This window comes from Microbaculum marinum, from assembly GCF_037855135.1.
GTDB classification, from domain to species: Bacteria; Pseudomonadota; Alphaproteobacteria; order Rhizobiales; family Tepidamorphaceae; genus Microbaculum; species Microbaculum marinum.
The window spans coordinates 505,796-562,360 of sequence record NZ_JAZHOF010000003.1; the positions used below are offsets into that span (position 1 = coordinate 505,796).

At 67.6% G+C, this 56,565-nt stretch carries 52 protein-coding genes and 2 riboswitches (1 of these 54 running past the window's edge); of the genes, 27 read left to right on the forward strand and 25 right to left on the reverse strand.

Annotated elements, in window-relative coordinates; all coding sequences use genetic code 11:
• Positions 1-18: 18 nt before the first annotated feature.
• Complete coding sequence (locus V3328_RS09495; protein WP_340329400.1) at positions 19-621, forward strand: cysteine hydrolase family protein; 603 nt, start codon at positions 19-21, stop codon at positions 619-621.
• Positions 622-654: 33 nt separating this feature from the next.
• Here V3328_RS09495 and V3328_RS09500 read toward each other — a convergent pair whose 3' ends face one another.
• On the reverse strand, positions 655-1,665 hold the full coding sequence (locus tag V3328_RS09500) for a cell wall hydrolase (protein WP_340329401.1): 1,011 nt from the start codon (positions 1,663-1,665) through the stop codon (positions 655-657).
• A 255-nt stretch (positions 1,666-1,920) separates the two neighbouring features.
• Positions 1,921-4,599, reverse strand: coding sequence for a pyruvate, phosphate dikinase (gene ppdK / locus V3328_RS09505; protein ID WP_340329402.1), 2,679 nt, complete (start codon positions 4,597-4,599; stop codon positions 1,921-1,923).
• Positions 4,600-4,898: 299 nt separating this feature from the next.
• Between ppdK and V3328_RS09510 the strand changes: the two genes are divergently transcribed.
• Positions 4,899-5,201 carry a hypothetical protein gene (locus V3328_RS09510; protein ID WP_340329403.1) on the forward strand — a complete coding sequence of 101 codons (303 nt, stop codon included), beginning with the start codon at positions 4,899-4,901 and terminating at the stop codon, positions 5,199-5,201.
• Between the two features lie 18 nt (positions 5,202-5,219).
• On the opposite strand, the gene V3328_RS09515 is transcribed toward V3328_RS09510, so the two are convergent.
• Both V3328_RS09515 and glyS read right to left on the reverse strand, forming a co-directional pair.
• The gene (locus V3328_RS09515) at positions 5,220-5,366 is read right to left on the reverse strand and encodes a DUF3096 domain-containing protein (RefSeq protein WP_340329404.1); all 147 of its coding nucleotides are present in this window, start codon (positions 5,364-5,366) and stop codon (positions 5,220-5,222) included.
• 132 nt (positions 5,367-5,498) lie between these two features.
• Complete coding sequence (glyS, locus tag V3328_RS09520) at positions 5,499-7,712, reverse strand: glycine--tRNA ligase subunit beta (protein WP_340329405.1); 2,214 nt, start codon at positions 7,710-7,712, stop codon at positions 5,499-5,501.
• Positions 7,713-7,924: 212 nt separating this feature from the next.
• Between glyS and V3328_RS09525 the strand changes: the two genes are divergently transcribed.
• A complete protein-coding gene (locus tag V3328_RS09525; protein WP_340329406.1) occupies positions 7,925-9,496 on the forward strand; it encodes a putative bifunctional diguanylate cyclase/phosphodiesterase in 1,572 nt (523 codons plus the stop codon).
• A 45-nt stretch (positions 9,497-9,541) separates the two neighbouring features.
• Here the strand turns inward: V3328_RS09525 and V3328_RS09530 are convergent, their stop codons facing one another.
• From V3328_RS09530 to V3328_RS09550, 5 genes are all read right to left on the reverse strand, one after another.
• Complete coding sequence (locus V3328_RS09530; protein WP_340329407.1) at positions 9,542-10,492, reverse strand: glycine--tRNA ligase subunit alpha; 951 nt, start codon at positions 10,490-10,492, stop codon at positions 9,542-9,544.
• A gap of 115 nt (positions 10,493-10,607) precedes the next feature.
• Positions 10,608-10,805, reverse strand: a complete 198-nt coding sequence (locus V3328_RS09535; protein ID WP_340329408.1) for a hypothetical protein — start codon at positions 10,803-10,805, stop codon at positions 10,608-10,610.
• Positions 10,806-10,819: 14 nt separating this feature from the next.
• On the reverse strand, positions 10,820-11,689 hold the full coding sequence (locus tag V3328_RS09540; RefSeq protein ID WP_340329409.1) for a S49 family peptidase: 870 nt from the start codon (positions 11,687-11,689) through the stop codon (positions 10,820-10,822).
• A gap of 55 nt (positions 11,690-11,744) precedes the next feature.
• Positions 11,745-12,548, reverse strand: a complete 804-nt coding sequence (locus V3328_RS09545; RefSeq protein ID WP_340329410.1) for a tRNA1(Val) (adenine(37)-N6)-methyltransferase — start codon at positions 12,546-12,548, stop codon at positions 11,745-11,747.
• Entirely contained in the window at positions 12,545-12,763 is a 219-nt protein-coding gene (locus tag V3328_RS09550; RefSeq protein WP_340329411.1) for a putative signal transducing protein, read from the reverse strand. Before V3328_RS09550 ends, V3328_RS09545 begins: the two co-directional genes overlap by 4 nt.
• Before the next feature lie 184 nt (positions 12,764-12,947).
• On the opposite strand from V3328_RS09550, the gene V3328_RS09555 reads away from it, so the two are divergent.
• The gene (locus tag V3328_RS09555; RefSeq protein ID WP_340329412.1) at positions 12,948-13,964 is read left to right on the forward strand and encodes a polyprenyl synthetase family protein; all 1,017 of its coding nucleotides are present in this window, start codon (positions 12,948-12,950) and stop codon (positions 13,962-13,964) included.
• Here V3328_RS09555 and V3328_RS09560 read toward each other — a convergent pair.
• From V3328_RS09560 to V3328_RS09570, 3 genes are all read right to left on the reverse strand, one after another.
• On the reverse strand, positions 13,961-14,845 hold the full coding sequence (locus V3328_RS09560) for a 4-(cytidine 5'-diphospho)-2-C-methyl-D-erythritol kinase (protein WP_340329413.1): 885 nt from the start codon (positions 14,843-14,845) through the stop codon (positions 13,961-13,963). The genes V3328_RS09555 and V3328_RS09560 overlap by 4 nt on opposite strands.
• 19 nt (positions 14,846-14,864) lie before the next feature.
• On the reverse strand, positions 14,865-16,625 hold the full coding sequence (locus V3328_RS09565) for a tetratricopeptide repeat protein (protein ID WP_340329414.1): 1,761 nt from the start codon (positions 16,623-16,625) through the stop codon (positions 14,865-14,867).
• 140 nt (positions 16,626-16,765) lie between these two features.
• On the reverse strand, positions 16,766-18,433 hold the full coding sequence (locus V3328_RS09570; RefSeq protein ID WP_340329509.1) for an electron transfer flavoprotein-ubiquinone oxidoreductase: 1,668 nt from the start codon (positions 18,431-18,433) through the stop codon (positions 16,766-16,768).
• Positions 18,434-18,606: 173 nt separating this feature from the next.
• Here V3328_RS09570 and V3328_RS09575 point away from each other — a divergent pair, with 173 nt between their 5' ends.
• From V3328_RS09575 to V3328_RS09605, 7 genes are all read left to right on the forward strand, one after another.
• Positions 18,607-19,419 (forward strand): uracil-DNA glycosylase, encoded by an 813-nt coding sequence (locus V3328_RS09575; protein ID WP_340329415.1) that lies wholly within the window; start codon positions 18,607-18,609, stop codon positions 19,417-19,419.
• Between the two features lie 86 nt (positions 19,420-19,505).
• Positions 19,506-19,907 carry a DUF6152 family protein gene (locus V3328_RS09580; RefSeq protein ID WP_340329416.1) on the forward strand — a complete coding sequence of 134 codons (402 nt, stop codon included), beginning with the start codon at positions 19,506-19,508 and terminating at the stop codon, positions 19,905-19,907.
• Between the two features lie 25 nt (positions 19,908-19,932).
• The gene (locus V3328_RS09585; protein WP_340329417.1) at positions 19,933-20,397 is read left to right on the forward strand and encodes a DUF2214 domain-containing protein; all 465 of its coding nucleotides are present in this window, start codon (positions 19,933-19,935) and stop codon (positions 20,395-20,397) included.
• Positions 20,398-20,630: 233 nt separating this feature from the next.
• Positions 20,631-22,493: a cyclic nucleotide-binding domain-containing protein gene (locus tag V3328_RS09590; protein ID WP_340329418.1), complete on the forward strand. Its 1,863-nt coding sequence runs from the start codon at positions 20,631-20,633 to the stop codon at positions 22,491-22,493.
• Between the two features lie 110 nt (positions 22,494-22,603).
• Entirely contained in the window at positions 22,604-23,143 is a 540-nt protein-coding gene (gene moaB / locus V3328_RS09595; RefSeq protein WP_340329510.1) for a molybdenum cofactor biosynthesis protein B, read from the forward strand.
• A 147-nt stretch (positions 23,144-23,290) separates the two neighbouring features.
• Entirely contained in the window at positions 23,291-25,369 is a 2,079-nt protein-coding gene (locus tag V3328_RS09600; protein WP_340329419.1) for a hypothetical protein, read from the forward strand.
• 497 nt (positions 25,370-25,866) lie between these two features.
• Complete coding sequence (locus tag V3328_RS09605; RefSeq protein WP_340329420.1) at positions 25,867-27,963, forward strand: hypothetical protein; 2,097 nt, start codon at positions 25,867-25,869, stop codon at positions 27,961-27,963.
• 103 nt (positions 27,964-28,066) lie between these two features.
• Here V3328_RS09605 and V3328_RS09610 read toward each other — a convergent pair whose 3' ends face one another.
• Positions 28,067-28,792, reverse strand: coding sequence for a helix-turn-helix transcriptional regulator (locus tag V3328_RS09610; protein ID WP_340329421.1), 726 nt, complete (start codon positions 28,790-28,792; stop codon positions 28,067-28,069).
• A 191-nt stretch (positions 28,793-28,983) separates the two neighbouring features.
• Here V3328_RS09610 and V3328_RS09615 point away from each other — a divergent pair, with 191 nt between their 5' ends.
• The 3 genes from V3328_RS09615 to V3328_RS09625 all read left to right on the forward strand — a co-directional run bounded on the left by V3328_RS09615 (position 28,984) and on the right by V3328_RS09625 (position 32,360).
• Complete coding sequence (locus tag V3328_RS09615; RefSeq protein ID WP_340329422.1) at positions 28,984-29,256, forward strand: DUF1127 domain-containing protein; 273 nt, start codon at positions 28,984-28,986, stop codon at positions 29,254-29,256.
• Positions 29,257-29,873: 617 nt separating this feature from the next.
• Positions 29,874-31,145 carry a choice-of-anchor P family protein gene (locus V3328_RS09620; protein WP_340329423.1) on the forward strand — a complete coding sequence of 424 codons (1,272 nt, stop codon included), beginning with the start codon at positions 29,874-29,876 and terminating at the stop codon, positions 31,143-31,145.
• Positions 31,146-31,364: 219 nt separating this feature from the next.
• The gene (locus V3328_RS09625) at positions 31,365-32,360 is read left to right on the forward strand and encodes an MBL fold metallo-hydrolase (protein ID WP_340329424.1); all 996 of its coding nucleotides are present in this window, start codon (positions 31,365-31,367) and stop codon (positions 32,358-32,360) included.
• A 59-nt stretch (positions 32,361-32,419) separates the two neighbouring features.
• On the opposite strand, the gene V3328_RS09630 is transcribed toward V3328_RS09625, so the two are convergent.
• Together V3328_RS09630 and V3328_RS09635 are read right to left on the reverse strand one after the other, a co-directional pair.
• Entirely contained in the window at positions 32,420-33,007 is a 588-nt protein-coding gene (locus V3328_RS09630; protein WP_340329425.1) for a TIGR04282 family arsenosugar biosynthesis glycosyltransferase, read from the reverse strand.
• Positions 33,007-33,699: a TIGR04283 family arsenosugar biosynthesis glycosyltransferase gene (locus tag V3328_RS09635; protein WP_340329426.1), complete on the reverse strand. Its 693-nt coding sequence runs from the start codon at positions 33,697-33,699 to the stop codon at positions 33,007-33,009. Before V3328_RS09635 ends, V3328_RS09630 begins: the two co-directional genes overlap by 1 nt.
• A 117-nt stretch (positions 33,700-33,816) precedes the next feature.
• On the opposite strand from V3328_RS09635, the gene V3328_RS09640 reads away from it, so the two are divergent.
• The 4 genes from V3328_RS09640 to V3328_RS09655 all read left to right on the forward strand — a co-directional run bounded on the left by V3328_RS09640 (position 33,817) and on the right by V3328_RS09655 (position 37,503).
• Positions 33,817-34,968 (forward strand): PA0069 family radical SAM protein, encoded by a 1,152-nt coding sequence (locus V3328_RS09640; RefSeq protein WP_340329427.1) that lies wholly within the window; start codon positions 33,817-33,819, stop codon positions 34,966-34,968.
• Between the two features lie 68 nt (positions 34,969-35,036).
• Positions 35,037-35,462 (forward strand): VOC family protein, encoded by a 426-nt coding sequence (locus V3328_RS09645; RefSeq protein WP_340329428.1) that lies wholly within the window; start codon positions 35,037-35,039, stop codon positions 35,460-35,462.
• Positions 35,463-35,688: 226 nt separating this feature from the next.
• A complete protein-coding gene (locus V3328_RS09650) occupies positions 35,689-36,309 on the forward strand; it encodes a ribonuclease HII (protein ID WP_340329429.1) in 621 nt (206 codons plus the stop codon).
• A gap of 63 nt (positions 36,310-36,372) precedes the next feature.
• The gene (locus tag V3328_RS09655; protein WP_340329430.1) at positions 36,373-37,503 is read left to right on the forward strand and encodes a site-specific DNA-methyltransferase; all 1,131 of its coding nucleotides are present in this window, start codon (positions 36,373-36,375) and stop codon (positions 37,501-37,503) included.
• Here the strand turns inward: V3328_RS09655 and mutY are convergent.
• Complete coding sequence (gene mutY, locus V3328_RS09660; RefSeq protein ID WP_340329431.1) at positions 37,478-38,599, reverse strand: A/G-specific adenine glycosylase; 1,122 nt, start codon at positions 38,597-38,599, stop codon at positions 37,478-37,480. The two genes, V3328_RS09655 and mutY, sit on opposite strands and share 26 nt — an antisense overlap.
• 119 nt (positions 38,600-38,718) lie before the next feature.
• On the opposite strand from mutY, the gene V3328_RS09665 reads away from it, so the two are divergent.
• The 8 genes from V3328_RS09665 (at position 38,719) to V3328_RS09700 (ending at position 46,526) form a co-directional block, all read left to right on the forward strand.
• A complete protein-coding gene (locus V3328_RS09665; protein WP_340329432.1) occupies positions 38,719-39,249 on the forward strand; it encodes a DUF721 domain-containing protein in 531 nt (176 codons plus the stop codon).
• 148 nt (positions 39,250-39,397) lie between these two features.
• On the forward strand, positions 39,398-40,090 hold the full coding sequence (locus V3328_RS09670) for a DsbA family protein (RefSeq protein WP_378758873.1): 693 nt from the start codon (positions 39,398-39,400) through the stop codon (positions 40,088-40,090).
• Between the two features lie 87 nt (positions 40,091-40,177).
• Entirely contained in the window at positions 40,178-43,633 is a 3,456-nt protein-coding gene (smc, locus tag V3328_RS09675; protein WP_340329434.1) for a chromosome segregation protein SMC, read from the forward strand.
• Positions 43,634-43,988: 355 nt separating this feature from the next.
• Positions 43,989-44,246, forward strand: coding sequence for an AtpZ/AtpI family protein (locus tag V3328_RS09680; protein WP_340329435.1), 258 nt, complete (start codon positions 43,989-43,991; stop codon positions 44,244-44,246).
• A gap of 10 nt (positions 44,247-44,256) precedes the next feature.
• On the forward strand, positions 44,257-45,033 hold the full coding sequence (locus V3328_RS09685; RefSeq protein ID WP_340329436.1) for a F0F1 ATP synthase subunit A: 777 nt from the start codon (positions 44,257-44,259) through the stop codon (positions 45,031-45,033).
• 62 nt (positions 45,034-45,095) lie between these two features.
• The gene (locus V3328_RS09690; protein ID WP_261613896.1) at positions 45,096-45,323 is read left to right on the forward strand and encodes a F0F1 ATP synthase subunit C; all 228 of its coding nucleotides are present in this window, start codon (positions 45,096-45,098) and stop codon (positions 45,321-45,323) included.
• Between the two features lie 76 nt (positions 45,324-45,399).
• A complete protein-coding gene (locus V3328_RS09695; RefSeq protein WP_340329437.1) occupies positions 45,400-46,023 on the forward strand; it encodes a F0F1 ATP synthase subunit B in 624 nt (207 codons plus the stop codon).
• A gap of 11 nt (positions 46,024-46,034) precedes the next feature.
• The gene (locus tag V3328_RS09700; RefSeq protein ID WP_340329438.1) at positions 46,035-46,526 is read left to right on the forward strand and encodes a F0F1 ATP synthase subunit B family protein; all 492 of its coding nucleotides are present in this window, start codon (positions 46,035-46,037) and stop codon (positions 46,524-46,526) included.
• Between the two features lie 597 nt (positions 46,527-47,123).
• Here the strand turns inward: V3328_RS09700 and pip are convergent.
• Genes pip through V3328_RS26580 form a run of 3 tightly spaced genes read right to left on the reverse strand, consistent with a single transcriptional unit; the run spans position 47,124 to position 48,737 of the window.
• Positions 47,124-48,089 carry a prolyl aminopeptidase gene (gene pip / locus V3328_RS09705; protein WP_340329439.1) on the reverse strand — a complete coding sequence of 322 codons (966 nt, stop codon included), beginning with the start codon at positions 48,087-48,089 and terminating at the stop codon, positions 47,124-47,126.
• The gene (locus tag V3328_RS09710) at positions 48,086-48,448 is read right to left on the reverse strand and encodes a helix-turn-helix domain-containing protein (protein WP_340329440.1); all 363 of its coding nucleotides are present in this window, start codon (positions 48,446-48,448) and stop codon (positions 48,086-48,088) included. Before V3328_RS09710 ends, pip begins: the two co-directional genes overlap by 4 nt.
• Positions 48,423-48,737: a BrnT family toxin gene (locus V3328_RS26580; RefSeq protein ID WP_422732922.1), complete on the reverse strand. Its 315-nt coding sequence runs from the start codon at positions 48,735-48,737 to the stop codon at positions 48,423-48,425. Before V3328_RS26580 ends, V3328_RS09710 begins: the two co-directional genes overlap by 26 nt.
• Positions 48,738-48,831: 94 nt before the next feature.
• Here V3328_RS26580 and V3328_RS09715 point away from each other — a divergent pair, with 94 nt between their 5' ends.
• Positions 48,832-50,007, forward strand: coding sequence for a GSU2403 family nucleotidyltransferase fold protein (locus V3328_RS09715; protein WP_340329441.1), 1,176 nt, complete (start codon positions 48,832-48,834; stop codon positions 50,005-50,007).
• A gap of 22 nt (positions 50,008-50,029) precedes the next feature.
• On the opposite strand, the gene gcvPB is transcribed toward V3328_RS09715, so the two are convergent.
• The 6 genes from gcvPB to V3328_RS09745 all read right to left on the reverse strand — a co-directional run.
• A complete protein-coding gene (gene gcvPB / locus V3328_RS09720; protein ID WP_340329442.1) occupies positions 50,030-51,622 on the reverse strand; it encodes an aminomethyl-transferring glycine dehydrogenase subunit GcvPB in 1,593 nt (530 codons plus the stop codon).
• A gap of 1,186 nt (positions 51,623-52,808) precedes the next feature.
• Positions 52,809-54,152, reverse strand: coding sequence for an aminomethyl-transferring glycine dehydrogenase subunit GcvPA (gene gcvPA / locus V3328_RS09725; RefSeq protein WP_340329443.1), 1,344 nt, complete (start codon positions 54,150-54,152; stop codon positions 52,809-52,811).
• Between the two features lie 12 nt (positions 54,153-54,164).
• The gene (locus V3328_RS09730; protein WP_340329444.1) at positions 54,165-54,641 is read right to left on the reverse strand and encodes an OsmC family protein; all 477 of its coding nucleotides are present in this window, start codon (positions 54,639-54,641) and stop codon (positions 54,165-54,167) included.
• A gap of 12 nt (positions 54,642-54,653) precedes the next feature.
• The gene (gene gcvH, locus V3328_RS09735) at positions 54,654-55,028 is read right to left on the reverse strand and encodes a glycine cleavage system protein GcvH (protein WP_340329445.1); all 375 of its coding nucleotides are present in this window, start codon (positions 55,026-55,028) and stop codon (positions 54,654-54,656) included.
• Positions 55,029-55,054: 26 nt separating this feature from the next.
• On the reverse strand, positions 55,055-56,191 hold the full coding sequence (gcvT, locus tag V3328_RS09740; protein WP_340329446.1) for a glycine cleavage system aminomethyltransferase GcvT: 1,137 nt from the start codon (positions 56,189-56,191) through the stop codon (positions 55,055-55,057).
• A 56-nt stretch (positions 56,192-56,247) separates the two neighbouring features.
• Positions 56,248-56,344, reverse strand: a riboswitch (glycine riboswitch).
• A 3-nt stretch (positions 56,345-56,347) separates the two neighbouring features.
• Positions 56,348-56,440, reverse strand: a riboswitch (glycine riboswitch).
• A gap of 93 nt (positions 56,441-56,533) precedes the next feature.
• Positions 56,534-56,565, reverse strand: partial view of a hypothetical protein gene (locus V3328_RS09745; RefSeq protein WP_340329447.1) — the end only. Its footprint extends 601 nt past the window's final position; only the last 32 of its 633 coding nucleotides appear in the window; the start codon falls outside the window, past its right edge; its stop codon occupies positions 56,534-56,536.

The window sequence follows — 56,565 nt, forward strand, 5'->3', positions numbered from 1 at the left end:
ACCAACCGGTGTACAACAATGTCCGACCCAAAGACCCTGCTGGCGCTCGCCGGCGCCAACCTCGCGCCGGTGCCGCTGTCGCAGGCGGCACTTCTGATCATCGATGCGCAGAACGAGTATCTCGACGGAACGCTGGCGCTGCCCGGCGTCCAGCCGGCGGTGGCGGAGATCGGCCATCTGCTGGAGCGTGCGCGGGCGGGCGGACGTCCGGTGATCCATTTACGGCACATGGGACAGCCCGGCGGACTGTTCGACGCACAGGCGCGGCCCGGACAGATTGTCGACCCGCTGACGCCGCTGGCGGACGAGCCGGTGGTGGGAAAGTCGCTGCCGAATGCGTTTGCCGGCACCAACCTGAAGAGCCTCGTCGACGAGCTTGGAGTCAAACAGTTGGTCGTGACGGGGTTCATGACGCACATGTGCGTCAGCGCGACAGTGCGTGCGGCGGTCGATCTGGGACTGTTCTCGACGGTGGTTGCCTCGGCCTGCGCGACCCGCGACCTGCCGTCGCCGACAGGCGGGGCTGCGGTACCGGCCCAGTCGCTGCACGAGGCGGCGCTGGCCGCGCTTGCCGACAGGTTCGCGGTGGTCGCCCGGGGCGCCGGCGACGTACCGGACTGAGCAGGACGATGGTCCCGCCCGGAGTGTGCGGCGTCAGCGCTGGCCGGGGCGCAGCTGGTAGAAGATGTGGGTGCCGACCCGTTCGACCTTGTTCAGGTAGCGGCTCCAGCGCGGCTGCACGTAGGTCGCGTGGTAGTGGGTCGCCTCGCCGATGTCTTCCATGAAGTAGTCGCCGTCGAGCGCTTCCTCGGCGATCTTCACAGCGGTCGCCCAGGAGCCCTTGTCGCTGATGCGCTCCGGCCGGCCGTCGCAGGCAAAGGAGAACTGGCAGCGGTTGCGCCAGGTCTGGTTCTGGAAGACGACGCCGCAAACGGTGTCGGGATACCGGTAGTCCAGCACCCGGTTGAGGATGACCTGCGCGACGGCCTTCTGTCCGGAAATGCTCTCTCCGCGCGCCTCGAAATAGATGGCGGTCGCCAGGCAGTGGCGGTCGCGGTCGTAGTCCTGGATCTCGATGCGGCCACGCCAGACGTCCTCGAGCGGCGAGGTCAGCAGCGGCTGGAAGGCGATGACGTGGCTGAGCCCGGCCGTCGGGTCGAGCGAGGCGACCATGATCGGCTTGCCGTTGGTCGGCGGCTCCACCTTGCGGAAGGAATGGATCATCTCCCGGTCCGATTCCTTCGGCGGCTCGATCATCAGACGCGGCTTGCGCACCAGACCGCCCGCGTCGGGATCGATATCGAAGCGCTCCGGCCTGCCGGCCCGGCTCATCAGCAGGTCGCCCTTGCCCTCGCGGACGACTTCGGGAAATGCGGGCGCCTCGCTGTCGGCCTCGAAGGATCCCGTGACGATCGCGTCGGCGTCCTCGTGAGAGGGCGCGATCACCACCGTGTCGCTGGGCATGCCGAGGCTGCCGAGGCTCAGCCCGATCGGCCGGTCGACGATCGGTGCGGCGTTGCCGAGCGGCAGCGCGATCTGCGGGCTGTGCTCGGAGCCGTAGGGGCTCGCAACGAGCGTCGCCTTCCAGCGCGGGACGGAAGCGGTTTCCAGGTCGACCAGGGCACCGGCGTCCTGGTAGGCCGCCTGCACCGTTGAAGCCAGCAATGCCGTTACGGCGAAGATGTAAGGGCGGAACGCCCGTACGCGGTGTCCCCCGAATAGCGCCGCGATACTCCGCACTACGCCTACTCCGTCAAGTGAACGCAAAAGCATCTCCATCCGCGCCGCTGTATCGACGGTCACGGAAGCGCAGGGCATCCCTCCTCCCCGCTGCAAGACGAAGGTGACGGCAAATCCTTTAAGTTCGCTTAACTAAGAAATCCCGCGAAAGAGCTTGGCTGCGGCGACCGGCGGGACCCGCTACCGGTCCCGCTCGATGGTGTCGCCGAGGGCGGCCTGTGCGGCGGCGAGCCGGGCGATCGGCACGCGATAGGGCGAACAGGAGACGTAGTCGAGACCGATGGTCTCGCAGAACGCGATGGAGTCCGGGTCGCCGCCATGCTCGCCGCAGATGCCGAGCTTGATGCCCGGACGCGTGCTGCGCCCGCGCTCGGCGGCGGTGCGGACCAGTTCGCCGACGCCATCGCGATCGAGGGTGACGAACGGGTCGACCGGGAGCAGGCCCTTCTCCACGTATTCGGCCAGGAAGCGGGCGGAATCGTCGCGGCTGATCCCGAACGTCGTCTGCGTCAGGTCGTTGGTGCCGAACGAGAAGAACTCGGCGGTTTCGGCGATCTCGGCGGCGCGCAGCGCTGCCCGCGGCAGCTCGATCATGGTCCCGATCTGGTACTCGATCGCCGTGCCCTTCTCGCGGTTCACGGCCTCGGCGACAGCGACGATGCGCTGCTTGAGCACATCGAGCTCCTCACGCGTCGCCACCAACGGCACCATGATTTCGGGGGTCACCGGGCTGCCGGTCTTGTCAGCGGCCTCGATGGCGGCCTCGAAGATCGCGCGGGCCTGCATCTCGTAGATTTCCGGGTAGGTGATGCCGAGCCGGCAGCCGCGATGGCCGAGCATCGGGTTGAACTCGTGCATGTCCTGCACCCGGGCCCGCAGCTTCTCGATGTCGGCGCCGATCGAGGCAGCCACCTCGGCGAGATCCTCCTCCTCGTGCGGCAGGAATTCGTGCAGCGGCGGATCGAGCAGCCGGATCGTCACCGGCAGGCCCGCCATGATCTCGAACAGCTCGCGGAAATCCTGCCGCTGCATCGGCAGGATCTTCGCCAGGGCGGCGCGGCGGCCGGATTCGGCGTCGGCCAGGATCATCTCGCGAACGGCGACGATCCGGCCCTCCTCGAAGAACATGTGCTCGGTGCGGCACAGGCCGATGCCCTCCGCGCCGAACTCCCGCGCGGTGCGGGCATCCGCCGGCGTCTCGGCGTTGGCGCGCACCTTCATGCGACGCGTCCCGTCGGCGAACTTCATCAGGCTGGCGAACTCGCCGGACAGCTCGGGCTGCTGCATCGGCACCTTGCCGAGCAGCACCTCGCCGGTGGCGCCGTCGATGGTGATGACGTCGCCCTTCCTCAGGGTCGTGCCGCCGGCGACCATCGTCCCCCTGGCATAGTCGACGCGGATCATCCCGGCGCCGGAGACGCAGGGCTTGCCCATGCCGCGGGCGACGACGGCCGCATGGCTCGTCATGCCGCCGCGGGTCGTCAGGATCCCCTCGGCGGCGTGCATGCCGTGGATGTCCTCCGGGCTCGTCTCGACGCGGACCAGGATGACCGCATGGCCGTCGGCGCGCATCTTCTCGGCGGTGTCGGCATCGAACACGATCTCGCCCTGGGCGGCGCCCGGCGAGGCCGGCAGGCCGCGGGCGATGGCGTTGCGCTCGGCGTTCGGCGCGATCGTCGGGTGCAGAAGCTGGTCGAGCGCGGCGGGATCAATCCGCCTGACCGCCTCCTCGGGCGTCACCAGGCCCTCCTCGGCCATCTCCACGGCGACCCGCAGCGCCGCCTTTGCGGTGCGCTTGCCGGCGCGGGTCTGCAGCATCCACAGCTTGCCCTGCTCGATGGTGAACTCGAGGTCCTGCATGTCGCGGTAGTGGGTCTCGAGGATGCCGCAGATCCGGTTGAACTCGGCGAAGGATTCCGGCATCAGGCTCTCGAGCGACGACTTGCTCGAGCCGGCGGCGACGCGGGCGGCCTCGGTCAGGTCCTGCGGCGTGCGGATACCCGCGACGACGTCCTCGCCCTGCGCATTCACCAGGAACTCGCCATACAGGGAATTCTCGCCGGTCGAGGGATTGCGGGTGAAGGCGACGCCTGTCGCGGACGTCTCGCCCATGTTGCCAAACACCATCGCCTGGACGTTGACGGCCGTTCCCCAGCTCTCCGGGATGTTGTGCAGCCGGCGGTAGGTATTGGCGCGCTGGTTGCGCCAGGAGCCGAACACGGCGCCGATGGCGCCCCAAAGCTGCGCCGAGGGATCCTGCGGGAACGGCTCGCCGAGCTCTTCCTCGACCCGCGTCTTGTACTGCCTGACGATCTCCTGCCAGTCCTGCGAGGAGAGGTCGGTGTCGAGCTCGTGGCCGTTCGTTTCCTTGTAGATTTCGAGGATGTCCTCGAAATTGTGGTGGTCGAGACCGAGCACCACGTTTGAGTACATCTGGATGAAGCGGCGGTAGGAATCGTAGGCGAAGCGCCGGTCGCCGGCACGCGCGGCGAGCGCCTCTACGGTCACGTCGTTGAGACCGAGATTGAGCACCGTGTCCATCATTCCGGGCATGGATGCGCGGGCGCCGGAGCGCACGGAGACCAGCAGCGGATTGTCGGCGTCGCCGAAGCCCCGCCCGACCAGGCGACCGACGTGGGACAGCGCCTCGTCGACCTGGCCCTTCAGGTCATCGGGATAAGCTTGGCCGTTGGCATAGTACCAGGTGCAGACCTCCGTGGTGATCGTGAAGCCCGGCGGCACCGGCAGGCCCAGACTCGACATCTCGGCCAGGTTTGCGCCCTTGCCGCCCAGCAAGTCCCGCATGTCCGCCGCGCCTTCGGCTTTGCCGTCGCCGAAGGTGTACACCCATTTCGCCATGACGCTCCGTCTCCAGATTCCCCGGTCCCGGCCCGGGCGCCATCCAAATCGCCCAAATCGGGACGCGTTTCAATGTTGCAATGCAAGATTCCCCGGGTCGGCCGGTATCGGGGGTCGGCCCGGCAGGACAAACATGGTTAATCTTCGGTTGACGACCCGGCCGCGGCGCGCGTGCCGCGGGTTGAGCCGCCTCTTGCAAAAGCGCACATATTGCGCTTACGCTCGATCCACCGGGCATAAGGCGGCAGGGACCTCTCGCGTTGCCGCCTGCTACCGGCCGGTCCGACACGGAGAGCGCGATGAAATACGCTCAAATCTCCCTGGTGGTCGCCGCCTGTCTCCTGCCGGCGTCGGCGGGCGCCGACATATTCGACAGCCGCCCCGACCTGCGGTTCTGCGTGGCAGGCATGCTCGGCGGCTTCCGGAACGGCCTTGAGGAACGGGCCTGCGCAAAGTACTTCGACCTGCCGTCGAACTACCATTTCGCCTGCGCCCGCGGTGTCGTTCGCGGGTTTCCCTCCAGGATCGACCGCGCCGCCTGTGTCACCTTCTTCGAGGGGCAGGCGGCAGCGGCGAAATCGGCCTATGTCCGCCCGCAGTGAGCGCGACGCATGCTCCAGCTAGTTGAAGTGCCCGATCAGCCCGAGCACGCCGACCAGGATCAGGTAGAAGGCGACGACATAGTTGAGCAGGCGCGGCATGATCAGGATGAGGATGCCTGCGATCAGCGCGACAAGCGGCTGCAGGGTGACGATATCGACGGTCATGGGCGTTGCCTCCGGGTTTCGCGTGATCGAATCACGCAAGCGCACATAATTCTACACCGCCCGCCAGGACGGCCGGCATGGCCTTGAACGCCGGACGCTCGACGGGGTTCCCCCGGGCGTGACCGAATATTCCTAGTGACTTTCGATCCGGGAGAAATCCGCGACCCGGTCGATGCTGCCGCGTATCTGCGAGAGCAGGCGCAGGCGGTTGTCGCGCAGCGCCGGGTCCTCGGCGTTCACCGTCACCGCTTCGAAGAACGTATCTACCGGCCCGCGCAGCCTCGCCAGCGCCGCCATGGCGGCGGCGAAATCCTCGACGCGCAGCGCCGCTTCGACCTCCGAGCCGACCTCCTCGATCCGCGTGAAGAGCTGGCGCTCCTCGTCCTGGGCGAAAGCGCCCTGGTCGGGATAACCGGCATGGGAGCGGCCGTCCTTCTTCTCCTCGATCCGCAGGATGTTGGCGGCGCGCCGGTAGGCGGTGAGCAGGCTCGCCCCGTCCTCGCTGTCGAGGAACGCCGCAAGCGCCTCGACGCGGCGGACGATCATGAGCAGGTCGTCCTGGCCCGGAAGGGCGAAGACGGCATCGACCAGATCGTGCCGCGCGCCCTCGTCCCGCAACTGGACCTTCAGGCGGTCGGCAAAGAAGACGAGGAGGTCTGCTGCGCTTGCCGCCGTCTTGCGGCCATTGGGCTGATGCGTGCGGCTGATCTCGTCGGCGATCCGTTCATGCAGCTCGGCGCTCAGGCTCAGGCCATGGGTGGCAATCGTCGAGTCGATCGCCTGCGCCAGCGCCTCGTCCGCCGAAATCTGCGATTCGATCCGGTAGGCGAGCATCACGAAGATCGAATGCAGGTGCAGCCGAAGCTGATTCTGCAACACGGTGCGGATGACGCCGAGCGCCGCCCTTCGCAGTGCGTAGGGATCCTTTGACCCCGTCGGCTTCTCGTCGATGGCCCAGAAGCCGGCCAGCATGTCGAGCCTGTCGGCAAGAGCGACGGCCATCGACACCGGGGCCGTCGGCACCTCGTCGCCCGCCCCGGCCGGCCGGTAGTGGTCGCGGATCGCGTCGGCGACCTGCGGGTCCTCACCCTGGTCGAGCGCGTAGTAGCGCCCCATGACGCCCTGCAGTTCGGGGAACTCGCCGACCATCTCGGTGACGAGGTCGGCCTTGGCGAGGCGCGCCGCGCGTTCGGCAAGCTCGGGATCGGCGCCGACCAGCGGCGCCAGCTCGCGCGCCAACCGGGCGACCCGCTCGACACGCTCCGCCTGGGTGCCGAGCTTTTCGTGGAAGATGATGTTGTGGAGCTTCTTTGCCTGCTCCTCGAGCTTCACCCTGCGGTCGGTGTCGAAGAAGAAGCGGGCGTCCGACAGGCGCGCGGCAATGACGCGGCCGTTGCCGGCGATGATCTCCGCCCCGCCGTCCTCGGCGACCAGGTTGGAGACCAGCAGAAAGCGGTTGGCCAGTTCGCCCGTCGAGGCGTCTCTCAGCACGAAGCATTTCTGGTTGGCGCGGATCGTCAGGCGCACCACCTCCGGCGGGATCGCCAGGAAGGCGGGATCGAAGGTGCCCATCAGCACCGTTGGCCATTCGACGAGCCCTGCCACCTCGGCGACCAGCCCCTCGTCCTCGACCACCTCGAGCCCCTGGGCGAACGCCAGGGTTCCCGCATCGCCGCGGATGATGTCCATGCGCCGCGCCGAATCGAGGACGACGAAGGCATTTTCCAGCTTCTCGACGTAGTCGTCGAAGCGGCGCACCTCGAACGTCTCCGGGGCCATGAAGCGGTGGCCGCGGGTGGACCGACCCGAGCGGATGCCGTCGACCTCGAACTCGACCACGTCGGTGTCTTCGGTCTCCGGCCCGAACACGCACAGGATGGACTGCAGCGGCCGCACCCAGCGCAGCCACCCGGATCCCCAGCGCATCGACTTGGGCCACGGAAAGCGGCGGATCACGTCGGGAACGATTTCGGCGATGACGTCCTTGGCATCCCGGCCCGGCTTCTCGAGGACGGCGACGTAAAAGTCGCCCTTCTTCGGGTCGCTCTGCACCGTCGCCTGGTCGATCGAGGCCAGTCCCGCGGCCTTCAGGAATCCCGCCAGCGCCTGCTCGGGCGCGCCGACGCGCGGCCCCTTGCGTTCCTCGCGGCTGTCGGGGCTCCTGGCCGGAACGCCGGTGACGTTGAGCGTCAGCCGCCGCGGCGTGACGAAGGCACGGGCGGCCTCGTAGACGAGACCGGCGTCGACGAGGGCGTCGGTGACAAGCTTCCGCAGGTCCTCCGCCGCGCGCGCCTGCATGCGTGCGGGGATTTCTTCCGAAAACAGCTCGAGCAACAAATCTGGCATGGACGGCAGGTCCGGTGACCCTGGTGGGAACGGCTTGGAGGGGTCTGTTCGAGTAAACTGGCCCGCACTTAGCAAGCCCGCCCCGCTTTGTCATCTCCCGCGGACGAATCGCAGAGGCAACAAATTTGCAATTTGGCAATCCCATTTCACTTAGTTTGCGTTAGACATAAGCCAACTGATTTTTCGAGGCGGGCAGTCCCGGCAATCGACCAATGCCATTTCGCATTCCCAACGACGACAATTCACGAAATCGCCTCTTTCGCGATCTGGCGGTCATCGGTGTATTCGCCGTGTTCGTCACGGCGCTGGGCATCTGGTTGGACGCGTTCGACAGGTTCTACGAGTACAGTCGCGCGCACGAGGACTACGAACTCGACGAACTCCTGACCTTCGGTTTCGTCGCTACTGCTGCGCTGGTCGTCTTTTCCTGGCGCCGCGTCGCGGATCTTCGCAGCGAGATCTCGGCCAGGAAGGCTGCCGAAAGCCGCGCCCGTCACCTGGCCAACGCCGACGCCCTCACCGGGCTGCCCAACCGGCGCCGGCTCGAGGTCGAACTGGCCGACGCCCTGCTCCGCGCCACGCCGGACGCCAAGCGCGGCTTCATGCTCATCGACCTGAACCGGTTCAAGCCGATCAACGACGTCTACGGCCACCAGGCCGGCGACGACCTGCTGGTCGACTTCGCCCGGCGCATGTCGGCAGCCGTCGATTCCGACAGCATCGTGTTCCGGCTGGGCGGCGACGAGTTCGCCATACTCACGCGGCCGGTGGCGCAGGTCGAGCAGATCGCGCGAATGGCCCGGCGCATACTCGGGGCCCTCGACATTCCGTTCGCGGCCGCCGGCGCGTCGATCAATCTCGGCATCGGTATCGGCATCGCGGTCACACCGGACGATGCGACGACGATGACCGAGCTGCTGCGCCGCGCCGACGTGGCGCTGTACCGCGCCAAGAGCGAGCGCGCCTCAACGTTCCACTTCTTCGAGGCGGGAATGGATCGGAAGGTAATGCGCCGCGCCCGGATCGAGGCGGAATTGCGCAAGGCGGTCGACGAGGGAGCGATTCATTCGCACTTCCAGCCGATCGTCCGGCTCGGCGACCGGTCCATCATCGGCTTCGAGGCGCTGGCCCGCTGGACCCACCCGGAACTGGGTGACATCCCGCCGGAGGAGTTCATCTCCGTGGCCGAGGACTGCGGGTTCATCCCCAAGCTGAGCGGCTACCTGCTCGAGAACGCCTGCGCGGTTGCGGTGAACTGGCCGAAGGACATTTTCCTGTCGTTCAACATCTCGCCGGCCGAGATAAGCGATCCCTCCCTCGTCCTGCGCATCCTGAAGGCGCTGGGCCGCAGCGGCCTGACCGCCGACAGGCTCGAGATCGAACTGACGGAGAACGCGCTCGTTCGCGACTTCGAGATCGCGCGCCGGACCCTGTCGGGCCTGCGCAATGCCGGCATCCGGATCGCGCTCGACGATTTCGGCGCCGGCAATTCGAGCCTTCACCACCTGCGCGAGCTTCACTTCGACCGGCTGAAGATCGACCGGAGCTTCACCTCGCAGATGCTGGTCTCCGAGGAGGCCGCCGCCATGGTGCGCGCCATCATCCATCTGGCGAGCGCGCTGAGCCTTTCGACGACGGCCGAAGGCATCGAGATGCAGGACCAGATCGGGCCGCTCATCGCCGACGGCTGCCTGGAGGCGCAAGGCCACCACTTCGGCGGCGCGCTGCCCGCCGAGCGCGTGGCCGAACTGCTGGCCAGCGACCGGTCCAGGGCGAAGGCCTGACGCCAGGGTCCGCTCGGGCAAAGCGGCTGCCCGACAGCCGCCAGGTCAGGCCGCGGCGCCGCCGCCCGCGGTCGCGAGCCAGGCCTCGCCACAGCCCTTCGCCAGTTCGCGCACCCGGAAGATGTAGCTCTGCCGCTCGGTCACCGAGATGACGCCGCGGGCATCCAGCAGGTTGAAGATGTGGCTCGCCTTGATGCACTGGTCGTAGGCCGGAAGCGCCATGCCGTGCGCCTTGCGGTCCTCGTCCATCCAGCCGGCCTCCAGATACTGCCGGCAGGCCGTTTCGGCATCGCGGAAGTGCCGGAACAGCATGTCGGTGTCGGCATGCTCGAAATTGTGGCGGGAGTATTCCTGCTCGGCCTGCAGGAAGACGTCGCCGTAGGTCACCTTCCCGGCGCCCTCGCGGCCGTTGAAATTGATGTCCCGGAAGTTGTCGACGCCCTGCACGTACATCGCCAGCCGCTCCAGGCCGTATGTCAGCTCGCCGGACACCGGATGGCAGTCGAAACCCGCCACCTGCTGGAAATAGGTGAACTGGGAGACTTCCATGCCGTCGCACCACACCTCCCAGCCGAGGCCCCAGGCACCCAGCGTCGGGCTCTCCCAGTCGTCCTCGACGAAACGGATGTCGTGGTTCTTCGGGTCGATGCCGATCTCGTAGAGCGAGCCCAGATAGAGGTCCTGCAGGTCCGGCGGCGACGGCTTGAGGATGACCTGGAACTGGTAGTAGTGCTGGTAACGGTTGGGATTCTCGCCGTAGCGGCCGTCCTTCGGCCGCCGCGAGGGCTGCACGTAGGCGGCATTCCAGTGATTGAGACCAAGCGAGCGCAACGTCGTGGCGGGATGGAACGTGCCCGCCCCGACTTCCATGTCGTAGGGCTGGAGGACGACGCAGCCGTAGGCCGCCCAGTAGCGCTGCAGCGCCAGGATGAGCCCCTGGAATGACCGTTTCGGGTCGAGTGGGTCGGTGTCGAGTGGGCGTCGAGCGTCAGACATGTCGGGATGCCGGTGTTGGCGGGAAACGTTGGGCGCTGCCGGCGACGGATCCGCGTCCGGACCGGCGCGGCGGACGGTATCGGCGGCGGTAACGGCGGTCAACCGCCGCGATCCCTCAGCGTTCCTTGGCGGGGCCGTAGATTCCGGTCTCCGGGTCGCGCTCGAGCCGGACCACGTCGCCGGTCGGCGCCTTGGCCGATTCCCGGGACAGCTTCTCGAACATGCGGCGGACGCGGCCGCGCTCCCGCATCATCCGCCAGCCGGCGAACGCGCCGCCGATCATCAGTCCGCCAATCAGTATGGGATTGGTCATCAGGGCAATATCCACTACAGACCGAAGCGTGACCACAGCGCCCGCGCCTCGATGGCCGAGATCAAGTCGTCGGCGAACCCGGCCGTCAGTCCGGGACCTGCGGCAGGCCCCGACGAGAACGGACGCAGCCGCCGGAGCAGGCCGCGGCGGGCCGTGGCGATCGGCACCAGCCGCACCTTGTCGCCGTAGCGCTCGCGCATGACGCTGGTGAGGTCGCCGAGGCGATCGATCAGGCCGAGTTCGAGGGCCCTGGAGCCGCTCCAGAACTCGCCGGAGAACAGCAGCCGGTCGGTGCCGTTCAGCGCGCTGCCGCGGCGCGCCTTCACCATGTCGATGAAGACGCCGTGCACGTCCTTCTGGATCGCCTTGATGCGCCGCACGTCTTCGGGCTTCTCGGGCTGGAAGGAGTCGAGCATCACCTTGCGGTCGCCGGCGGTGTAGACGCGCCGCTCGATGCCGAGCTTCTCGATCGCCTTGTCGAAGCCGAACGTCGCCGCCACGACGCCGATCGACCCGACCAGCGAGGTGGGGTCGGCGACGATCTCGTCGCCGGCGAGCGCCAGCATGTAGCCACCGGAGGCGCCGATGTCCTCGATGAAGACGAAAACCGGCTTGCCGTTCTCCTCGGCCAGATCGCGGATGCGCTTGTAGATGAGCCGGCTCTGCACCGGGGAACCGCCGGGAGAGTTGATCGAGATCGCGACGGCGGCGGCGCGCTTCATCTTGAAGGCCCGCTTCAGCGGGCTCTCCAGGTCGGCAAGCGACAGTCCCGGCCGCAGCGGCGTCACGGCGCCGATTGGACCGTTCAGGCGCAGCACCGCCACCAGCGGGTGCCGCTCGTGCCAGCTCGCCGGCAGCAGGTTTCTGATACGCTCGCCAAGCATCGCTCGTTCTTCTCCCGTCGGATACACATGTAGCCTGACCAGCCCCGCCGCAAGGCTAACGCGTCATTTCCAGTTTCGCTCCCGTGCGGAGCACGGCTTCCACCTCCGGCAGGAAGCCGTGGCCCTGTCGCCCGTGCAGCACCAGTCCCGGCAGGATCGCGACCGGCGCACGGCTCGCCTTGCGGCCCTGCACGAGGATCCGGGTCGCCGCCGCCCCGGGCCGGGGATGGACAGGCAGGATCGTGACGCCGCCAAAGCGCCTGCCGAACCCCTGCAGGACCAGGGAGACCGCCTCGGCCCGATGCACGAGGGTCAGCGTGCCGCCGGGCCGCACCGCGCGCGCCGCGAACCGGATCCAGGCGTCGAGCAGGTCGGCCGGAGCGGCATGGGCGGCCGACTTGGCCGGCGACGTGCGGCTGGCGGCCGGATCGTAGAACGGCGGGTTGGCCACGGCGTGGTCCACGGCACCGTCCAGGCCGAGAGCGCCGATGGCGCCACGCTCCGTCACGTCCAGAGCATGGACGTCGACACTTGCGTCCGCCCCGGCGACGGCAAAGCCGTTGCGCCGGGCGTTTTCGGCTGCCAGCGCGGCGAGATCGGCGTCGGCCTCGACGAGGACGGCCCTGGCGCCGGCCACCCGCGACAGCGCGCACAGCCCGGCGACGCCGACGCCGGAACCGATGTCGAGCACAGTTTCGCCGGCCGCCAGCGGCGTCGCCGCTGCGATGAGCACCGCCTCGATCCCGGACCGGTGTCCCTTTCGCGGCTGGGTGATCGACAGCCGTCCTCCCAGGAAATCGTCCTGCGAGCAGTCGAAACCGAACCGCCCGGAAGCATCCGCGACGGCGGGGCCGGTCACTTCAGGTTCTCCTCCAGGCCGGCATCCTTCATCAATTGTCGCGCCTCGGCCTCACGCTCGCCGTCGACCAGCAGCCGGCGCGGCAGCACGCCGAGCGAGCCTTCCATGATGCTCATGTTCTGGTCGACGACGGCGCAGGCTATTCCGGCATCCTTCAGCAACGCTTCGGCATAGCTGAGGACGACCATGTCGTTGGTGCGTATCAGTTCGATCATCGGCCAACCTTAGAGAATGTTGTTGCGCTTTGCAGTCAAAACCGCGCGGCCCGGCCCCCTGGAAACCGTATCGCATCGGCAACGGCTGCCACGGATCGGCAATTCGCCGCGGCCGGTGCTATTGCCCAGCAACCGGACGCCTCCTAATGTCCCCTGCAAACAGGTTATCTGGCGGAGTATTCGTGTGGGTACGGTCGTATCTCTCAAGAAAAAGACGGACCGCGAAAGCGGCATCGACCGCATTGTCGGTCTCGTCTCCGAGGACATGCAGCGCGTCAACGAACTGATCCTGTCGAAGACGGGGTCGGAGGTGACGCTCATTCCCGAGGTGGCCGCCCATCTGATCGAATCGGGCGGCAAGCGGCTCCGGCCGATGCTGACACTGGCGGCTGCGGGCATGTTCGGCTACCGGGGCGAAGGCCATATCCGCCTCGCCGCCAGCGTCGAGTTCATGCACACCGCGACGCTGCTGCACGATGACGTCGTCGACGAGAGCGACATGCGTCGCGGCAAGGCCTCGGCCCGCATGGTGTGGGGCAACGAGGCAAGCGTCCTGGTCGGCGACTTCCTGCTCGGCCAGGCCTTCAAGATGATGGTCGAGGTCGGCTCGCTGCCGGCCCTCGAGGTTCTCGCGGACGCCGCCGCGGTGATCGCCGAGGGCGAGGTCATGCAGCTTGTCACCACGCAGAATACCGCGACGACCGAGGACGAGTACCTCGCCGTGATCCGCGCCAAGACCGCGGCGCTGTTCGCCGCTGCCGGCGAGGTGGGCGCGATCGTCGCCGACCGCGACGCGGAGGAGCGCGCCGCGTTGCGCTCCTACGGCGCCAATCTCGGCAACGCCTTCCAGCTCGTCGACGACGCGCTCGACTATTCCGGCGTCCAGGCGACGCTCGGCAAGAAGGTCGGCGACGATTTCCGTGACGGCAAGATCACCTTGCCGGTGCTGCTCGCCTATCGGCGCGGCAACGAGGAGGAGCGGACGTTCTGGCGCCGTAGCCTGAACGACCGGGCCGTCGAGGAAGGCGACCTGGAGCGCGCGATCGAACTCATGGCCAGCCACCGGGCACTGGAGGACACGATCGGCAGGGCCCGCCACTATGGCGCGATGGCGCGCGACGCCCTGGAGATATTCCCGGGTTCCGAATACCGGCAGGCCCTTACCGAAGTCATCGACTTCTGCGTCAGCCGGGAGTTCTAGGTCGGCTGGGATCCGGACGGTCCGGTCGCCACGGACCTCACCCACCAGCCCTGCCGGGCGGCGGAGATCGAGGCGGCTGCCGCGCGGGCACTTTCGGCATCGGCGTAGATGCCGAAACACGTCGCCCCCGAGCCTGACATCCGGGCCAGCCGGCAATCGTCCGTCTGCCGGAGCGCGGCAAGCGCCTCGCCGATCACGGGTGCCGCCGCGATCGCCGGGGCCTGCAGGTCGTTGGAGGCAGCACCGAGCCAGGTGATCGCCGCATCCAGGCCGCGCAACCCGGCGGCGACGGGCAGCGGCGGCGAGAACCGGCCGGCGAGCGCGCCGAACACGGTCGCGGTCGACACCGCGACGCCCGGGTTGACCAGAACGAGGTCGAGCCGCGGAAAGCCCTTCAGGAGGCCAATGTCTTCGCCGATGCCCCGTGCCCGCAAGGGCCGGCCGTGGAGGCACATGGGGATGTCGGCCCCGAGCCGGAGACCGAGCGATGCGAGACGCTCGAGTGGCCAGTCCAGGCCCCAGAGCCGATTGAGCGCCCTGAGCGCGGCAGCGGCGTCCGCGGAGCCGCCGCCGATGCCGGAAGCGACCGGCAGCGCCTTCTCGAGGATGAGGACGGCGCCCGGCGCCGCGACGTCCTCCCCGAAGGCTGCGGCACGCAGCCGTTCCGCCGCCAGCAGCGCGAGATTCGAGGCATCGTCCTGCAGGTCCGCCGCGAACGGTCCGGTCACCTCCAGCGACAGGTCCGGCGCGGACCGGACGTCGAACCGGTCGCCGGCATCGGCGAAGGTCACCAGCGTATCGAGAAGGTGGTAGCCGTCCGAGCGCCGCCCGGTGACGGCCAGCGCCAGATTGATCTTGGCGGCGGCGAACTCGGAGATCACGCGGACCTGCCGGCGGAGACTATCCGTCGTTGCGGCGCAACTCGATCTCGGCGCGATCCGGCTTGTCGGCGAGCCCGCTCTCGAGCTTCTCCATGATCTTGGCCAGGTCGTCGGGGTCGGGGTCGAGCGCCTTGGCGTGGCTCCACTGGAAACGCGCCTCCAGCTTGCGGCCGACCTTCCAGTAGGCGTCGCCCAGGTGATCGTTGATGATCGGATCTTCCGGCTTCAACTCGACGGCCCGCTCGAGTTCGCGCGCGGCTTCCTCGTAGCGGCCGAGGCGGTAGTAGGCCCAGCCGAGGCTGTCGACGATGTAGCCGTCGTTGGGGCGCAACTCCACGGCCCGCGAGATCATGTCGAGGGCCTTGTCGAGATGCAGGTGCTGGTCGACCCAGGAATAGCCCAGGTAGTTGAGCACGTGCGGCTGTTCCGGATTCAGTTCGAGCGCCTTCTGCAGGTCCAGTTCGGCGAGCGACCAGCGCTTGTCCCGCTCGTAGCACATGCCGCGGAAGTAGAAGAGCGCCCAGTCGCGCGGATCGGCACCGTCGATCCTGTCGATGGCACGCGAGTAGACGGCGGCCGCCTCGCCGAAACGCTCGCGCCCGCGCAGGATGTTGCCGAGGGCAATGATCGCTTCCTCGTCGTCCGGATTGGCGGCGATGACGCTTTCGAGGACTTCGATTGCCTCGTCGGTGCGATCCATGTCGTCCAGGTTGAGGGCGCGATGGATCTCCGCATTGGGACGCAGGGGCGAGGTGTCCGGCACCTTCCCGTAGATTTCGATGGCCTTCTCGGAATCGCCGGACTTCTCGTAGTAGTCGGCCAGCGACAGGATGGCGAGCGGGTTGTTCGGGGCCAGATGCAGGCCGAGCCGCAGATAGATGGCTGCGTATTCCTCGCCGCTGTCGCTGCCGAGCGCCGAGCCGATGCCGTACAGCACCTCGGCGGCGCCCTCCTGGGCCGACTTGACGATCGGCTGGGGCACGCGGCCGGCATCGATGTTCTGCAGGGCCGTCAGCGTCAGCGGATGATTCGGCACCACGTCGCCGAACTTCTCCAGGACCTCGCGCGCCTCCTCCGCCCGGCCGGTCTGGGCCAGGTGTCGGCCCCAGGCCTGGACGATGCGGATCGCATCGGGATCGGCCCTGTAGGCTTCCTCGAAATACTTGCCGGCGGCGTCCTCGTCGCCGCCGACGCCGGCGATCAGGCCGGAGTGATAGGGCTTGAACACCTCGTACCACTCGGGACCCGACAGCGAGGCCACGGTCGCCAGCGACTGCGCGGTGTCGCCTTCGCCGGCCTCCGTCCAGGCCTGCAGCAGCGTCGCCGTCAGTTCGGCGAGCGGACCGCTGCCGGCTTCGGCAAGATGACGTTGCGCGGCGGCGTACTGGCGGGCTCGAATGGCGTCGACCGCCAGCGCCAGCTGGGCGAGGCGGTGGGACGGATCCAGCTCGGCGATCCGCTTCGCGGTCGCCATCGCGGTATCGTACTCGCCCGCGATCAGCGACAGGGTGAAGCTGCGATCGAGCAGGGACAGGTTGTCGGGATCGGCCTGGAGCGCCTGCTTGTAGAAGTGGGCCGCGGCACCCGAGTCGCTGAGCGCACCCGCCACGCGACCGGCAAGGTAGTTGCCCGCAAGCGAATGGGACCCGTGATCCTGCGGAGCCGTCTCGGCCCGCGACGGTGCCGAGGCGGTGGCGATCAGCGCGGCAACAGCTACGAGGAAACGCACCGGCCGGGCGGCGATCGCCCGTCCCGATGCGTAGAACCGGTCTCTGTTCAAAATTGTCAGCCCCTTAGGCGTTTGCGATCACGCATTCGATTGTTCTCGCAACTGGCACAAGATGATGGACGAAATGCGGCGCCGCGGCAACCGCGGCGGCATTCGCGTGTGTCTCCAGTGCATCCGGCCGGATCGCGCGGCTACATGTTCGGATAGTTCGGGCCGCCGCCCCCCTCCGGCACGGTCCACAGGATGTTGCGGTTCGGGTCCTTGATGTCGCAGGTCTTGCAGTGCACGCAGTTCTGCGCGTTGATCTGGAAGCGCGGCGCATCGGCGCCCTCCTCGATCCACTCGTAGACGCCGGCCGGGCAGTAGCGGTTGGACGGGCCGGCGTAGACGTCATGCTCGCTGCGCTTCTGCAGTTCCATGTCGAGCACCTTGAGATGGATCGGCTGGTCCTCCTCGTGATTGGTGTTGGACAGGAACACCGATGACAGCTTGTCGAAGGACAGCGTGCCGTCGGGTTTCGGGTACTCGATTCTCCTGCACTGGCTGGCCGGCTTCAGGGTCGCCGAATCGGGCTTGCCGTGGCCCAGCGTGCCGAACAGGGAGAATCCGAGCGTGTTGGTCCACATGTCGAGGCCGCCGAGCATGATGCCGCCGTAGAGCCCGTATCTCGACCATAGCGGCTTGACGTTGCGGACCTTCTTCAGGTCGTCGCCGATTCCGGAGTTCCGTACGGTATCGTCGAACTCGACGATCTCGTCGTTGGAGCGGCCGTCCTTAAGCGCCGCATGGATCGCTTCCGCCGCGAGCATTCCCGACAGCATGGCGTTGTGCGACCCCTTGATACGCGGAACGTTCACCAGGCCCGCCGAGCAGCCGACGATCAGGCCGCCGGGGAACGACATCTTCGGGATCGACTGCCAGCCGCCCTCGGTGATCGCCCGGGCGCCGTAGGAAAGGCGCTTGCCGCCCTCGAAGGTTTCGGCGATCGCCGGATGATGCTTGAAGCGCTGGAACTCCTGGAACGGCGACAGCCACGGGTTCTCGTAGTTCAGATGCACGACGAAGCCGACGGCGACCTGGTTGTCTTCCAGGTGATAGAGGAACGATCCTCCGCCGGTGCGCGAATCCAGCGGCCAGCCGAACGAGTGCTGGACGAGGCCGGGCCGGTGCTTGTCGGGAGCGACTTCCCAGAGTTCCTTGAGGCCGATGCCGAACTTCGGGGGCTCGCGTCCGGCGTCCAGATCGAACCTGGAGATCAGCATCCTGGCCAGCGAGCCGCGGACGCCCTCGGCGATCAGCACATACTTGCCGAGCAGCGCCATGCCGCGCATGTAGCCGTCCTTGTGATGGCCGTCGCGGGCGACCCCCATGTCGCCGGTCGCCACGCCGATCACCGCGCCGTCGTCGCCGTAGAGCACCTCGGCGGCGGCGAAGCCCGGATAGATCTCGACCCCCAGTTCCTCCGCCTTGGTGGCCAGCCAGCGGCAGACGTTGCCGAGCGAGACGATGTAGTTGCCGTGGTTGCTCATCAGCGGCGGCATCATGAAGTTCGGCAGCCGCACCGAGCCGGAATGGCCGAGGAACAGGAAGCGGTCGTCGGTCACCGGCGTCTTGACCGGGGAGTCCTCGTCGCGCCAGCCCGGCAGCAGTGTGTCCAGCCCGACCGGATCGATCACCGCCCCGGACAGGATGTGCGCGCCGACTTCCGAGCCCTTCTCGAGCACGACGACGGACAGGTCCTCGCCCGCCTCCGCGGCAAGCTGCTTGAACCGGATCGCGGCGGCGAGCCCCGCGGGACCGGCGCCGACGATCACCACGTCGAACTCCATGGATTCCCGCTCGGGGGTCTCATGCCCCATGGATTCGTGCCCGGTGGCTTCGTGCTGGGCGGAGTCGTGCTGGGGACCCGGGTCGGCTTCGTCTGTCATTCTTCTCCTCGGCCCATTTTTCGATCGTGTCGGGGGCGGATCTGCAAATCGCAGGCAATATGGCGTAAAATACCTGTCTGCACTACCGGAGCAACGAGACCGAGTTGACGGACCGGCAAAACCATTCACCCCCGCTGTCGCGGGAGGCGGCGCGAGCGCTGCTGGCGTGGCAACTGGCCGCCGGCGCCGACGAGGCCGTCGGCGACGCGCCTGTCGACAGGCTCGCGCCCGCCGCGCCGAGCGCTCCGGTCTCCCGCCCGGCCGGCACCGGGACTCCGGGCGACGCTGCGACGTTGCCGGCGTCCGACCATGGGGCCCACGATCCGGTCATGTCGGCACGCGCCAGGGCGCGCGAGGCGACCAGCCTGGAGGAGCTCCACCACATCCTCGAGGGCTTCGAGGGCTGCGCCCTGCGCTTTACCGCCAAGAGCCTCTGCTTCGCCGACGGCAACCCGGAAGCCCGCGTCATGTTCGTCGGCGAGGCACCGGGCGCCGAGGAGGATCTCCAGGGCAAGCCCTTCGTCGGCCGGGCCGGCCGGCTGCTCGACAGGATGCTGGCGGCGATCGGCCTCGACCGCACCTCTGCCTACATCACCAACGTGGTCTACTGGCGCCCGCCCGGCAACCGGACGCCGACCCCGCAGGAGACCCAGGTCTGCAGGCCGTTCATCGAGCGCCAGATCGAGCTGGCCGATCCGGACGTCATCGTGTTCCTCGGCGGCGCCGCGGCCAAGGAGATGCTGAACCGCTCCGAAGGCATCCTGAAGATGCGCGGCAAGTGGTTCGACTACGACACCGGCCGGCGGACGATCAGGGCGATCGCCACCCTCCACCCGGCCTACCTGCTGCGACAGCCGGGCCAGAAGCGCCTGGCCTGGCGGGACCTCGTGGCGATCCGCAAGGCGCTGTCGGACTGATCACGCTTTCGTGGACGATCTTTCCCCGGTCCCGCCGCGACCTAGGTTTCCTGCCGTCTGTCCAGACCGGAAAAGGGAGGTATGCGATGACCAGCCGCGCGATCACGACGGGTTTGTCCGCATTTGCGGTCGGCGCCCTGCTGCTGGCGGCCGGCGCGACGCTGTCGCTTGCCCATCACGGATGGGGCTGGGCGACCGGCGAGGAGTTCGAGCTCAGCGGCACGATCACGGCAGTGAAGCTCGGCAACCCGCACGGCGAACTGACGATCGACGCGGCCGGCGACTTCGAGGGCGAGCAGTGGGTCGTCGAGATCGGCCAGCCGTGGCGCAACGAAAGCGCCGAGCTGACCGAGGAGATGCTGGCGATCGGCACCGAGATGACCGCCCACGGCCATCGGTCCTCGAATCCCGACGTGAAGCTGATGAAGGCGGAATGGCTGACGATCGGCGGCGTCAAGCACAACCTCTATCCGGACCGGGAGTCCTGACCACACCCGATCGGGGGCCGCCCGGATGATCGAGGCCCTGGCCGGGCTCGAGAGCCTGCCGCTTGCGGCGGCGCTGAAACGGTCCGTCTGGCTCTATCCGTTCGTCAATACCGCCCACATCGTCGGCATCGCGCTTCTGTTCGGCGCCATCGTGCCGTTCGATCTGCGGCTGCTCGGCGTATGGCCGCGGACAAACGTGGCCACGCTGGCGCGGGTGCTGCTGCCAACCGCCGTCGCGGGCCTCCTGCTTGCGGCGGCGGCCGGGGCCATGCTGTTCATCACCCGGGCAGGCGACTACCTGGCCTCGACGTATTTCCTCGCCAAGATGGGCGTCCTCGCCCTGGTCCTCGCGGTGGCAGCGATTGCAACGCTGCTGCTGCGCCGTGCGCCGCCCGGCGCCGTTCCCGGCCCGGTCCGGCTGTGTGCGGCCCTGTCGATCGGGCTCTGGCTCGTCGTGATCACGCTGGGCCGGCTGGTCGGATACTTCTAGAGCGGTTCGGAAAACAGTGTCGCTTCAAGCGTTGCCACCCGGCTGGCTGCCGAGCAGCCGGCACAGAAACGGCTGGCGCGGCGCCACTTCCTGGGCATAGAAATTCAAAGCGGGGAAAGCCGGGGCACCCGGTCGGGAGTTGTGGCGCACCTCCTGTGCAGGGGATCCCGCGTACATCGTCGATACTGCGATCGAACTGAACGCCGGATCCGTCGTGCTGGAGGCCATGTCCCATGAGCACAGGTGAAATCGCCGGGTACCTGGCTTCCGCACTCGTATTCGTCACCTTCTACATGAAGACGATGCTGCCGCTGCGCATCGTCGCGATCGCCAGCAACGTCGCCTTCATCACCTACGCGCTGTTCGAGGGCCTGACGCCGATCCTCATTCTGCACGCCACCCTGCTGCCGCTGAACAGCATCCGGCTGGCGCAGATCCTGGCGTTCATGCGCAAAGTCGAGAACGCGGCGAGCAGTTCCTTCTCGATGGAGCCGATATTTCCGCTGATGCAGCGGCGGGTATTTCTCGCCGACGAGACCATCTTCAACATCGGCGACAGATCCGACGAACTCTACTACGTGCTGGAAGGGCGCATCTGGCTGCCACAGATCCAGAGAGAGATCGCCGCCGGCGACTTCCTCGGCGAACTTGCGGTGTTCTCCGAGACGCAGCGGCGCACCGCCTCCGCGATCGCCAGAACCAACGGCGTGTTGATGGTCCTGAAACGGCAGGCGGTGTTTAGCGCGCTCCTGCAGAATCCGGCCCTCGGCGTCCACCTTCTCAAGCTCATCACGCTGCGGATGCTGGAGAACATGGGGGCGCTCGATCCGCTCTATGCGGATGAAGGGCTGGCGGAGGAGCAGCCGGACGGCGCGGCGCTGGCCAAGGAGCGCAGGCTGCGCCGTGCGGGAATTGCCGCCGCCTTCCTGTTCAGCATCGTCGCGACGGTCGTCGCCATCGGGCCGCTGATCTACTCCATCGCCACCCGCAACGCCGCGCTGACGACCTGGATGAACGTCGCTACCGCGCCGATCGACGGCACCATCGAGCACATGGCACTGAAGCCCGGCGACACCGTGGATGCGTCGGGGAAGGTCGCGGACCTGACCAACCACCTGATCGAGCCGGACGAGGTCATCAGGGCCAGGGCGCAGTTCTCTGAGGCGCAGGCCAATCTTCAAGAGCTCGACACCCACGAAACGCGGCTGCTGACGCTTCTCGAGGACTGGAACCAGCGCACCGAGCGCTATGCAGACGCCTTTCGCGAGAATCTCGATCTTCAGATCGACAGCCTGACGCGCAGGATCGAGCTGCTGGAGCAGCGCGTGGAATACGCCCGCAGTTCGGCGGACCGGATGCGCACCCTGAGGAGCACCGGCGCCACGACCACCCGCGAGGCGGAAGCCGCGGAGTCGGAATTGCGCGACCGCGAAGCCTTGCTGGCCGAATGGAAAACCCAACTCGACGAGGTGCGCCTGCGACGCCGCATGGCCAGCGAAGGCATCTATCTCCAGGCCGACGGAAAGGAACCGGAATGGTCGTGGCGCAGCCGCGACGAGCTGCGACTGGAAATCGAGCGGACCAAGCAGCACAAGGCCAACGCCGTTGCGGCCCTGCAGAGGGCTTCGGAAGACCTGTCGGCCGCCAATATCGCCTACGAGCACAACGCCCGCGCGGCGGTGACGGTGCCTGCCGGCGCGCGGATCTGGAGCAGTTCGATGCGCGACGGCGTCACGTTCAAGGTGGGCGGGCCCCTCTTTTCGTGGATCGACTGCAGCAAGCTCCTCGTCGACGTGCCGACCAATGATCTGTTCGCGACTTTGGCCGAGCCCGGACAGCGGGCGCTTGTCATCCTCGAAGGGGAGGACAGGCTGCGCGACGCGACGATCCTCATGTCGCGCGCGGCGCCCGCCAAGCTGGGCCAGAGCGACCTCGCGGTCGTCGCCAGGGGCCATGGGAGGGGAACCGCCCAGCTCATCCTGTCGCTGGACGCCTCCGACCTGACCGCCACTTGTCCGATCGGGCGCGCGGCACGGGTCGAGTTTCCCGATATCGGGGTCCTCGATCTGGTCCGGGCATATTTCAGCGGGCTTTGACGTGGACGGCGACGACATGCCGGCCAGCCGCCGGCGACCTGGGCGACCGAACGATGACCGCCCGCAACAACACCGCTTTCCATTCGGCGCGCCGCGGCTATAGTTTTCCGATGATCGACACGCCGCGCGACTTCATCCCTCTATCGATCGCCGTGCTGACGGTCTCCGACACGCGCACGGAGGCCGACGACAGGTCCGGCCAGATCCTCGTCGACCGGCTGACGAAGGCGGGCCACGCCCTCGCCTACCGGGCGATCGTCCCGGACCATCTCCTGACGATCCGCAACAAGGTCGAGGCCTGGATCGACGACGCCGATGTCGACGTGGTGATCACGACCGGCGGCACCGGTTTCACGGGACGGGACGTCACGCCGGAGGCGATCGAGCCGCTGTTCGAGAAGCGCATGGAGGGATTCTCCCATCTCTTCCACATGGTCTCGTTCAGGAAGATCGGCACCTCCACCATCCAGAGCCGTGCGACCGGCGGCGTCGCCAACGCGACCTACATCTTCGTGCTGCCCGGCTCGCCGGGCGCCTGTCGCGACGCCTGGGACGAGATCCTCGAGAGCCAGCTCGACTATCGCCACATGCCTTGCAACTTCGTCGAGATCCTGCCCCGGCTGAACGAACACCTCCGGCGCAAGGGCTGAATTGCCGGATCGGAGGTATCCACCGATCCATTCTCCTCGCGTGAACGGCGGGCAGTTCCTGCCCAAAAAATCGCGTGTCGCGCCTCCCTCTCCGGTTGTATAATCGGGCGTTCTCGATATTCAGTCTGGCTATGTGGAGACTGCGTCATGAGGGTTGCGATCACTCGCGGCATGCTGTGGCTGGGACTGTTCGTGCTTGCGGCCGCTGGCGGCGTCGCCGCCAATCCCGGCAGCGCCGGGGCGGCCGATGGCGTCTGTGCCGACGACGGCGGCAGGTTTCCCAGGGAGTGCACGAAGGAAATCCGCGTCTACAACAATACGGCCCGTCCGATCTGGATCATCCTGCAGGGCAGCATCCAGCTGACCGACGCCGTTTCCTGTACCGTCAAGGAAAAGGGCGGCGGCGATGCCTGGCTGCAGTCGGCTCTCGGCGTGATGGACGACTGCCTGGCGGTCAAGAACGACTACTACATCTTCGTCAATCCGTCGGCGGGCCTCGGCAAGGGCGAGTTCGTCTCAATCGATCTGCCCTGGTGGTCGAAGCGGACCGATAACGCGCCCGATCGCTACATCGACTGGTGGCGCGGCGCGCGCGTCATCATCTTCGACGACCGCACGGCGTTGAAGGAAATCTACGACAAGTTCAACGACGGTCCCGAGATCGAATTCGCCAACGGCTCGCCGCAGCCTTCATGCAACAAGGACATGAAGGACAACTCCTGCAATCGGCTGCTGATCCACCAGGTTTCGCCGGGACTGGGCATCGCCCCGCATCTTCCCTTCCAGCTCAACGAGTTTACTTTCGCCGACGTCTGCAAGGTGACGTCCCAGGGCGAGTTCCTCAAGAACTGCAAGGAAATCTACGGCGGCGGCTTCATCGACTTCAACCAGAACTACAACGTCTCCAACGTCGATCAGGTCTATCTGCCGCTGGCGATGGAGCCTGTGCGCGACCCGGCCGATGTCGGCTATATGGGGACCGTAATGACGGTCAAGCGCTTCAGGAAGCAGCTGGCCGCATTCACCAATGCCGACCAGGGCCCGGACAAGCTGGTCTGGCCCGTCTACAACAATCCCGGCGACATGTATCCGAAGGCCGGCATCCGGGTGCCGTCGGCCCAGTCGGTGCTTGCGTTCTACATGGATCCCTGGCGCTTTCCCGACGGAAAGAACCTGGGGCTCATTCCCAGTGACCCGCCCAACCGCGTCGACCACATGCTGAAGCAGTGGGAGGACTGCACCCGGAAGAAGGTCACGTCGTGCACGGAGACGCAGGCCAGCTATTACAAGGCCGTCAACGAGGTGTTCCTTGCCAACTACGAGAACTACGTCGATACGTGCCCCGACAAGAAGATCCCGGAATTCCTGAAGCCGGTGAGCCAGAATCCTCCGATGCCGAAGCTCACGGCCTACCTGACTTTCATCTACGGCTGGGTCCCGTTCAATGTCGCCTGCAGCAATGGCGAACTGCCCGTCGCCGGCGATACTCCGCCGGCCAGCAGGTCGGTCATCGACTACTTCGCGATGCAGTACAACTTCGAGGAGCTTCGCGGACGTGAACGGCAGTGGTTCAATCCCTATACCCAACTCATCCACGACGATTTCAAGTCGGGCGGCCTCGACGCCAGCGCCTATGCGTTCTCGATCGACGATCACGCCAGCTTCCTGAGCAACAGCGGCGGAAAACTTCCGGGCGGACTGATCTTCGCCGTCGGCGGCCCCAAGGGCCTGATGAACGGCAAGAGGCACGCCCCGCCGGTTCCGCAGGGCTACAAGTGGTACAGCTACTACATCGGCCTGGGCAAACCGGCTCCAAACGGACCGGTCTGGACGAGGTACGGCATTTGCAAGACCGAAGCAGACACCGCCTTTCCGACTGAAGTCAGAGACGGATTCGTGCTTGGCATCGATCCCGCTCTGGAAGGGATCGGCCCCAACAACCGCTGCCCTGTCACGCTGGTGGACAGCGAAGGCCGGAAGTATCGGCTTGTCGTGAAAATGGCCAGGGTTCCCGGCACAAAGCTGCCGCAGACCCCGATCTGGCCGGCATTCGAACCGTCGGCCGGTGCGCTTTTCGATCCGGACGTCGTGGGCTGTCCGAGCAAGGCCGGGCTCGTCGATCCCGACGCCTGGTGCAACCACGCCAACGAGCGTGCGGTACCGGCCGCCAAACCCGACGAGCCCGGTTTCTTTACCATCGGCACCCCCCCGCCCCTGGCCGGGTAGCGCGTATCCGTCGGCCCGCGGCGAGACCATTTCCGGCGCTCGCCGCCGGGACCTGGCCTCGGCCTTGTTGGCACCGGACGGCAAGCCCCGCATCTGCGATCCCCCGGTCGCTGGTCGGGGCTGCCGCCGTTTGCAGGGTCCTGCCACACCTACGGCGACCACGGCCGGCGCGATCCCGCGACCGCGGCAGTGCCCGATATGCATTTTCTTCATGGAATAGATACACGAACGATTATGCATACGCTAACGTAGATAATTTTTGGGTTTTTATTGATTAAATCTCTTTAGTAGTTGAAATAGAATTTCGTTCATTAGTCATACTCTTCTTGTTTTCAGCGACAAACGGAATTTATATCAACTTGAATCGTCTTGTGCGCCCCGAATTTCGATGACTTTCACGAATTTATCCCTCGCACCTCGGCACATAGCGTTCACATTCGATGTTTTCATCTTATAATGCCGGCAGGGGCGAGTGAATTTGATTTGGAGGCTGGGACATGATTCCGAAACTCAAGCGCCGCATGCTGTGGCTCGGGCTGTTCGCGCTCGCAGCCGCCGGCGGCCTGTCTGCGAACCCGGGCGCCGCGTCGGCCGAGGCTGGCATATGCGCCGATGACGGCGGCACGCTTCCGCGCGACTGCACGAAGGAAGTGCGGATCTACAACAACACGGCCCGCCAGATCTGGGTGGTGTTCCAGGGCAGCATCCAGCTGACCGACGCCCTCTCGTGCCCGCGCGGCAGCGCCAAGGGCGGCGGCGACGTGTGGCTTCAGGTGGCGCTCGGCCGTGATGACGACTGCATGGCCGTCAAGAGCGACTACTATGTGTTCATCAATCCGGCGGGCGGCATTCGCAGCGGCGAGTTCGCCACGATCAACGTGCCCTGGTGGTCGAAGCTCCATCATTCCGAAACCGACCGGTACGTCGACTGGTGGCGCGGCGCCCGCGTCATCCTGTTCGACGACCGCTCGGCGATGAAGGAGGTCTTCGTCGAACTGAAGAAGAGCGATACCGTCAGGTTTGCCGGCGGCTCGCCGAAACCCAACTGCAAGAACCAGATGGCAGGCAATGCCTGCAACCATCTGAAGATCTACGAGGTGCCTCCGGGCAAGGGCATCTCCCCGCACCTGCCGTTCCAGCTGAACGAATTCACCTTCGCCGACATCTGCAAGGTGAACCCGGACGGCACCTTCCTGCAGGTCTGCGAGGAGGCCAATCCGGGCGGCTTCATCGACTTCAACCAGAACTACAACGTCTCCAACGTCGACCAGGTCTATCTGCCGCTGGCCATGGAGCCGGTGCGCAATCCGCCGGACGTCGGCTACATGGGCACGACGATGTCGGTCAAGCGGTTCAGGAAGCAGCTGACCGCCTTCACCAACGCCGACGACCGCCCGTCCAATCCCGACTGGCCCGTCTACAACAATCCCGACGACATGTTCCCCAAGGCGGGCATCAGGGTGCCGTCGGCACAGTCGGTAATGGCCTTCTACATGGACCCGTGGCTGTTTCCCGACGGAGAATCGCCTGGCCTGATTCCCGCCGAGCCGCCGAAGATGGTCCACCACATGATGAATCAGTGGGAGGACTGCACCGGCACCGTGACGTCATGCGCCGAGGATCAGGCTGCCAACTACAAGGCCGTCAACGCGGTGTTCCTCAAGAACTACAAGAGGTACGTCGACACCTGCCCGGCCGACCGGATTCCGGACTACCTGAAGCCGGTGAGCAACAACCCGCCGATGCCGAAGCTCTCGACATACCTCACCTTCATCTACGGCTGGGTGCCCTTCAACGTCGCGTGCCCGAACGACGAATTGCCGGTCGCCGACGATCCGCCTCCCGGCAGCCGCTCCGTGCTCGACTACTTCGCGATGCAGTACAACTTCGAGGAACTGGGCGGTCGCGAGCGGCAGTGGTTTAATCCGTACACGCAGCTCATCCACGACGACTATCCCTCGGGCGGCCTCAATGCCAGCGCCTATGCGTTCTCGATCGACGACCACGCCAGCTTCCTGAGCAACAGCGGCGGCTCGCTGCGCGGCGGACTGATCTTCGCCGTCGGCGGCAAGAAGGGCCTGCGCAACGGCAAGCGGCATGCCCCGCCGGTTCCCGCGGTCTACAAGTGGTACAACTACTCGATCGGCCTCGGCGCACCGTCGGGCGACGGCCCGTTCTGGAAGAAGTACGGGATCTGCAGCACCAACGCCGACACCAAGTTCCCGACCGAGATCCGGGACGGATTCGTGCTCGGCGTCGATCCGGCGGTGGACGGCATCGGCAAGGACAACCGGTGCCCGATCACGCTGCTGGACACCGCCGGCCGCAAGTACCGGATCGTCGTCAAGAAGGCCCAGGCGCCCGGCATACAGCTGCCGCAGAAGGCGATCTGGCCGGCCTTCGAACCCACCGCCGGCGCATTTTTCGACCCGGCGGTCGTGGCCTGCCCGGACAAGGCCGGCCTCGTCGATCCCGACCGGTGGTGCGAGCAGGCAAACCAGGTGTCGAGGCCGTCCGAAGATCCCAACCAGCCCGGCTTCTACACCATCGGCGCGCCGCCGCCGCTGGACAACGCCGACGCCGGCATCAGGTGATGTGATGCCCGCACGGCGCCGCTCTTAACGCGGCGCACCCCATTGCGGCCATGGCGGCGCTCGCCCGCCATGGCCCGGCCTTGCCCGCCGTAAGGCTAGACCCCTAGTCGTCTCCGGGATCGTAGGCGTTGATCGCGCTGCGCGTCCACGGCTTGTCGCGCTTCAGGAAGTCGTGCAGCGTCTTGCCCGGCTCCGGCTTGAACCGCTCGGCCGTCAGCGCGAAGTCGACGATGCGGTCGAGCCGGAACGTCCGGAAGTCGACGCGCAGCTCGCACCACGCAGCCAGCAGCCACACCGGCCCGAAATAGGCGAGCGACAGCGGCCTGACCGCCCGTTCCGAACCCTGGCCGAGCGCATCCGTATAGCGGAAGGTGACCTTAAGCTGCTGCCGCACCGCCCGCCTGAGCTCGGCCAGATCGAAGGTGATTGGTTCCATGAAGTGATGGGAGGGCGCCAGCAGCGCGGTGTTGGCCATGTAGCCGCGCAGCCGGTCGGGGATCACCGCCTCGATCTTGGCGATCACGTCGGTGGCGGCATCGGCGAGTTCGGCATCCGCCCAGGATTCGACGATCCGCGCGCCGAGCACCAGGGCCTCGATCTCGGTTTCCTTGAACATCAGCGGCGGCAGGTCGAAGCCTGCCTTGAGGACGTAGCCGACGCCGGCCTCGCCCTCGATCGGGACGCCGCTGGCCATGAGGTCCTGGACGTCGCGGTAGATGGTCCGTTCCGACACCTCCAGCGCCTCGCTCAGATCGCGCGCGCGCGTCGTCCGCGCCCCGTTGCGGCGCATCAGCTGGATGATCTCGAACAGGCGGTCGGCGCGGCGCACGGGGTGTCCCGGATTGCTGTAGGCTGCAGGGCGCGGACCCTACGGTATCACTCCTGACAGCACGGTGTCAGGAGCCGTCGGCGCTCCTGACAGAATGCTGTCAGTGGCGCTTCCCCATATTGCTTTCATCGATGCAGCGGGCCCCTCCGGCTCCGCCGCCGGAGACCCCGAAAGCCGATTGGAGAACCGCCATGTTGAACTACGCAATCGCCCCCGCCACCAGCCGCACCGGGACCAGGGCCGGCGTCAGGTCCCGGGTCACCGGCTTCGCCGCTGCGGCCGTCCTGGCTGCCTACCGCTGGTACCGCCATCGTTTGACAGCCCACAAGCTGCAGGAACTCGACGACCGGATGCTGAAGGATATCGGACTGGACCGTTCCGAGATCGAGCATGCCGCCTACACGGTCAGCCGCGGCCGGCCGGACAGTTACCATCGCTTCGACATCTATCCGAACGGCCGCTGATGACAGCGCGACAAGCAGACGTTTTCCGGGCCGCGACCGGTCTCGCGGCCTGGATTCTTCATTACTGCAAATAATACTTCAAGTATTGCTTTCGAGTAATTTACGTCGCTCTGCCGTGAGGTGTGCACTCTGCGAGCATCGTTCGGCACCGGCGGCACCGCCGACGGGCCCCCGTTCAGCCGGCGATCCCCCTCCTTACCCTAGGTAAGTCGCTGATTCGGTTGGCCTTCGCTGCCTCCGCAGCGAACAATTGCGCGTGATCGCACGCCCTGCACCCGCGTGCCCGTTGCGGGCGCCACCCATCCCCGAATTAGGCCTTTCTCACCCTGCGACCTGAACGGCAGCCGGCTAACATGATGATCGATAAGAGAATTATTGTATCATGTCTATTTACTTATCATCTAAAATACAATCTTGTTATACTAATATATCTTGAGTGATTAGCATGTTTACTAGTTCATTTGAACTATTTAACATAGCAATATTTGACGATTACGAGACTTGTGCCTAGTTATCTTGAGTATGCGCATGCGGATATTTTGGGATCCTGTCGAAGTCCGGTTGTCTGCCACGTGCGCCTGTCGCCGGGACGGGGTTTCAACTTAGCGGAGGAGTAAATGACAAGAATTAGAAAGATTGCCGTAGCGGCACCCGTCTGGTTGGGGCTTGCTGTTGGCGCTGCCACAGCAGCCGAACTTCCCGGCCATTTCCTCGGTCAAGCCAACACGCTTCGCACCGAAACCACGCTCGATTCGCTGCGGGCGTCCATCGACCGCGCCGCCTATACGTCGGCGGGTTGCCTGGGCACCAACGGCAAGTGGCAAACCAACAGGGTCAACGGACTGGGGGCAGGCAGCGAGGGCGAAATCGCACATGTGGGACTGATGCTCGCCAAGGCGCGCACGCAGAAGTCCAGTACCAGCGCGGTGAACGAGCACGTGGCGAGAGTCGACGACGTCGAATTGCTCGACGGCGTCATCACGGCCGATGCCATCAAGGCCGTCGCCAACATCAAGGCGACGAAAAGCAAGTTCCGTGTCGGGACCGGCCGCTCGGAATTCGTCAACCTGCGCGTCCTTGGCAATCTCGTCGACGCGGACATCGAAGACAACTCGGTCATCCAGTTGCCCGGGCTCGGTCAGGTCGTGATCAAGGCGGTGAACAGGAAGGTCAGGAAAAGCTCGGGCAAGATTCAGATAGAGATGCTGCGGGTCGAGATCGACGAGGTGAACAGTTTCGACATCCCGGTCGGCACCATTATCGTCGTCGCCGATGCGATGGCCGGCTACTCGCGGTTCGATGTCGACAATGCGATGTTCGGCGCCGCCTATCTTGCCGAATCCAATGCCAAGGTGGGTACCGAAGCCCGCGACCAGATCGGTCGTCCCGGATTGATCCGGGTGGGATGCAAGGGAACCAACGGCAAGGTCAGGACGATCGAGGTGGCCGAGATCGCCGGGGGAGACCTCCTGACCACCGCGGGCGGCAAGTCGACGGGAATGGGCAAGCAGACATCGACGGGCGTGAAGATCAGGATGACCTCCACGGTCGCCGACGTCGACCTGCTCGACGGCCTCGTCACCGCCGAGGAAGTCCGCAGCGTCTCCACCGACACGGTGAAAGAGGGGACCCGAAAGAGTTCGTCGAAAGGCACCCAGGTCCTCGACCTGATGGTCAACGGCGTCCCGATCGGGGATGTCACCGAAAGGAATGTCAGCATCGACATCCCGCTGGTCGGCACGCTCTACGTCAACGAGGTCAGGAAGCCGAAGTCGCCGAAGACGAAGCAGTTCGTCACGGGACTGCGCCTGAAGGTGGATGGTGTCGCCTCGTCCCTGACGTCAGGAGCCGAACTGGTCGTGGCCCGGTCGCAGAGCCAGGCATTCTGACGCGGCCGCGATCCTCCCTGGACCTTAAGGCCGGCGTCCCCTCGCCGGCCTTTTTTCGACCGCGGCATCGCCGCTTGCGGGATCCGGTCCTCGTCACAATGCCGTGAACTTGTGCCCGATCGGGGAAGACGTCGCGGACGCGGGGGTTATCTACTGCGGCAGGCTCCGCCGACCGCCATCGTCGCGCGAGCCAACGCCTCGAAACCGGGAGGAACCAGCATGAACGACCAATCCGCAAACCCCATGCAGATCACCCGCAGGAATGCGCTTCTGGCCACCGCCGGCGCCGCCCTGGTGCCGGTGCTCGGCGGAGGACTGACCGCACCGGCAAGGGCGGCGGCCCCGATGTTGGGCGCAACCCAGCCTCAGGTCTACCGGTTCCAGCTCGGCGAATTCGAGATTGCGACGGTCAGCGACGGCGCAGTCCAGGTGGACGGCCCGCATCCGATCTTCGGCAACGATCAGCCGGCAGAGCAGGTCCAGGACTACGCCTCGCAAAACTTCCTCCCCGAGGAGAAGCTGGAGATCAGCTTTACCCCGGTGGTGATTAACACCGGCAACGAACTCGTCCTGTTCGACACCGGCAACGGCGCTGCCCGGCGGCCCGCCGCGGGGGCACTCGCCAGCAAGCTCGAGGCGGCCGGCTATACGCCCGACCAGGTCGATGTCGTGGTTCTCACCCATTTTCATCCGGATCACATCGGCGGGACGATGGAGGACGGCAAGCCGACCTTCCCCAACGCGCGCTACGTGACCGGCCGCACCGAGTACGATTTCTGGTCGGACGAGGCCAAGCTCGGCGGGCCGATGGATCGGGTCGCCAGCCTCACCCAGTCCAACGTCGTGACGTTTGCCGACAAGACGACGTTCCTGGAAGACGGCGGCGAGGTCGTGTCGGGCATCCGTGCCGTTGCGGCCCCCGGTCATACGCCCGGCCACATGGCCTTTCTGGTCGAGAGCGGCGGCAAGCCGTTCCTGATCTGGGGAGACACGACCAACCATTACGTCCTGTCGCTGCAGAAGCCCGAATGGCACGTGTCGTTCGACATGGACAAGGACGAGGCGGTCCGCAGCCGCAAGAAGATCCTCGACATGGTCGCGGCCGACCGCATCCCCGCTACCGGCTATCACATGCCCTTCCCGGCGATCGGTTACGTGGAGAAGGCAGGCGACGGCTACCGCTGGGTGCCGGTGAGCTATCAGCTCAGGCTGTAGGCCTCTCGACAGGGATCTTCCGGCGCCGCATTTCGCTCCGGCATGTGGCGGCTGCGCGATCAGCCGCCGCGCCGCCAGCGCTGCCAGTCGTCGACGCCGTCGACATCCGGCAGCGTCGCGGCGGTCGCGACGCTCAGCCGCCGGCAGTTCGACAGCGTGTCGGCCAGCGCGTGCGGCGTGGACCAGCGCACGCCCGCAAAGATCCGGGCGACCACCGGCCGGCGCTTCAGGCCCACCAGCCAGTAGCCGCCGTCCTCGGCCGGGCCGATCACCACGTCGTTGCGATCCAGGAGGCGAAATGCCTCCCGCAGATGGGGCGGGCGGATCGTCGGAATGTCACTGCCCACGATGATCGCCGGGCCTGGCGGCAGGGCCTCCATGACCCGTTGCATCCGTCGGCCGAGGTCGCCGCGTCCCTGGGCCGTCACCGCCACCCCCGGCGGCCAGACCGGCTCGCGCGTGCAACGGTCCGGCGCGACGGCGAGCACCGTCTGCCAGTGCGGATCGCCGGCGACCCGGCGCACGAGGCCGTTGAGCACGACCCGGTAGAACCGCGTCGCCTCGGCGGCGCCGATGTCCTTTGCAAGCCGGGATTTGACGGCGTAGGCGCGGGGCGCCTTGGCCATCACCACCAGCCAGCGCTGCATCAGCCGTAGATTCGGGTGATCAGGCGCGGCGGCACTCGCAGGAAGAAGAGCGTCAGGCAACCGGCATTGCGGGCCATCCGCCTGACGTAGCCCTCATGCCGGTAGCGCGCGGCGCTGGTGACGGCGCGCGCCCGCAGGTAGACCAGTCCCCGCCGCCCGATGCGCCGCACCAGGTCGATATCCTCCATCAGCGGGATCGGCCTGAACCCGCCCAGGCTCTCGTAGTGCCGCCGCGAGATGAGCAGCCCCTGATCGCCGTAGGGCAGCGCGAACAGGAGGCAGCGAAGCTGGACGATCGTCTCCAGGAACCGCGCCCCAATGCCATAGTCGTCGAGCGCGAAGCGGAACACGGCCGCCCGCCTGTCGCGGTCGTCGGACTCGCCCGTCCGCTCGATGAAGTGGGCGACCTCGCGGTGCCAGCCCTCGTCGAGAACCGTGTCGGAATGCAGGAACAGGATCCACGGATGGCGTGCCGCGCGCGCTCCGGCGGCCAGCTGCGGTCCGCGGCCGCGCGGTGCCGAGACGATGTCGCAGCCCAGTTCGTCGGCGATCGCCAGCGTGTCGTCGCCCGACCCGCCGTCGCAGATCACCACCTGGCTGACGACGCCCGCCGCCGCGGCCGGAATCAGCGCGGCCAGCGTCGCCACCAGCGGACGTTCGGAATCAAGGGTCGGGATCACAACCGTCAACATGCGCGTTCTTATATCTACAGGCTGATCCGCCTGCCATCCGGCGCATTAGGAAAAATGGCGCAGAATGGGTTAATGTTCTTGTTATGTTCACGTCGGCGCACTAAGATTGGGTCCATGATGGAACGGAATCCTCGCTTCACCGAATATGACGACGGCTTTGCAGCCGCGCCGGGCGAATCTGCCGGTGCCCCCGCCGGCGAGACCATCGCGCCGGATCGCCGGCGCGGCCGCGGCGCCGGCTCGAACCGGTCCGGGCGGTTCGAGCCGCTGGCCCGCTCGATCTTCGACGACGGCTGGGGCACGGGCGAGGAGCTGCCGCCCTTCAGGACCTCCGTGACGGTCGAGAAGCCGAAGAAGATCATCACCCGCAACCAGTCGCCGGACATCTCGTTCGACCGCTCGATCAACCCCTATCGCGGCTGCGAGCACGGCTGCGTCTACTGCTTCGCCAGGCCGACGCACGCCTATATGGGCCTGTCGCCGGGCCTGGACTTCGAATCGAAGCTGTTCGCCAAGCCGAACGCCGCCGAGCTTCTCGAGAAGGAGCTCGCCGATCCGAACTATGTGCCGGCGACGATCGCGATCGGGACCAATACCGATCCCTACCAGCCGATCGAGAAGAGCCACCGCATCACCCGGCAGGTGCTCGAGGTGCTGGAGCGCTTCAACCACCCGGTCGGCATCGTCACGAAATCGGCGCTGGTGACCCGCGACCTCGATATCCTGTCGCGGATGGCCGATAAGGGGCTCGCCAAGGTGGCCATCTCGGTGACCAGTCTCGACCGCAAGCTGGCCCGCGCCCTGGAGCCGCGGGCCTCGACGCCGTCGCGGCGGCTCGAGGCGATGATGCGGCTGGCCGAGGCCGGCATCCCGACCGCGGTGATGGTGGCGCCGGTCATCCCCGGTCTGAACGATTCGGAAATGGAGTCGATCCTGTCGGCGGCATCGGCGGCGGGCGCCCGCGAGGCCGGCTACATCCTGCTGCGGCTGCCGCTGGAGGTGCGCGACCTGTTCGTGGAGTGGCTTCAGGACAACGCTCCCGACCGCGCCGCGCGGGTGATGTCGCTGATGCGGCAGACGCGCGACGGCAAGGACTACCAGTCGGAGTTCGGCACCCGGATGAAGGGAACCGGACCGCTTGCCTGGACGATCGGCCGGCGCTTCGAGCTCGCCGCCGAGCGCAACCGCCTCAATCGCGGCAGGACGAAGCTCAGGACCGACCTGTTCGAGCGGCCGCTGGCGGTCGGCTCGCAGATGAGCCTGTTCTGAGGCGGGACGCCGGACCGGCGGCGCTTTTCGGAAATTCGCGACTTGAACGGCACTACAGGGAGAAATTCGTGGACCAGCGTATCAGCCTCGTTACCCTCGGCGTCGCCGACGTCCAGGAAAGCGCCGCCTTCTACGGCAGGCTCGGCTGGAGGCGGTCCGAGCAGAGCCAGGCGGAAATCGTCTTCTTCGATGCCGGCGGCATCGTGCTCGGCCTGTTCGGCCGGGCCGCGCTTGCCGACGATGCCGACGTCCCGCCGCAGGGCAGCGGATTCCGCGCCGTCGCGCTCGCCCAGAACCTGCCGACCCGCGACGCGGTGGATGCAGCGCTTGCCGACGCGGTGAAGGCCGGCGCACGCGTCGTCAGGCGGGCCGAGGAGGTCTTCTGGGGCGGCTACTCCGGATATTTCGAGGATCCCGACGGCCACCTGTGGGAGGTCGCCTTCAACCCGCACTGGTCGCTGGACGAGACAGGGCGCATCGTGCTTCCGGGCTAGGCGCCCTCGTATTGCCGTTCCATCCCGTTCAGGCCGCCGCCGGTGTCGCTGCGCGGCGGCCGTCCGGGCTCGCAGGTCGCAGCCGCCCATCCCCCGCGACCTGTGACTGCCGGCCGGCGCCGCCCCCGCGCCGGCCGGCCCCAATTTCTGCCCCCCATTTTCGCTGGCCCCCCATTTTCGCTGGCCCCCTTGAAATGCGCCCGCGAGTCGCGGAAGCATCCGCGGCATGGAAGCGGTTGCCGATTTCGCGCGCGAGGATGCGGTCTACAGCAGCGGCTGCCCGCATGTGGCCGGCGTCGACGAGGCCGGACGCGGGCCGCTGGCCGGTCCGGTCGTCGCCGCCGCCGTCATCCTCGACCGCAAGCGCATCCCCGAGGGCCTGGCCGATTCGAAGAAGCTGACGGCGGCGCGGCGGGAGGAACTGTTCGAGCAGATCGTCGCCACCGCCATCGTCTCGGTGTCGGGCGCCTCCGCCCTGGTGATCGACCGGATCAACATCCGCCAGGCGACGCTGACGGCGATGTCGCGGGCGATATCGGGCCTTGCCCGGCCCGCCGCCCACATCCTCGTCGACGGGCGCGACCTGCCGCCGGCGCGCTGCGCCGGCGAGGCGGTGATCGACGGCGACGCGCTGTGCCTGTCGATCGCGGCGGCCTCGATCGTCGCCAAGGTCACCCGCGACCGGATCATGGACCGGCTCGCGGGCGCCCATCCCGGCTACGGCTTCGAGACCAATCGCGGCTACGGCACCGCCCAGCACCTCGACGCGCTCGGCCGCCTCGGGCCCTGCGGGATCCACCGGATGACCTTCCGCCCGATCGCCCAGCGGGAATTGTGTCTGGGTTAAGGCAGTCTTTACCCTGAGGCCGCATCTTCTCTTGCGTCAGTTGCGTAAGGGTTGAGTAGCGTAATGCCTTCAAGCGTACGGAGCCGGGCGTCTCGGGCGCCCGGCCCGGCTTCCGCCGGATACCTCGATACCATTCTCGTCGGCGATTGCATCGCGGCGCTCGAATCGCTTCCCGCGGGATGCGTCGATGCCGTCTTTGCCGATCCGCCCTACAACCTCCAGCTCGAGCGGGCCCTGCACCGGCCGGACAACTCCCGGGTCGATGCCGTCGACGACGACTGGGACAAGTTCGAGTCGTTCTCCGCCTACGACGCCTTCACCCGCGCCTGGCTGCTGGCCTGCAGGCGCGTGCTGAAGCGCGACGGCACGATCTGGGTGATCGGCTCCTACCACAACATCTTCCGCGTCGGCGCGATCATGCAGGACCTCGGGTTCTGGATGCTCAACGACATCGTCTGGCGCAAGACCAACCCGATGCCGAACTTCCGCGGGCGGCGCTTCACCAACGCCCACGAGACGCTGATCTGGGCGGCCCGCGACGCCGGCACCCGGGGCTACACCTTCAACTACGACGCCATGAAGGCGATGAACGACGACGTCCAGATGCGCTCCGACTGGCTGCTGCCGATCTGCACCGGCCACGAGCGGCTGAAGGACGCCGACGGCAACAAGACCCATCCCACCCAGAAGCCGGAAAGCCTGCTCGCCCGCGTCGTCCTGTCGTCGACGAAGCCCGGCGACACGATCCTCGATCCCTTCTTCGGCTCCGGCACCACGGGCGCCGTCGCCAAGCGCCTCGGCCGTCATTTCGTCGGCATCGAGCGCGAGACCGCCTATGCCGACGCCGCCCGGGCGCGCATCGACGCCGTCGAGCCGATGCCCGCCGAGGCGCTCGACGTCACCCGCCCGAGGCGCGACGAGCCGCGCATCCCGTTCGGCACGCTGATCGAGCGCGGCCTGATCCGGCCCGGCGACACGCTGACCGACGCGCGCCGCCGCCATGCCGCCACCGTGCGCATCGACGGCTCGCTGAAGTCCGGCGACACGGCCGGCTCGATCCACAAGGTCGGCGCCCATGTGCAGGGCCTCGACGCCTGCAACGGCTGGACATTCTGGCACGTCGAGACCGGCGGCGACCTCCAGCCGATCGACGCGCTCAGGAAGATCGTCAGGTCCGAGCTCGCCGTCGCCTGAGCGCGACGAGCTTCTCCGCATCCGGCCCGTGCAGCGCGCGCAGCGCGTGCGCGGCGGCCTTGCGCATCACCGTCGGCATGCCGACGCCGGGCAGGTCCGACCGCGCCACCCAGCGTGTGCCGGGAGCCGCGAAGCTGGTGACGTCCGTTGCCGTGAACACCGTCAGCCGCAGCCGGAAATGGGTGAAGACGTGCTCCACCTCGCCGGCGACGCGGTGCCAGCGCTCCTTGAACGGCGCGTGCGCGCGGGCCTCGGCGGGATCGACGTCGCGGCCGAGCGGCGTCAGCCAGACGCCGTCCATGCCGCCGAGCAGCCCCTTGGGCGGGCGCTTCTCGATCAGCACGGTGCCGTTGCCGCGCTCGGCCCAGAACGCCGCGCCGCGGCGCAGCGGCCGGTCCTTCTTCGCAGCCTTCACCGGCAGGCTCTCCTCGATCCCCTGCGCGTGCGCCACGCAGGCGTCGTCCCACGGGCACAGCGCGCAGGCCGGCCGCTTCGGCGTGCACAGCGTGGCGCCGAGGTCCATCAGCGCCTGGGCGAAGTCGCCGGGCCGGTCGGCCGGCACCAGCGCCTGCGTGCGCAGTCGGATCTCGGCCTTGGCGTGGGGCATCGGCGCGTCGATCCCGTAGACCCGGGCGATCACCCGCTCGACATTGCCGTCGACGGCGGCCGCCTGCCGGTTGAAGGCGATCGCGGCGATGGCGCCGGCGGTGTACGGCCCGACGCCCGGCAGCTTCAGGAGCCCGGCCTCGTCATCGGGGAACGCCCCGCCCAGGTCCGTCGCGACCACCTGCGCGCAGGCGTGCAGGTTGCGCGCCCGGGCGTAATAGCCCAGCCCCGCCCACTCGCTCAGGACTTCCTCGAGCGGCGCCTCGGCCAGCGCCTCCACCGTCGGCCAGCGCGCCACGAAGGCCTCGAAATACGGTCCCGCAGCGGCGACCGTGGTCTGCTGCAGCATGATCTCGCTGAGCCAGGTCCGGTACGGGTCGGCCGGCTCGCCGGGCGCCAGCCGCCACGGCAGGCGCCGGCGATGCCGGTCGTACCAGGCAAGCAGGGCGTCCGAGTGCGGGGTCTTCGTTTCGCGTCGTCGCTGGGACATGGGGTGAGCTTGGTGCAGTCGCGCGCTATGATCGCCGGCAGGCGGGGTCACCGGCGAGCGCGAATCGCCCGCACCCGCCACGCTGTTGATATACTGCCGGGATTGCTACGATCGAGACCATGGAACGGCGAAATCGACCTAGCCCGGCCTATGGCCCCGTCCGCCTCGACCGGATCGCGGAACCGCTGCTCGATCCGGTCGTCGCCCGCGCCGGCTTTTCGTCCACCCAGGTGATCGCGGCGTGGCCCGAGATCGTCGGGCCGGAACTTGCCGCGCGGTCGCGCCCGGAGAAGCTGCGCTGGCCCCGCCGCCAGGCCGAGGGCGAGGAAGCGACCGCGGAGGGCGCGACGCTCGTCGTCCGAGCCGAGGGGTTCGAGGCGCTCGAAATCCAGCACATGTCCTCCAACATCGCCGCCCGCATCAACGCGATCTTCGGCTGGCGGGCCGTCACCCGCGTGTCCATTCGCCAGGGACCGGTCGAAAGCCGGAGCGGGACCGCTGCCGCCAACCCGGGCACCCTCCCGTCCGCCCTCCCGGACGCGGAAAACGCGGCCGCCGACGAACGGCTCGCAACCGTCGAGGACCACGATCTGCGCTCGGCGCTCGCAAGGCTCGGTGCCCGGGTCTCGGCGGCCACGGACGCTGACTGAGACACAAAGGTGTGACCAATTCCGGCGAAGTATTGCCATATTGTCGCGAAAAAGCATGATCCCGTTCCATATGGCCTCAGCAAGCCGGTTCAGCAGACGTTCAGGTGCTGTCGTTCAGGCTTCCGGAAACGAACCAAGGATGACGATGATGACCGTGAGCCGCAGATACGTACTGATGACCGGCGTTGCCGGGGTCGCGACGCTGAGCGCCGGGGCGGCTGCGGCCGGCTTCTTCGGCAACCGGGCCGTTCCCGCGACCGGTGCGGGCGATGCCGCCGTGACCCTGGTCACCGAGACGCCGATGAAGCTGATGGTCGCCGGGCCGCTCGGCGAGCAGACCCTGGGCGATCCCAACGCCCCGGTGACGATCGTCGAATACGCTTCGATGACCTGCTCGCACTGCGCCCACTTTCACAAGGAGACCTACCCGCAGCTCAAGGAGAAGTACATCGACACGGGCAAGGTCTATTTCGTCTTCCGCGAGTTCCCTCTCGACCCGGTGGCCACCGCCGCCTTCATGCTGGCGCGCTGTGTCCCGGAGGACCAGTATTTCCCGTTCGTTTCCGCCCTGTTCGAGAACCAGGACGTCTGGGCGTTCACCAACGACCGGATCGGCGGCCTCACAAAGATGGGGAAGCAGGCCGGACTCACCGAGGAAAAGTTCAAGGAGTGCTTGACGAATCAGGAACTCCTTGACGGGGTGAACTGGGTGAAGGATCGCGGCGCCAAGGAATTCGATGTGACTTCCACGCCGACCTTTTTCATCAACGGTGAGATCGTCCGTGGCGCATTGCCGTTCGAGGAATTCGAGGAGAAGATCACCCCGCTCCTGCCGAGCTGAACGCACGGTCGGAGCAGGATCGTCCCTGCACGAATCGACTGCGGCCGGCGTGACGTCATCGTTGCGTCCTGATCGCGGCACGCGGCCATGAAGCTCACGCGCCTGCGCATCGTCGGCTTCAAGTCGTTCGTCGATCCGTCCGAAATTCACATCGAGCCGGGCCTGACCGGGATCGTCGGCCCCAACGGCTGCGGCAAGTCCAACCTGGTGGAAGCCGTCCGCTGGGTCATGGGCGAGAGCTCGCACAAGTCGATGCGCGCGTCCGGCATGGACGACGTCATCTTCTCGGGCAGCGCCAACCGCCCGGCCCGCAACTCCGCCGAGGTCTCGCTCGTCATCGACAATTCCGAACGGCGCGCCCCCGCGCAGTTCAACGACACCGACGTGCTGGAGGTGACCCGGCGAATCGAGCGGGAAGCCGGTTCCGCCTACAAGATCAACAGTCGCGACACCCGTGCGCGCGACGTGCAGTTGCTGTTCGCCGACGCCTCGACCGGCGCCCACTCGCCGGCGATGGTCCGGCAGGGCCAGATCGGCGAGCTGATCTCGGCCAAGCCGCGCGACCGGCGCCGGATCCTCGAAGAGGCCGCCGGCATTGCCGGCCTGCACAGCCGGCGCCACGAGGCCGAGTTGAGGCTGCGGGGCGCCGAGCAGAACCTCGCCCGCCTCGAGGATGTCATCTCGCAGCTCGCCCAGCAGCTCGACGGTCTGAAGCGGCAGGCCAGGCAGGCCGCGCGCTACAAGGCGCTGTCGGCCGAGATCCGCAAGACCGAAGCGATCCTGTGGCACCTGCGGCGCAAGGCGGCGCTCGCGGCGATCGAAGAGCGTCAGGCCCAGGTCGCCGAAGCCGCCGGGCTGGTCGAGGGCCTGACACGCGCCGCCGCTGCCGCGGCGACGGCACGGACGGAAGCCGCCGCCGCGCTGCCGAAGCTCCGCGAAGCCGAGGCCGAAGCCGCCGCCCGCCTGCGCCACATGACGGTGACGCGCGAGGGAATCGACCGCGAGAAGGCTCAGATCGTCGAACGCCGTGCCGAACTTGGCCGCCGACTCGAACAGATCGGCGCCGACATCGAGCGCGAGCGCTCGACGATCGCGGCGACCGGCGAGACGCTCGCCCGGCTGAACGACGAAGAAACCGAGATCGCCGCCGAAGCCGAACGCTCGCAATCGAACGCCGAGGATCTGCAGCGCAATCTGTCGCAGGCCGAAACGACCGTGCAGGAGGCCGAAACCCGGCTTGCCGAGGTGACGTCTCTCGCCGCCGACCTCGCGGCCCGCCGGCGCCAGTTCGAGCGAATCGTCCGCGACGAGTCTGACAAGCTCACCCGTCTTGCCGACCAGCTTGCCGGAATCGAGCGCGAGAGCGCGGCCCTCGGCTCCGAGGACACCGCCCGCGCGATCGCGGAGCTGACCGAGACGGTCGCCCGCGCCCGGGCTGATGCCGAGGCGGGAGAGGCCGCCGCGACAGCCGCCGACGAGACGCTGTCCACGGCCCGCGAGGCCTTCGAGGCGACGCGCGGCCCGGCCGGCGAGGCCGAACGCGACCTGAAGGCGCTGGAGACCGAGCATCAGACGCTTGCCCGCGTGCTCGCCGTCGAGGACGGTGCGCTGTGGCCGCCGCTGATCGATTCGGTGACGGTCGAGCCCGGATTCGAGGCGGCGCTGGGCGCAGCCTTCGGCGAGGACCTCGACCATTCGTCGGAGGAAGGCGCCGCCATCCACTGGCGCGAGGTGGCGCCCGCCGCGTCCGATCCCGCCCTGCCCGACGGGGTTCGGCCGATGGCCGAGGTGGTCAGGGCGCCCGCCGTCCTGTCGCGGGCGCTGTCGCAGATCGGCCTGGTCGAGGCCGCCGACGGGCCCCGGCTGCAGCCCGAACTCCGCCCCGGCCAGCGGCTGGTGACCAGGTCCGGCGACCTGTGGCGCTGGGACGGATTCACCGCGGCCGCCGACGCGCCGACCGCGGCCGCCAAGCGCCTCGAGCAACGCAACCGCGTCGCCGAACTCGAACGCGAGATCGATACCGCCAAGGCGCGACTGGCCGAGGCGCGCGCGGCCGTCGTCGCCGCCGAATCGGCGACGAGGACCGCGACCGAGCAGGCCGCCGCCGCCCGTCAGGACTGGAAGGCGGCGCAGGCGCGCCTGGCGCAGGCGACCGAAAAGCGGGCCGCCGCAGAGCGCAAGGCAAGCCAGCAGTCGGCCCGCGTCAGCGCGCTGGCCGAGGCGAAGGTCCGGGTGACCCAGTCGATCGAGGAATCGGAAGCCGCCCGGGCGGAAGCCGCCGCCGGTCTCGACTCGCTGCAGGGCGAGGACGAGATCAATGCGCGGGTCGATGACCTGAAGCAGGAAACCGCAGCCGCCCGCAGCCGCTACGCCGAGGCGCGCTCCGCCGTGGAAACCCACGCCCGCGAGGCCGACCTGCGCAAGGCGCGGGCCGAACGCATCGCCGCCGAGCGCCGCCGCTGGAACGAGCGGTTGGCCGATGGCGACAAGCACATCAACACGCTGTCGGAGCGCGAGGCGGAGATCCGCTCCGAATGGCTGTCGCTCGAGGAGGTCCCCGCCGCGCTCGACCGCAAGCGGTCGGCGCTGTCGGCCGAGATCGAGACCGCCGAGCAGACCCGCAGCGCCGCCGCCGACGCGCTTGCGGCCGGCGAGACCCGGCTTGCCGACAGCGACCGGGTGGCCCGGGAGGCCGATGAGACCCTGTCGGGGGCCCGCGAGGCCAAGGCGCGCGAGGAAGCGACGCTGGAGGGTCTCAGGCAGCGCCTCGCCGACCTCGAGGCCTCGATCGAGGAGGCGCTCGAGCGACCCGCCGACCAGGCCCTCGCGGTGGCGGGGCTGAGCGACGACGAGGGCCTGCCCGCCGTCGAGCGGCTGGAGGCCGACCACGACCGCCTGAAGCGCGACCGCGACCGGCTCGGCAGCGTCAATCTGCGCGCCGAGGAAGAGATGCGCGAGATCGAGACGCGGCACGACGGCCTCGTTGCCGAACGAACGGATCTAGAAGGTGCGATCCAGCGCCTGCGCCAGGCGATCGGTGGCCTCAACAAGGAAGGCCGCGAACGTCTGCTGGCGGCCTTCGATGTGGTCAACGGCCACTTCCAGAGCCTCTACACCCGCCTGTTCGGCGGCGGCGCGGCGGAACTGCAGTTCACCGAATCGGACGATCCGCTGGAAGCCGGCCTGGAAATCATCGCCCGCCCGCCCGGCAAGCGGCCAACGTCGCTGACGCTCTTGTCGGGCGGCGAGCAGGCGCTGACGGCGACCGCCCTGATCTTTGCGGTGTTCCTGACCAATCCGGCGCCGATCTGCGTGCTCGACGAGGTCGACGCGCCGCTCGACGACGCCAATGTCGAGCGGTTCTGCGATCTCGTCGAGGAGATCGCCCGCACCACCCATACGCGGTTCCTGGTGATCACCCACAACCCGATTTCGATGGCGCGCATGGACCGGCTGTTCGGGGTGACGATGGCCGAACGCGGCGTAAGCCAGCTGGTCTCCGTCGACTTCGGCGGAGCGATCGAACTTCGCGAAGCCGGCTGAGCCGCGCCGGGCCGATGGCGTCGGCCACATACCGCACTGCAGCAACGCTGAGAAAATACAGCAACTTCAGTAACTTAAGGAAAAGTTACCTGTTCTTGACAGCCCTCCGGGCTCAAACTATGGTGCGCCCGGCTTTGGGGGGGCGCCCCGGGCAGTTCGATGGGGCCAGATCGCGCCGCCCAGTATGGGACCGGCGATGAGCAAGGCACCTGAGAACCGACCGGGATCCGCTGATCCAGCCGCCAGAACGGCTGATCTTGAGGATCGCCGCAAGGCCCTTGGCGTCTCGCTCGAAGGCTTGCGGAGACATCATGCTCCGCCGCCCGACAATTCGGCGCGCGGTGGCGCGCTGGGCATGGCCCTGAAGGTTGCGACCGAGTTCGTGGCCGGAATGGTCGTCGGAGGCGCGATCGGCTGGTTTCTGGACAAGTGGATCGGATCGAGCCCGCTGTTCTTCCTGGTGTTTCTGGCGCTTGGCGCGGCAGCGGGAATAACCAGCGTATACCGCACGGCCTACCGCATGAACGCGGGGGCGCAGGGCGACACGGAAATTGGGACTGCGGACCGCAACGGTCCGGCCGGCGAAGCCGGTAAGACGGAACGTCGGGACTAGGAGCGCGGGCGTGGCGACAGAGACAGGACACGGGGCCGAGGCGGCGGGTGGCGCGCATGCGTTCGACCCGATGCACCAGTTCGAGATTCAGCGCATCCTGCCGCTGAACATCGGCGGCGTCGACGTCTCCTTCACCAACTCGGCCCTCTTCATGGTGATCATCGTCATCCTGGTGACGCTGTTCACGGCGGCCTCGATGAGCGGGCGGGCCCTCGTCCCCGGCCGCATGCAGTCGATGGCGGAACTCTCCTACGAATTCGTCGCCAACATGATCCGCGAGAATGCGGGAACCGAGGGAATGAAGTTCTTTCCCTTCGTGTTCACGCTGTTCATGTTCATCCTGTTCGCCAACATGCTCGGCATGATCCCCTACGCCTTCACCGTGACGAGCCACATCATCGTCACCTTCGTGCTGGCCATGGTGGTGTTCATCGGCGTGACGATCATCGGCTTCGTCAAGCACGGCGCGGGCTTCCTCCGGCTGTTTGCACCGGCCGGCGCGCCGATGGTGCTGATGCCGCTGCTCATCGTGATCGAGGTGATTTCCTACCTGACGCGTCCGGTGAGCCTTTCGGTACGTCTGTTCGCCAACATGCTGGCCGGCCACACCATGCTGAAGGTGTTCGCCAGCTTCGTCGTGATGCTGGGCTTCATAGGCGGCTGGCTGCCGCTGGCCGCCATGGTCGCCTTCACCGGGCTCGAGTTCCTGGTGGCGTTCCTGCAGGCCTACGTCTTCGCGATCCTGACCTGCATCTATCTCAACGACGCCCTCCACATGCACCACTAGGCGCAGACGGGGACCGTCAAACCGTATCCTTCCTCAAAACAGACACTCAAGGAGTCAGACACATGGAAGCGGAAGCTGCGAAGTTCATCGGCGCCGGCATTGCCTGCATCGCCCTCGCCGGTGCCGGCCTCGGCATCGGGAACATCTTCGGCAACTACCTGTCCGCCGCGCTGCGCAACCCCTCGGCCGCACAGTCGCAGTTCCCGAACCTCCTCCTCGGCTTCGCGCTTGCCGAAGCGACCGGCCTGTTCGGCCTCGTCGTTGCGCTGATCCTGCTGTTCGTCGTGTGACGCGCCGTCTTCGTGACGGCAACTTGATCGCAAGGCATTCGCGTCCGGCTTTCGGGACGCGAAGGAGTGTGCAGAGATGAACAGCGTTACAGGCCCGGGCTTTGTCATCGCCCAGGCGACCGGTGGCCAGGACTCCACGACGCAGGAGCTCATTCGGAGCGAGGACGTCGAGATATCCGAAGCCCTCGGCGTCGAGGAGCACGGGGAAGGCGGCATGCCTCAGTTCGACTTCTCGAACTACGCGCCCCAGGTGGTCTGGCTCGTGATCACCTTCATCGCGCTCTACCTCCTGATGTCGCGGATCGCATTGCCGCGCATCGCCACGGTGATCGAGCATCGCCGTGACCGCATCGCCAGCGACCTGGACGCCGCGGCCCGCCTCAAGGAAGAGACCGACGAGGTGATCGCGGCCTACGAGGCCGAACTCGCCGAAGCCCGCGGACGGGCCCACGAGATCGCCGCCGATACGCGCGAGAAGCTCAATGCCGAGCTCGGTGCGGAGCGCGCGGAGGTCGAAGCGGGCCTGGCCGAGAAGACGGCCGAGGCCGAGAAGCGGATCGCCGAGATGAAGGCGGCGGCCCTTGCCGAAGTCGATTCGGCGGCAGCCGACGCCGCCGGCGAGATCGTCACGACGCTGACGGGGCTCAAGCCGACCAGGGCGGAGATCGACGAGGCCGTCGCATCCGCGCGGTCGTCCTAGGGGAAGAACCGATGGAACTCCTGAACGCTCCGGAAACCTGGGTTGCCGTCTCCTTCGTCGGTTTCGTCGCCCTGGTCGTCTACTTCAAGGTCCCCGGCAAGGTGACCGGCGCCCTCGACGCGCGCGCCGAGCGCATCCGCCTCGAGCTGGAAGAGGCGCAGAAGCTGCGCGAGGAGGCCCAGGGCCTGCTCGCCGAATACCAGCGCAAGCGCCGCGAGGCCGAGCAGGAGGCCGAGGAGATCGTCGCGCTGGCCAGGGAAGAGGCCGACCGGTTCAAGATCGAGGCGCGCGAGCAGATGGAAGAGCTGGTGGCGCGCCGCTCCCGGCTTGCCGAATTGAAGATCGCCCAGGCCGAGGAGCAGGCCGTCGCCGATGTCCGCGCCGCAGCCGCCGACGCGGCCGTGGCCGCAGCCGAGACGGTGCTCGCCGCCAAGGTCACCGGCAAGACCGCAAGCGACCTGGTCAAGTCGTCGATCGCGCAGGTCAAGGACCGCCTGCAGTAGGCGCGTCCGCGGAATTGCCAATTGCACGACCCCGGGCCCGCCCCGGGGTTTTTTGTTGACCGCACCATACCGGCGCGTCCCGAACTCCCGCGCACAGCCTTGGCCGCGGCGAAGGCGTGGATGGCGTGCACGAGGCCGGCCGTAAGGACCGGGCGCAGGCCTGTCGTATGGTGAGGTCGTCAATCAACCCGCAGGCTGCGTCCCGGCCTCCGCGCCGGGACAACTCGGAGGCTCAAGCATCTTCCGCAGCCGCCTTCACTTCCGGCAACTGCCCCGCTGGGCCCCGGATCAGGTCCGGGGCGTAAGCTCGTAGTAGGGCAAGATCCCCACCCCCGCCCGCAGCCTACGTCCCGGCCCCAGCGCCGGGACCCAGCGCAAAGGCCCGGCGAAGCCGCCGCATTCGGGCGCGCCGGCGCCCGTTTCGACCGATTGGCCTCAATCGGCAAGCGCCGCGCTTGGGCCTGGAGCAAGTCCGGGGCATAAGCCTGTGTCGTATGGCGAGATCGCCACCCTCGACCGGCGGCCTCAGTCCCGGCCCCAGCGCCGGGACCCAGCGCAAGAGCCTAACGGCCGCGACCCGCCGCCGGATCCGCGGCCCTATTCCGCGAACCCGTCCGTCGCCTCGATCAGGTGATGCAGGATGCCCGGTTCGGAATAGGCGTGGCCGGCGTCGCGCACCTCGATGAACCGGGCCTGCGGCCAGGCGCGGTGCAGGTCCCAGGCGGTGCGCATCGGCGTGCAGACGTCGTAGCGGCCCTGGATGATGACGCCGGGGATCCCGGCCAGCCTGCCGGCGTCGCGAATCAGCTGGCCTTCCTCCATGAAGCCCCCGTTGACGAAGTAGTGGTTCTCGATGCGCGCGAAGGCGAGCGCGTAGCGGTCGTCGCGATGCTGTTCCTTGATCTTCTCGTCGGGGAGCAGCGTCAGCGTCTGGCCCTCCCACAGGCTCCAGGCCCGCGCCGCCTCGATCTGGACGGCCTCGTCCGGATCGGTGAGCCGTCTCCGGTAGGCCGCCATCAGGTCGCCGCGCTCGGCTTCCGGGATGGCCGCCAGGTAGCCCTCCCAGAGGTCCGGGAACAGCCAGGAGGCCCCCTCCTGGTAGAACCACAGCAGTTCCTGGCGCCGCAGCGTGAAGATGCCGCGCAGGATCAGCCCGGACACGCGGTCCGGGTGCGTCTGCGCATAGGCTAGCGCCAGGCAGCTTCCCCAGGATCCGCCGAACACCAGCCACCGGTCGGCGCCGATCATCTCGCGGAACCGCTCGATGTCGGCGACCAGGTGCCAGGTCGTGTTGGCCTCGAGCCCGGCATGCGGCGTCGACCGCCCGCAGCCGCGCTGGTCGAACAGCAGCACGTTGTAGCGCTCCGGATCGAACAGCCGGCGATGGTCCGCCCCGCACCCGGCCCCCGGCCCGCCGTGCACGAACACCGCCGGAATGCCGTCCGGATTGCCGCACAGCTCCCAGTACACCGAATGCCCGTCGCCGACGTCGAGATGGCCGGTCTCGTATGGCTCGATCGGCGGGTAGAGCGTGCGGCCCTGGTGGCCGGATGCGTTCGTCATGACAGCGTCGCCAGGGCCCGATCGACGGCGTCCGTCTCCTGTTCGATGACGGCGAGATAGGCAAGCGCCGGTGCCTCGGGTTTGCGGCGCCCCTGCTCCCAGTCCCGCAAGGTGCCGATCGGGATGCGGAAGCGCTCGGCGAACTGCTCCTGGGTCAGCCCGAGCGCCTGTCGCGCTAGCCGCACACGGCGGCCGAGCACGCCACGCTCGAGTTCTTCCTCCGTGGACGGAGGGTTGTCCGGATCGGACAGTGCGTTCGCCTCGATTTCCTCGGGCGTCATCGCGTCGAGACGGGCTTTCGTCTCGGGCGAAAGCTGCACGCGCCGATTCGGATCACGCCTCATTCTTACGGTCGCCATAGATTCGCTCCTCTCGCCGGTTTGCACGTCGCACCGAAATCAGTCTCGCGACGGCCGCCCGCCATACGAACACGGCGACGAAGATCCGACCGTCGATCATTCCAATCGCCTTCCATCGCACCTCCCGGTCTTCAGGTCGCGAAACATCCCAAACGACGTGACCGGGATCGGTAAACAGATCGATTCCGTCGTCGAATGTGATGCCGTGTTTTGAGGCGTTAGAAGCAGCCTTCCTAGCATCCCACTCGAATTCCAATGGCGGACGATATGAAAGCGGCATATCCGGCATTGCCGTACATATGTTTCAGAGACAGACGAAGCGCAAGCCCTAATCCGCTACATCACGCTTCAGCTCGACAGCGACCTGACTGGTTTGGCTCTCGTTGACCGGCGATGTTCCAACACCCGTCCAGATTCCTCAACTCGACTGTTGGAATTTGCCGCTGCGGCCCTATACTGAGTTCCAACAGTTGCCTCAGAAAGCCATATCAATGGTTGAAATGATTGAATTCCAAGAGCTTAATAACGATCAGCGCCGTGAGGCAGCCAATACGGAGCAGCGATTCGTTGTGTTCACAGAGGCACGAAAACGCGCCGACGGCTATCGGGGCTCGATGGTGTTTTCCGGCACGAACGGCCACGAGTACCTTCTCAGAAGTTACTACGACCCGCGGTCGGGAGTAAGACGGCAGAAATCCCTCGGACCGCGAAGCGCCGAAACGGAACGGCTCAAGGCCGAGTACGACTCCGGCCGCGCCGCCGCAAAGGATCGGTTGGCCGCGGCTCGCGAGGCGATCGAACGTCAGGCTGCCATGAACCGGGCCCTGGGCCTCGGCCGTGTGCCGGATCCGGGTGGACGGATAATTCGTGCCCTTGATTCGGCGGGGCTCCTCGGCAACGGCATGCGGGTCGTGGGGACCAACGCGCTATACGCCTACGAGGCAGTCGCCGGTGTCCGTTTCTCCTCCGAGGTAACGACCACCGACGACATCGACATCCTGTTCGATACCCGCGCCACCCTGCGGTTCGAGGTTTCGGAAGAGATCGGCGAGCGCACCCTGATGGGCCTGCTCCGGCGTGTCGACCGATCGTTCGAGCGCACGTCACAGCCGTTCCAGGCGAGCAATCGTGACGGCTATCTGGTGGATCTCATTCGTCCGATGCGCAACCCGCCGTGGACGGATGAACGCGATTCGCTTTCCGGCACCGCAGACGATATTCAGGCCGTCGAAATCCTTGGCCTCGTCTGGCAGGAGAGCGCCCCCTCCTTCTCGGCGACCGCCATCGATGTGCGCGGCTTCCCGGTCCGGATCGTCGCGCCGGATCCGCGCGCCTTCGCGGTACACAAACTGTGGCTGTCGCAGCGGGACGACCGCAATCCCGGCAAGCGGGAACGGGACCTTGCCCAGGCGAAAGCCGTGGCACAGCTCACGGCCCAGTATCTGCGCCACCTGCCGTTTCAACCGGAGGCCCTGAAAAACTTTCCAAAGGCGATCGTCGATCGCGCCGCGCCGCTGTTCGACCACGCACCGCCGCCGGAAGATCGCTTCGACTACTGAGGCGGCCGTAGCATCCGCTCCCCTACTCCGCCGCGTCCCTCCTCGGCTCGGGCTCGGTCGGCGGCGGCGGGGTCCAGCGCAGGACGGGCTGGCGGGCGGCGCGGGTCTCGTCGAGGCGGCGGCGCGGCGAGTACCAGGGGGCGCCGGCGAAGCGGTCGGTGTCGCCGCGCCCGGCCGCCATGGCGAGGTCGCGCAGCGTCGCGATGAACAGGTCGAGGCTCGCCTTGGATTCCGATTCGGTCGGCTCGATCAGCATCGCGCCGTGCACCACCAGCGGGAAGTACATGGTCATCGGGTGATAGCCCTCGTCGATCATCGCCTTGGCGAAGTCGAGGGTCGAGACGCCCGTTCCCTCCAGGAACGTGTCGTCGAACAGCACCTCGTGCATGCAGGGCTGGTCGCCGAACGGTAGGCTCATGACGTCCTGCAGGGCGGCGCGGATGTAGTTGGCCGACAGAACCGCGTCCTCGGCCGCCTGGCGCATGCCGTCGGCGCCGTGGCTCAGCATCCACGAGGCGGCGCGCACGAACATGCCCATCTGGCCGTGGAAGGCGGTCATCCGGCCGAACGGACGGTCGTCCGGCGCCTGTCCGGCGTGCTCGACGAGATCGAAGCCGTCCGGCCCCGACACCACCCACGGCAGCGGCGCGAACGGCGCCAGCGCCTCCGACAGCACCACCGGGCCGGCGCCCGGCCCGCCGCCGCCATGCGGCGTCGAGAAGGTCTTGTGCAGGTTGATGTGCATGGCGTCGACGCCGAGGTCGCCCGGCCGCACCCGGCCGAGGATCGCGTTCAGGTTCGCCCCGTCGCAGTAGAAATAGGCGCCGGCCTCGTGCACCGCCTCGGCGATCTCGATGATGTCGCGCTCGAACAGGCCGCAGGTGTTCGGATTGGTCAGCATGATCGCCGCGACCTCGTCCGACAGCTTCTCCTTCACCGCAGCGACGTCGACGGTGCCGTCCTCGCGGGCGGGGATGGAGGCCACCTTGTAGCCGAGCAGCGCCGCCGTCGCCGGGTTGGTGCCGTGCGCGGATTCCGGCACCAGCACCAGCGAGCGCGCCTCGCCGCGCGCCTCCAGCGCCGCCTTGATTGCCATCATCCCGCACAATTCGCCGTGGGCGCCGGCCTTCGGCGACATGGCGACGGCCGGCATGCCGGTCAGTTCCTTCAGCCAGGTCGCGACGAAGTCGATGAGTTCCAGCGCGCCCTGCACGGTGGAGACCGGCTGCAGCGGATGCACGTCGCCGAAGCCCGGCAGCCGCGCCATCTTCTCGTTGAGGCGCGGATTGTGCTTCATCGTGCACGAGCCGAGCGGATAGAGCCCGGTGTCGATGGCGTAGTTCTTCTGGCTGAGCCGCACGTAGTGGCGGATCGTCTCGGGCTCGGTCATGCCCGGCAGGTGCGGCGCCTCGGTCCGCTCCAGCCCGCCCAGGTGCAGTTCGATGTCCGCCTCGCCGTCGAGATCGCCGAAGTCTATGCCGGAGACGTCCGCCCGCCCGGTCTCGTAGCTCAGCGCCTCCTCGATCATCAGCGCCCTGTTGCCGGTGAAGGTCGCGTGCGCGCTCTCCCCAGCCTCGCCCGCCGTCGTCGGGCGGCCCTGCGTGTTCATGCTCATGCGTCGCTCCGGGGGGTGTGGTGGAAGGGAAGAGGTGCTCGCCGGCAGGGATCCAGGTCATGTGGCTCTGGTCGGGGAGCGCGGCTCGCACGACCCGGACGCAAGGGCCTCGGGTTCGAACCGCCGCCTGCCGCGTAGCAAAGCTGCAAGTCCTTACCTGCCGGCTGCGCCGGCGACCCCCCTCCCCGACCCTCCCCCACAAGGGGGGAGGGGGGAACAAGCGGTTCGGCCTGCGCCCGATCGCAATCCCCGAGCCGTCCAACAAACGCGGAGTTGCCGCCCGGACTCAACGGACGCCACAAACGGCCCCCTCCCCCCTTGCGGGGGAGGGTCGGGGTGGGGGGTCGCAAGCCGCAAGCGAGCAGCACAAGCGATGCCGGCCGGCGACCCGAGGCGAAAGCAAGCCGCCCCGCCCACGCCCGATCGCAATCCCCGATCCGTCCAACAGACGCGGAAGCGCCGCTCCAACCCGGCGCACGCCACATGCGGCCCCCTCCCCCCTTGCGGGGGAGGGTCGGGGTGGGGGGTCGCGAGCCGCAGGCGAGCAGCACAAGCGATGCCGGCCGGCGACCGGCGGCGAAAGCAAGCCGCCCGGCCCGCGCCCGATCACCTTCCCCGAGCCGTCCAACAGACGCGGAAGCGCCGCCCCGCCCCAACGGACGCCACAAATGGCCCCCTCCCCCCTTGTGGGGGAGGGTCGGGGTGGGGGGCCGCGAGCCGCAGGCGAGCAGCACAAGCGATGCCGGCCGGCGACCCGAGGCGGACCCAAGCCGCCCCGCCCGCGCCCGATCACCTTCCCCGAGCCGCCCAGCGGACGCGGAGTTGCCGCCCGGACTCAACGGACGCCACAAATGGCCCCCTCCCCCCTTGCGGGGGAGGGTCGGGGTGGGGGGTCGCGAGCCGCAGGCGAGCAGAGCGAAAGATGAACATACCCGCCGGAAACGGGAGGCGGACCCAAGCCGCCCGGCCCGCGCCCGATCGCAATCGCCGAGCCGTCCATCAAACGCGGAGTTGCCGCCAGGACTCAACGCACGCCACATGCGGCCCCCTCCCCCCTTGCGGGGGAGGGTTGGGGAGGGGGGTAGGAGCGGTTCGCGCAGCGAACGAAACGCGCAGCGTTTCGAGCGACCCGCCGCGCCGGGCGGCGGGATTTCGCGGCAACCGGGGAACACCTCCGTCGCCGCCTTCATCCCAGCACCTCCTTGAGCGCCGCGACGTAGGCGGCGCGGTCCTCGTCGGTGTTGACCTCGGTGGAGGCGACGACGATCAGGTCGTCGTGGCCGTTCTCGGGGAACAGCCGGCTCGCCGGGACGCCGCCGAGCACGCCCTTCGCGGCAAGGTCCTCGACGACCGCGTGGGCGCTCCCGGGAACGCGGATGGTGAACTCGTTGAACCAGGCATGCGTCAGCAGCTCGACGCCCGGCACCTCGCCAAGCGCCTTTGCGAGCTTCACCGAACTGGCGTGGTTGATGCGCGCAAGCGTCCTCAGGCCGGCCGTGCCGAGCAGCGTCAGGTGGATCGTGAAGGCCAGCGCGCACAGGCCCGAATTGGTGCAGATGTTCGAGGTCGCCTTCTCGCGGCGGATGTGCTGCTCGCGGGTCGACAGCGTCAGCACGAAGCCGCGCCGGCCCTCCGCGTCGACCGTCTCGCCGGCGAGCCGGCCGGGCATCTGGCGGACGAACTTCGCGCGGGTCGCGAACAGGCCGACATAGGGTCCGCCGAAGTTGAGGCCGTTGCCGATCGACTGGCCCTCGCCGACGACGATGTCGGCGCCCATCGCGCCGGGCGACTCGACCAGGCCGAGCGACACCGCCTCGGTGAACACGGCGATCAGCAGGGCGCCGTGGCCGTGCGCCTTCTCGGCGATGGGCTTCAGGTCGACGAGGTTGCCGAACACGTCCGGGCTCTGCACCACCACGCAGGAGGTGTCGTCGTCGATCAGCGCCAGCACGTCGTCCTCGCCGACCGGCACCGGCGGCAGCGCCACCACCTCGTGGCCGCCCATGTGGGCGAGGTTCTCGACGACGGCGCGGTAGTGCGGATGCAGGTTGCCGGCGAGCACCGCCTTCTCGCGGCGGGTGATGCGGTGGGCCATCAGCACCGCCTCGCCGGTGCCGGTCGAGCCGTCATACATCGAGGCATTGGCGACCTCCATGCCGGTCAGTTCGGCGACCTGGGTCTGGAACTCGAACAGCACCTGCAGCGTGCCCTGGCTGATCTCGGGCTGGTAGGGCGTGTAGGAGGTCAGGAACTCCGAGCGCTGGATCAGGTGGTCGACGCTGGCCGGCACGTGGTGGCGGTAGGCGCCGGCGCCCACGAAGAACGGCACGCTGCCGGCCGCGACGTTGCGGGCGGCCATGCGCGACAGCAGGCGCTCGACCTCCATCTCGCTCCTGGCAAGCGGCAGGTCGGGCAGCTCGGCGCGCCATGCTGCCCGCGGCACGCCGGCGAACAGCTCGTCGATGCCGGGAACGCCGATGCGGGCGAGCATCGCCTCGCGGTCGGCGTCGCTCAGCGGCAGGTAGCGCATGTGACGGTCTCCTCAGGAATCGGCGGATGCGGCCACGGGTTCGACGGTGACCTCGGTGCGGACGGAATTGGCGATGAAGCAGAGGTGGTGGGCCTCCTCGTGCAGGGCCGCAAGCGTCGCGGCGTCCGGCCCCCTGCCCTCGGCGAAGACGGCGCGCGGCCGCAGCGTCACGGTGTCGACCCACCAGCGCCGCGTCTCGAGCCGCGCCATGGTGCCCTCGGCGTCGTCCTCGTAGCTCTCCACCACGAAGCCCTTCTGCTGGGCGAGATCGAGGAACCACAGCATGTGGCACGACGACAGCGATGCGACGAAGGCCTCCTCAGGGTCGACGGCGTCGTCGCGCGACAGCGGCAGCTTCACCACCTGCGGCGAGGCGGAGGCGGGTACGGTCAGTCCGTCGAGGCGCCATTCGTGGCCGCGGCTGTAGGTGCCCGCGGCGAAGTCGCCGTCGCGGCTCCAGGCCACCGTCACGCGATACAGATGCGCCACGTCGCGTCTCCCTCAGTCCAGGCCCTCGCAGAACGACTTGTAGGCGGCCGCGTCCATCAGGCTGTCGAGCTGGCCGGCATCCGACAGGCGCAGCTTGACGAACCAGCCCTTGCCCTCGGCGTCCTCGTTGACGGTCGCCGGCGCGTCGGCCAGCCCCTCGTTGACCTCGACGACCTCGCCGGCGACGGGCGCGTAGATCTCGCTTGCCGCCTTCACCGATTCGACGACGCCGGCCTCGTCGCCCTGGGCGACCGACCTGCCGACCTCGGGAAGCTCGACGAAGACCACGTCGCCGAGCTGCTGCTGGGCGTAGTCGGTGATGCCGATCGTGCCGACGTCGCCGTCGACGCTGATCCATTCGTGGTCCTTGGTGTAGCGGGTGGTCATCGGTTCATTCCCCCTGGGATGGCTGATCAACGTTTGTAGCCGTGCGGCACGAACGGCAGTTTCGCGACATGCGCGGCCTCGGCGCGGCCGCGCACGCTCAGCACCAGCTCGGTGCCGGGCGCGACGAATTCGCGCTCCACGTAGCCCATCGCGACGGGCCCGCCGACGCTCGGCCCGAAGCCGCCGCTGGTGACCTTGCCGACCGGGCTGCCGGCAACGGAAATATCGGTGCCCTCGCGGGCCGGCGCGCGCCCGTCCGGGCGGATGCCGACGCGCCGCCGCGACGGGCCGTCGGTCAGTTCGCCGCGGATCCGCTCGAAGCCGGGAAAGCCGCCCTGGTCGCGCCGGCGCTTGCCGATCGACCAGGCAAGCGAGGCCTCGACCGGCGACGTGGTCTCGTCGATGTCGTGGCCGTACAGACAGAGCCCGGCCTCGAGCCGCAGCGTGTCGCGGGCGCCGAGCCCGACCGCCTCGACCTCCGGCTCCACCGCCAGCGCGTCCCACAGGTGGGCGGCATCGGCGAGCGGCACCGAGATCTCGAAGCCGTCCTCGCCCGTGTAGCCCGACCGCGACACCTGCACGCCGAAGCCGTCGAACTTGGCGGGTATCGCCGTCATGAACGACAGCTCGGCGGCTTCCGCGCAGTGGCGCCGCATCACTTCCTCCGCCTTCGGCCCCTGCAGCGCCACCAGCGCCCGGTCCTCGACCGGCTCCAGCGACACCCCGTCCGGCAGGTTGGCCTCGATGTGGTCGTAGTCGACGTCCTTGCGGGAGGCGTTGACCACCAGGAACAGCCGCCCGTCGTCGGCGGCCGCCAGCGGCCGCGTCACCATCAGGTCGTCGATGATGCCGCCCTCGTCCGTCAGCAGCTGGGTGTAGCGGGTGGCGCCCGGATCGAGGCCTGCGATCTCGCCCGGCACCAGCCGCTCCAGCGCCGCGGCGGTGGTCGCGTGGTCGGGCCCGTCAAGCCAGGCCTGCCCCATGTGGGAGACGTCGAACAGCCCGGCGCTCTGGCGCGTCCACTTGTGCTCGGCGAGGATGCCGCCGGCATACTGGACCGGCATCGAATATCCGGCGAACGGCACCATCCTGCCGCCGGCCGCCAGGTGGCGGTTGTGCAGCGGCGTCTGGAGGAGTTCGGAGACGGCGTTGTCGACGGTCATGACGGGTCCTGCGCAAAGACGTGACTTCGGAACCGTTGCGGCTCCGCTCGCGCCCCCTCTGTCACAGGACCTGAGAGATTTGATCGCGAAACGCTCGCGACTTACCCCGTCGGTGAGCCCTCAGCGCGGTGCGCCGGTGGCTGCTTTCCAGAGTTTCATCCTCCTGCGGTCCCTTGTGCCTGAGAGTTTCCGGGGCCGGTTGCTCCTTCGGCGCCGACTTTGGAAGTCGGACTCTCCCGCAGGGTTCGACGAATGTGCCGTGATCTTAGAGACCGGCGGACCGCTGTCAACCGCGTCCGCCGGCGATGCCAGTCGCGACGCGGCGAGACAACACCGCCTCCCTCACCTCCTGCCGTTGCCGATCTCGTCGAATC

Excerpts from the sequence above, each read along its gene's own strand:
- V3328_RS09535 (WP_340329408.1), bottom strand. The coding sequence starts at position 10,805 with ATGACCAATCCCATACTGATTGGCGGACTGATGATCGGCGGCGCGTTC.
- V3328_RS09600 (WP_340329419.1), top strand. The coding sequence starts at position 23,291 with ATGAGGGTTGCGATCACTCGCGGCATGCTGTGGCTGGGACTGTTCGTG.
- gcvPA (WP_340329443.1), bottom strand. The coding sequence starts at position 54,152 with ATGCGCTACCTGCCGCTGAGCGACGCCGACCGCGAGGCGATGCTCGCC.
- V3328_RS09690 (WP_261613896.1), top strand. The coding sequence starts at position 45,096 with ATGGAAGCGGAAGCTGCGAAGTTCATCGGCGCCGGCATTGCCTGCATC.
- gcvH (WP_340329445.1), bottom strand. The coding sequence starts at position 55,028 with ATGACCACCCGCTACACCAAGGACCACGAATGGATCAGCGTCGACGGC.
- V3328_RS09655 (WP_340329430.1), top strand. The coding sequence starts at position 36,373 with ATGCCTTCAAGCGTACGGAGCCGGGCGTCTCGGGCGCCCGGCCCGGCT.
- V3328_RS09665 (WP_340329432.1), top strand. The coding sequence starts at position 38,719 with ATGGAACGGCGAAATCGACCTAGCCCGGCCTATGGCCCCGTCCGCCTC.
- gcvT (WP_340329446.1), bottom strand. The coding sequence starts at position 56,191 with ATGACCGTCGACAACGCCGTCTCCGAACTCCTCCAGACGCCGCTGCAC.
- V3328_RS09615 (WP_340329422.1), top strand. The coding sequence starts at position 28,984 with ATGTTGAACTACGCAATCGCCCCCGCCACCAGCCGCACCGGGACCAGG.
- mutY (WP_340329431.1), bottom strand. The coding sequence starts at position 38,599 with ATGTCCCAGCGACGACGCGAAACGAAGACCCCGCACTCGGACGCCCTG.
- V3328_RS09625 (WP_340329424.1), top strand. The coding sequence starts at position 31,365 with ATGAACGACCAATCCGCAAACCCCATGCAGATCACCCGCAGGAATGCG.
- V3328_RS09510 (WP_340329403.1), top strand. The coding sequence starts at position 4,899 with ATGAAATACGCTCAAATCTCCCTGGTGGTCGCCGCCTGTCTCCTGCCG.
- V3328_RS09695 (WP_340329437.1), top strand. The coding sequence starts at position 45,400 with ATGAACAGCGTTACAGGCCCGGGCTTTGTCATCGCCCAGGCGACCGGT.
- pip (WP_340329439.1), bottom strand. The coding sequence starts at position 48,089 with ATGACGAACGCATCCGGCCACCAGGGCCGCACGCTCTACCCGCCGATC.
- V3328_RS09680 (WP_340329435.1), top strand. The coding sequence starts at position 43,989 with ATGGCCCTGAAGGTTGCGACCGAGTTCGTGGCCGGAATGGTCGTCGGA.
- V3328_RS26580 (WP_422732922.1), bottom strand. The coding sequence starts at position 48,737 with ATGCCGGATATGCCGCTTTCATATCGTCCGCCATTGGAATTCGAGTGG.
- V3328_RS09540 (WP_340329409.1), bottom strand. The coding sequence starts at position 11,689 with ATGCTTGGCGAGCGTATCAGAAACCTGCTGCCGGCGAGCTGGCACGAG.
- V3328_RS09570 (WP_340329509.1), bottom strand. The coding sequence starts at position 18,433 with ATGGGGCATGAGACCCCCGAGCGGGAATCCATGGAGTTCGACGTGGTG.
- V3328_RS09495 (WP_340329400.1), top strand. The coding sequence starts at position 19 with ATGTCCGACCCAAAGACCCTGCTGGCGCTCGCCGGCGCCAACCTCGCG.
- smc (WP_340329434.1), top strand. The coding sequence starts at position 40,178 with ATGAAGCTCACGCGCCTGCGCATCGTCGGCTTCAAGTCGTTCGTCGAT.
- V3328_RS09605 (WP_340329420.1), top strand. The coding sequence starts at position 25,867 with ATGATTCCGAAACTCAAGCGCCGCATGCTGTGGCTCGGGCTGTTCGCG.
- moaB (WP_340329510.1), top strand. The coding sequence starts at position 22,604 with ATGATCGACACGCCGCGCGACTTCATCCCTCTATCGATCGCCGTGCTG.
- V3328_RS09580 (WP_340329416.1), top strand. The coding sequence starts at position 19,506 with ATGACCAGCCGCGCGATCACGACGGGTTTGTCCGCATTTGCGGTCGGC.
- V3328_RS09630 (WP_340329425.1), bottom strand. The coding sequence starts at position 33,007 with ATGCAGCGCTGGCTGGTGGTGATGGCCAAGGCGCCCCGCGCCTACGCC.
- V3328_RS09530 (WP_340329407.1), bottom strand. The coding sequence starts at position 10,492 with ATGTCTGACGCTCGACGCCCACTCGACACCGACCCACTCGACCCGAAA.
- V3328_RS09700 (WP_340329438.1), top strand. The coding sequence starts at position 46,035 with ATGGAACTCCTGAACGCTCCGGAAACCTGGGTTGCCGTCTCCTTCGTC.
- gcvPB (WP_340329442.1), bottom strand. The coding sequence starts at position 51,622 with ATGAGCATGAACACGCAGGGCCGCCCGACGACGGCGGGCGAGGCTGGG.
- V3328_RS09515 (WP_340329404.1), bottom strand. The coding sequence starts at position 5,366 with ATGACCGTCGATATCGTCACCCTGCAGCCGCTTGTCGCGCTGATCGCA.
- V3328_RS09670 (WP_378758873.1), top strand. The coding sequence starts at position 39,398 with ATGACCGTGAGCCGCAGATACGTACTGATGACCGGCGTTGCCGGGGTC.
- V3328_RS09585 (WP_340329417.1), top strand. The coding sequence starts at position 19,933 with ATGATCGAGGCCCTGGCCGGGCTCGAGAGCCTGCCGCTTGCGGCGGCG.
- glyS (WP_340329405.1), bottom strand. The coding sequence starts at position 7,712 with ATGCCAGATTTGTTGCTCGAGCTGTTTTCGGAAGAAATCCCCGCACGC.
- V3328_RS09590 (WP_340329418.1), top strand. The coding sequence starts at position 20,631 with ATGAGCACAGGTGAAATCGCCGGGTACCTGGCTTCCGCACTCGTATTC.
- V3328_RS09650 (WP_340329429.1), top strand. The coding sequence starts at position 35,689 with ATGGAAGCGGTTGCCGATTTCGCGCGCGAGGATGCGGTCTACAGCAGC.
- ppdK (WP_340329402.1), bottom strand. The coding sequence starts at position 4,599 with ATGGCGAAATGGGTGTACACCTTCGGCGACGGCAAAGCCGAAGGCGCG.
- V3328_RS09550 (WP_340329411.1), bottom strand. The coding sequence starts at position 12,763 with ATGATCGAACTGATACGCACCAACGACATGGTCGTCCTCAGCTATGCC.
- V3328_RS09620 (WP_340329423.1), top strand. The coding sequence starts at position 29,874 with ATGACAAGAATTAGAAAGATTGCCGTAGCGGCACCCGTCTGGTTGGGG.
- V3328_RS09640 (WP_340329427.1), top strand. The coding sequence starts at position 33,817 with ATGGAACGGAATCCTCGCTTCACCGAATATGACGACGGCTTTGCAGCC.
- V3328_RS09635 (WP_340329426.1), bottom strand. The coding sequence starts at position 33,699 with ATGTTGACGGTTGTGATCCCGACCCTTGATTCCGAACGTCCGCTGGTG.
- V3328_RS09710 (WP_340329440.1), bottom strand. The coding sequence starts at position 48,448 with ATGGCGACCGTAAGAATGAGGCGTGATCCGAATCGGCGCGTGCAGCTT.
- V3328_RS09525 (WP_340329406.1), top strand. The coding sequence starts at position 7,925 with ATGCCATTTCGCATTCCCAACGACGACAATTCACGAAATCGCCTCTTT.